The sequence below is a fragment of the Pseudoclavibacter soli DSM 23366 genome, from assembly GCF_000423505.1.
GTDB lineage: Bacteria > Actinomycetota > Actinomycetes > Actinomycetales > Microbacteriaceae > Pseudoclavibacter_A > Pseudoclavibacter_A soli.
The window spans coordinates 168,783-223,611 of record NZ_AUIC01000005.1 but is presented as its reverse complement, the minus strand read 5'-3'; the positions used below and the strand labels follow the sequence as shown (position 1 = coordinate 223,611).

The 54,829-nt window shown below is 65.6% G+C and carries 58 protein-coding genes, 2 tRNA genes and 1 riboswitch (2 of these 61 only partly in view); of the genes, 29 read left to right on the top strand and 31 right to left on the bottom strand.

The features are described from left to right. A protein-coding gene (locus tag G557_RS0106225; RefSeq protein WP_051224760.1) for an amino acid permease crosses the window boundary here: on the top strand, window positions 1-141 show its final stretch. It extends 1,251 nt beyond the left edge of the window; the window shows 141 of its 1,392 coding nt (coding positions 1,252-1,392); its start codon lies off the left edge, out of view; it ends in the stop codon at window positions 139-141. Window positions 142-289: 148 nt separating this feature from the next. Then, complete coding sequence (locus tag G557_RS0106220) at window positions 290-841, top strand: NADPH-dependent FMN reductase (RefSeq protein WP_028245360.1); 552 nt, start codon at window positions 290-292, stop codon at window positions 839-841. Between the two features lie 286 nt (window positions 842-1,127). Here the strand turns inward: G557_RS0106220 and G557_RS0106215 are convergent, their stop codons facing one another. The 4 genes from G557_RS0106215 to G557_RS0106200 form a co-directional block, all read right to left on the bottom strand. Then, a complete protein-coding gene (locus G557_RS0106215) occupies window positions 1,128-2,132 on the bottom strand; it encodes an asparaginase domain-containing protein (RefSeq protein WP_028245359.1) in 1,005 nt (334 codons plus the stop codon). Continuing rightward, window positions 2,119-3,096, bottom strand: coding sequence for a ribose-phosphate diphosphokinase (locus G557_RS0106210; protein WP_028245358.1), 978 nt, complete (start codon window positions 3,094-3,096; stop codon window positions 2,119-2,121). The genes G557_RS0106215 and G557_RS0106210 overlap by 14 nt, the downstream gene beginning before the upstream one ends. A gap of 27 nt (window positions 3,097-3,123) precedes the next feature. Further along, window positions 3,124-4,560, bottom strand: coding sequence for a bifunctional UDP-N-acetylglucosamine diphosphorylase/glucosamine-1-phosphate N-acetyltransferase GlmU (gene glmU / locus G557_RS0106205; protein WP_028245357.1), 1,437 nt, complete (start codon window positions 4,558-4,560; stop codon window positions 3,124-3,126). 29 nt (window positions 4,561-4,589) lie between these two features. Beyond that, window positions 4,590-4,661, bottom strand: a tRNA-Gln gene (locus G557_RS0106200). Window positions 4,662-4,707: 46 nt separating this feature from the next. Here G557_RS0106200 and G557_RS0106195 point away from each other — a divergent pair. From G557_RS0106195 to G557_RS13935, 4 genes are all read left to right on the top strand, one after another. Then, window positions 4,708-5,898 (top strand): MarP family serine protease, encoded by a 1,191-nt coding sequence (locus G557_RS0106195; protein WP_036961527.1) that lies wholly within the window; start codon window positions 4,708-4,710, stop codon window positions 5,896-5,898. A gap of 160 nt (window positions 5,899-6,058) precedes the next feature. After that, window positions 6,059-6,727 (top strand): class I SAM-dependent methyltransferase, encoded by a 669-nt coding sequence (locus G557_RS0106190; protein WP_028245355.1) that lies wholly within the window; start codon window positions 6,059-6,061, stop codon window positions 6,725-6,727. 47 nt (window positions 6,728-6,774) lie between these two features. Continuing rightward, entirely contained in the window at window positions 6,775-7,263 is a 489-nt protein-coding gene (locus G557_RS12115; protein WP_028245354.1) for a hypothetical protein, read from the top strand. A 36-nt stretch (window positions 7,264-7,299) separates the two neighbouring features. Beyond that, a riboswitch (SAM riboswitch) is annotated at window positions 7,300-7,411 on the top strand. 12 nt (window positions 7,412-7,423) lie between these two features. Then, complete coding sequence (locus G557_RS13935; protein WP_028245353.1) at window positions 7,424-8,065, top strand: hypothetical protein; 642 nt, start codon at window positions 7,424-7,426, stop codon at window positions 8,063-8,065. A 19-nt stretch (window positions 8,066-8,084) separates the two neighbouring features. Here the strand turns inward: G557_RS13935 and G557_RS0106175 are convergent, their stop codons facing one another. The 3 genes from G557_RS0106175 to G557_RS0106165 all read right to left on the bottom strand — a co-directional run bounded on the left by G557_RS0106175 (window position 8,085) and on the right by G557_RS0106165 (window position 12,358). Then, the gene (locus G557_RS0106175; protein WP_028245352.1) at window positions 8,085-10,064 is read right to left on the bottom strand and encodes an ABC-F family ATP-binding cassette domain-containing protein; all 1,980 of its coding nucleotides are present in this window, start codon (window positions 10,062-10,064) and stop codon (window positions 8,085-8,087) included. 44 nt (window positions 10,065-10,108) lie between these two features. Continuing rightward, on the bottom strand, window positions 10,109-11,629 hold the full coding sequence (locus tag G557_RS0106170; RefSeq protein WP_051224758.1) for an APC family permease: 1,521 nt from the start codon (window positions 11,627-11,629) through the stop codon (window positions 10,109-10,111). A 363-nt stretch (window positions 11,630-11,992) separates the two neighbouring features. Further along, complete coding sequence (locus G557_RS0106165) at window positions 11,993-12,358, bottom strand: winged helix-turn-helix transcriptional regulator (RefSeq protein ID WP_028245350.1); 366 nt, start codon at window positions 12,356-12,358, stop codon at window positions 11,993-11,995. A 186-nt stretch (window positions 12,359-12,544) separates the two neighbouring features. Between G557_RS0106165 and G557_RS0106160 the strand changes: the two genes are divergently transcribed. Beyond that, the gene (locus G557_RS0106160; RefSeq protein WP_028245349.1) at window positions 12,545-13,189 is read left to right on the top strand and encodes an NAD(P)-dependent oxidoreductase; all 645 of its coding nucleotides are present in this window, start codon (window positions 12,545-12,547) and stop codon (window positions 13,187-13,189) included. 7 nt (window positions 13,190-13,196) lie between these two features. Here the strand turns inward: G557_RS0106160 and G557_RS0106155 are convergent, their stop codons facing one another. After that, window positions 13,197-14,153: a 4-(cytidine 5'-diphospho)-2-C-methyl-D-erythritol kinase gene (locus tag G557_RS0106155; RefSeq protein WP_028245348.1), complete on the bottom strand. Its 957-nt coding sequence runs from the start codon at window positions 14,151-14,153 to the stop codon at window positions 13,197-13,199. Window positions 14,154-14,243: 90 nt separating this feature from the next. Between G557_RS0106155 and G557_RS0106150 the strand changes: the two genes are divergently transcribed. Both G557_RS0106150 and G557_RS0106145 read left to right on the top strand, forming a co-directional pair. Continuing rightward, window positions 14,244-15,263: an LLM class flavin-dependent oxidoreductase gene (locus G557_RS0106150; protein WP_028245347.1), complete on the top strand. Its 1,020-nt coding sequence runs from the start codon at window positions 14,244-14,246 to the stop codon at window positions 15,261-15,263. Beyond that, the gene (locus G557_RS0106145) at window positions 15,260-15,733 is read left to right on the top strand and encodes a GNAT family N-acetyltransferase (protein ID WP_028245346.1); all 474 of its coding nucleotides are present in this window, start codon (window positions 15,260-15,262) and stop codon (window positions 15,731-15,733) included. Before G557_RS0106150 ends, G557_RS0106145 begins: the two co-directional genes overlap by 4 nt. A 173-nt stretch (window positions 15,734-15,906) precedes the next feature. On the opposite strand, the gene G557_RS12110 is transcribed toward G557_RS0106145, so the two are convergent. Further along, window positions 15,907-16,452, bottom strand: a complete 546-nt coding sequence (locus G557_RS12110; protein WP_156877093.1) for an RNA polymerase sigma factor — start codon at window positions 16,450-16,452, stop codon at window positions 15,907-15,909. Beyond that, entirely contained in the window at window positions 16,449-17,186 is a 738-nt protein-coding gene (locus G557_RS0106135; protein WP_156877092.1) for a hypothetical protein, read from the bottom strand. The genes G557_RS12110 and G557_RS0106135 overlap by 4 nt, the downstream gene beginning before the upstream one ends. A 128-nt stretch (window positions 17,187-17,314) precedes the next feature. Between G557_RS0106135 and G557_RS0106130 the strand changes: the two genes are divergently transcribed. Beyond that, window positions 17,315-18,184, top strand: a complete 870-nt coding sequence (locus tag G557_RS0106130) for a TrmH family RNA methyltransferase (RefSeq protein ID WP_028245344.1) — start codon at window positions 17,315-17,317, stop codon at window positions 18,182-18,184. Between the two features lie 107 nt (window positions 18,185-18,291). Here the strand turns inward: G557_RS0106130 and rsmA are convergent, their stop codons facing one another. Genes rsmA through panD form a run of 4 tightly spaced genes read right to left on the bottom strand, consistent with a single transcriptional unit; the run spans window position 18,292 to window position 22,109 of the window. Continuing rightward, window positions 18,292-19,176 (bottom strand): 16S rRNA (adenine(1518)-N(6)/adenine(1519)-N(6))-dimethyltransferase RsmA, encoded by an 885-nt coding sequence (gene rsmA, locus G557_RS0106125; protein ID WP_028245343.1) that lies wholly within the window; start codon window positions 19,174-19,176, stop codon window positions 18,292-18,294. Further along, window positions 19,173-20,078 carry a TatD family hydrolase gene (locus tag G557_RS0106120; protein WP_051224754.1) on the bottom strand — a complete coding sequence of 302 codons (906 nt, stop codon included), beginning with the start codon at window positions 20,076-20,078 and terminating at the stop codon, window positions 19,173-19,175. The genes rsmA and G557_RS0106120 overlap by 4 nt, the downstream gene beginning before the upstream one ends. Before the next feature lie 10 nt (window positions 20,079-20,088). Next, window positions 20,089-21,678 (bottom strand): methionine--tRNA ligase, encoded by a 1,590-nt coding sequence (metG, locus tag G557_RS12105; protein ID WP_036961524.1) that lies wholly within the window; start codon window positions 21,676-21,678, stop codon window positions 20,089-20,091. 23 nt (window positions 21,679-21,701) lie between these two features. Continuing rightward, window positions 21,702-22,109 (bottom strand): aspartate 1-decarboxylase, encoded by a 408-nt coding sequence (gene panD, locus G557_RS0106110; protein WP_028245341.1) that lies wholly within the window; start codon window positions 22,107-22,109, stop codon window positions 21,702-21,704. A 45-nt stretch (window positions 22,110-22,154) separates the two neighbouring features. Between panD and G557_RS0106105 the strand changes: the two genes are divergently transcribed. Further along, complete coding sequence (locus tag G557_RS0106105) at window positions 22,155-22,709, top strand: hypothetical protein (RefSeq protein WP_028245340.1); 555 nt, start codon at window positions 22,155-22,157, stop codon at window positions 22,707-22,709. Continuing rightward, window positions 22,702-24,018, top strand: a complete 1,317-nt coding sequence (locus G557_RS0106100; protein WP_028245339.1) for a dihydroorotase — start codon at window positions 22,702-22,704, stop codon at window positions 24,016-24,018. Before G557_RS0106105 ends, G557_RS0106100 begins: the two co-directional genes overlap by 8 nt. Window positions 24,019-24,027: 9 nt before the next feature. Here G557_RS0106100 and G557_RS0106095 read toward each other — a convergent pair whose 3' ends face one another. The 7 genes from G557_RS0106095 to G557_RS12095 form a co-directional block, all read right to left on the bottom strand. Beyond that, a complete protein-coding gene (locus tag G557_RS0106095) occupies window positions 24,028-24,585 on the bottom strand; it encodes a hypothetical protein (protein ID WP_028245338.1) in 558 nt (185 codons plus the stop codon). Then, a complete protein-coding gene (locus G557_RS0106090) occupies window positions 24,582-26,168 on the bottom strand; it encodes a hypothetical protein (protein WP_028245337.1) in 1,587 nt (528 codons plus the stop codon). The genes G557_RS0106095 and G557_RS0106090 overlap by 4 nt, the downstream gene beginning before the upstream one ends. Next, on the bottom strand, window positions 26,165-26,479 hold the full coding sequence (locus G557_RS0106085) for a hypothetical protein (RefSeq protein WP_028245336.1): 315 nt from the start codon (window positions 26,477-26,479) through the stop codon (window positions 26,165-26,167). The genes G557_RS0106090 and G557_RS0106085 overlap by 4 nt, the downstream gene beginning before the upstream one ends. Window positions 26,480-26,482: 3 nt before the next feature. Continuing rightward, window positions 26,483-26,779 carry a WXG100 family type VII secretion target gene (locus G557_RS0106080; protein ID WP_036961520.1) on the bottom strand — a complete coding sequence of 99 codons (297 nt, stop codon included), beginning with the start codon at window positions 26,777-26,779 and terminating at the stop codon, window positions 26,483-26,485. 106 nt (window positions 26,780-26,885) lie between these two features. Continuing rightward, complete coding sequence (gene rsmI, locus G557_RS0106075) at window positions 26,886-27,710, bottom strand: 16S rRNA (cytidine(1402)-2'-O)-methyltransferase (RefSeq protein WP_028245334.1); 825 nt, start codon at window positions 27,708-27,710, stop codon at window positions 26,886-26,888. After that, window positions 27,707-28,843, bottom strand: coding sequence for a VanZ family protein (locus G557_RS12100; protein ID WP_051224752.1), 1,137 nt, complete (start codon window positions 28,841-28,843; stop codon window positions 27,707-27,709). Before G557_RS12100 ends, rsmI begins: the two co-directional genes overlap by 4 nt. Beyond that, window positions 28,840-29,526, bottom strand: a complete 687-nt coding sequence (locus tag G557_RS12095) for a TetR family transcriptional regulator (RefSeq protein ID WP_051224750.1) — start codon at window positions 29,524-29,526, stop codon at window positions 28,840-28,842. Before G557_RS12095 ends, G557_RS12100 begins: the two co-directional genes overlap by 4 nt. 135 nt (window positions 29,527-29,661) lie before the next feature. Between G557_RS12095 and G557_RS0106060 the strand changes: the two genes are divergently transcribed. The 7 genes from G557_RS0106060 (at window position 29,662) to G557_RS12085 (ending at window position 38,725) form a co-directional block, all read left to right on the top strand. Then, a complete protein-coding gene (locus G557_RS0106060) occupies window positions 29,662-30,264 on the top strand; it encodes a biotin transporter BioY (RefSeq protein ID WP_028245333.1) in 603 nt (200 codons plus the stop codon). Continuing rightward, window positions 30,261-30,965, top strand: coding sequence for an energy-coupling factor ABC transporter ATP-binding protein (locus G557_RS0106055; protein ID WP_028245332.1), 705 nt, complete (start codon window positions 30,261-30,263; stop codon window positions 30,963-30,965). The genes G557_RS0106060 and G557_RS0106055 overlap by 4 nt, the downstream gene beginning before the upstream one ends. Further along, entirely contained in the window at window positions 30,962-31,558 is a 597-nt protein-coding gene (locus G557_RS0106050) for a CbiQ family ECF transporter T component (protein ID WP_028245331.1), read from the top strand. Before G557_RS0106055 ends, G557_RS0106050 begins: the two co-directional genes overlap by 4 nt. Window positions 31,559-31,590: 32 nt before the next feature. Beyond that, window positions 31,591-33,165, top strand: coding sequence for a dolichyl-phosphate-mannose--protein mannosyltransferase (locus G557_RS12090; protein WP_051224747.1), 1,575 nt, complete (start codon window positions 31,591-31,593; stop codon window positions 33,163-33,165). Next, window positions 33,162-37,025: an ATP-dependent RNA helicase HrpA gene (gene hrpA / locus G557_RS0106040; RefSeq protein WP_036961515.1), complete on the top strand. Its 3,864-nt coding sequence runs from the start codon at window positions 33,162-33,164 to the stop codon at window positions 37,023-37,025. The genes G557_RS12090 and hrpA overlap by 4 nt, the downstream gene beginning before the upstream one ends. A 224-nt stretch (window positions 37,026-37,249) precedes the next feature. Next, the gene (locus G557_RS0106035) at window positions 37,250-38,092 is read left to right on the top strand and encodes a DUF3097 family protein (protein ID WP_028245329.1); all 843 of its coding nucleotides are present in this window, start codon (window positions 37,250-37,252) and stop codon (window positions 38,090-38,092) included. Window positions 38,093-38,227: 135 nt separating this feature from the next. Beyond that, on the top strand, window positions 38,228-38,725 hold the full coding sequence (locus tag G557_RS12085; protein WP_036961512.1) for a hypothetical protein: 498 nt from the start codon (window positions 38,228-38,230) through the stop codon (window positions 38,723-38,725). Between the two features lie 220 nt (window positions 38,726-38,945). Here the strand turns inward: G557_RS12085 and G557_RS14435 are convergent, their stop codons facing one another. Next, window positions 38,946-39,656, bottom strand: coding sequence for a dihydrofolate reductase (locus tag G557_RS14435; protein WP_036961510.1), 711 nt, complete (start codon window positions 39,654-39,656; stop codon window positions 38,946-38,948). 8 nt (window positions 39,657-39,664) lie between these two features. Continuing rightward, the gene (locus G557_RS0106020) at window positions 39,665-40,474 is read right to left on the bottom strand and encodes a thymidylate synthase (RefSeq protein ID WP_028245328.1); all 810 of its coding nucleotides are present in this window, start codon (window positions 40,472-40,474) and stop codon (window positions 39,665-39,667) included. 111 nt (window positions 40,475-40,585) lie between these two features. Between G557_RS0106020 and G557_RS12075 the strand changes: the two genes are divergently transcribed. Then, window positions 40,586-41,764 carry a CapA family protein gene (locus tag G557_RS12075; RefSeq protein ID WP_156877091.1) on the top strand — a complete coding sequence of 393 codons (1,179 nt, stop codon included), beginning with the start codon at window positions 40,586-40,588 and terminating at the stop codon, window positions 41,762-41,764. Between the two features lie 2 nt (window positions 41,765-41,766). Here G557_RS12075 and G557_RS0106010 read toward each other — a convergent pair whose 3' ends face one another. The 3 genes from G557_RS0106010 to bioB form a co-directional block, all read right to left on the bottom strand. Beyond that, window positions 41,767-42,423 (bottom strand): TetR/AcrR family transcriptional regulator, encoded by a 657-nt coding sequence (locus tag G557_RS0106010; RefSeq protein ID WP_028245327.1) that lies wholly within the window; start codon window positions 42,421-42,423, stop codon window positions 41,767-41,769. 159 nt (window positions 42,424-42,582) lie between these two features. Next, the gene (locus G557_RS0106005) at window positions 42,583-43,044 is read right to left on the bottom strand and encodes a recombinase family protein (protein ID WP_028245326.1); all 462 of its coding nucleotides are present in this window, start codon (window positions 43,042-43,044) and stop codon (window positions 42,583-42,585) included. Between the two features lie 82 nt (window positions 43,045-43,126). After that, the gene (gene bioB / locus G557_RS12070) at window positions 43,127-44,263 is read right to left on the bottom strand and encodes a biotin synthase BioB (RefSeq protein WP_084627041.1); all 1,137 of its coding nucleotides are present in this window, start codon (window positions 44,261-44,263) and stop codon (window positions 43,127-43,129) included. 223 nt (window positions 44,264-44,486) lie between these two features. Between bioB and G557_RS0105995 the strand changes: the two genes are divergently transcribed. Both G557_RS0105995 and G557_RS0105990 read left to right on the top strand, forming a co-directional pair. Continuing rightward, window positions 44,487-44,786, top strand: coding sequence for a type II toxin-antitoxin system TacA family antitoxin (locus G557_RS0105995; protein WP_028245325.1), 300 nt, complete (start codon window positions 44,487-44,489; stop codon window positions 44,784-44,786). Then, window positions 44,783-45,289, top strand: coding sequence for a GNAT family N-acetyltransferase (locus tag G557_RS0105990; protein ID WP_028245324.1), 507 nt, complete (start codon window positions 44,783-44,785; stop codon window positions 45,287-45,289). Before G557_RS0105995 ends, G557_RS0105990 begins: the two co-directional genes overlap by 4 nt. A 67-nt stretch (window positions 45,290-45,356) precedes the next feature. On the opposite strand, the gene nrdF is transcribed toward G557_RS0105990, so the two are convergent. The 4 genes from nrdF to nrdH form a co-directional block, all read right to left on the bottom strand. After that, window positions 45,357-46,337 carry a class 1b ribonucleoside-diphosphate reductase subunit beta gene (nrdF, locus tag G557_RS0105985; protein ID WP_028245323.1) on the bottom strand — a complete coding sequence of 327 codons (981 nt, stop codon included), beginning with the start codon at window positions 46,335-46,337 and terminating at the stop codon, window positions 45,357-45,359. 71 nt (window positions 46,338-46,408) lie between these two features. Then, window positions 46,409-48,571, bottom strand: coding sequence for a class 1b ribonucleoside-diphosphate reductase subunit alpha (gene nrdE, locus G557_RS0105980; RefSeq protein ID WP_036961507.1), 2,163 nt, complete (start codon window positions 48,569-48,571; stop codon window positions 46,409-46,411). Then, window positions 48,526-48,957 carry a class Ib ribonucleoside-diphosphate reductase assembly flavoprotein NrdI gene (gene nrdI, locus G557_RS0105975; RefSeq protein WP_028245321.1) on the bottom strand — a complete coding sequence of 144 codons (432 nt, stop codon included), beginning with the start codon at window positions 48,955-48,957 and terminating at the stop codon, window positions 48,526-48,528. Before nrdI ends, nrdE begins: the two co-directional genes overlap by 46 nt. Before the next feature lie 8 nt (window positions 48,958-48,965). Beyond that, window positions 48,966-49,217, bottom strand: a complete 252-nt coding sequence (gene nrdH, locus G557_RS0105970; RefSeq protein WP_028245320.1) for a glutaredoxin-like protein NrdH — start codon at window positions 49,215-49,217, stop codon at window positions 48,966-48,968. Between the two features lie 388 nt (window positions 49,218-49,605). On the opposite strand from nrdH, the gene G557_RS0105965 reads away from it, so the two are divergent. Then, on the top strand, window positions 49,606-50,601 hold the full coding sequence (locus tag G557_RS0105965; RefSeq protein WP_028245319.1) for an endonuclease/exonuclease/phosphatase family protein: 996 nt from the start codon (window positions 49,606-49,608) through the stop codon (window positions 50,599-50,601). Here G557_RS0105965 and G557_RS13345 read toward each other — a convergent pair. Next, a complete protein-coding gene (locus tag G557_RS13345) occupies window positions 50,588-51,172 on the bottom strand; it encodes a DUF3054 domain-containing protein (RefSeq protein ID WP_051224742.1) in 585 nt (194 codons plus the stop codon). The genes G557_RS0105965 and G557_RS13345 overlap by 14 nt on opposite strands. Window positions 51,173-51,261: 89 nt before the next feature. Between G557_RS13345 and G557_RS13925 the strand changes: the two genes are divergently transcribed. The 6 genes from G557_RS13925 to alsS all read left to right on the top strand — a co-directional run. Continuing rightward, the gene (locus tag G557_RS13925) at window positions 51,262-51,549 is read left to right on the top strand and encodes a helix-turn-helix domain-containing protein (RefSeq protein WP_211220530.1); all 288 of its coding nucleotides are present in this window, start codon (window positions 51,262-51,264) and stop codon (window positions 51,547-51,549) included. A 109-nt stretch (window positions 51,550-51,658) separates the two neighbouring features. After that, window positions 51,659-51,994, top strand: a complete 336-nt coding sequence (locus G557_RS0105950; protein WP_028245318.1) for a DUF6907 domain-containing protein — start codon at window positions 51,659-51,661, stop codon at window positions 51,992-51,994. A 34-nt stretch (window positions 51,995-52,028) separates the two neighbouring features. Further along, window positions 52,029-53,057: a CobW family GTP-binding protein gene (locus G557_RS0105945; RefSeq protein ID WP_028245317.1), complete on the top strand. Its 1,029-nt coding sequence runs from the start codon at window positions 52,029-52,031 to the stop codon at window positions 53,055-53,057. Between the two features lie 100 nt (window positions 53,058-53,157). After that, on the top strand, window positions 53,158-53,409 hold the full coding sequence (locus tag G557_RS12055) for a hypothetical protein (protein ID WP_051224741.1): 252 nt from the start codon (window positions 53,158-53,160) through the stop codon (window positions 53,407-53,409). A 246-nt stretch (window positions 53,410-53,655) separates the two neighbouring features. Continuing rightward, window positions 53,656-53,731, top strand: a tRNA-Ala gene (locus tag G557_RS0105935). Window positions 53,732-54,268: 537 nt separating this feature from the next. Beyond that, on the top strand, window positions 54,269-54,829 hold the 5' portion of the coding sequence (alsS, locus tag G557_RS0105925; protein WP_036961501.1) for an acetolactate synthase AlsS. Its footprint extends 1,164 nt past the window's final position; 561 of the gene's 1,725 nt are visible here — the first part of the coding sequence; the start codon lies at window positions 54,269-54,271; its stop codon lies off the right edge, out of view.

Sequence of the window (54,829 nt, the reverse complement as noted above, 5' to 3'; positions counted from 1 at the left end):
GGGGCATTCGCCGTGCTCATGCTGGTCACCCCGAGCACCCGCTGGTCGTTGATCTGGACGCTGGTGGCCACCGGCGTGCTCTATCTGATCGCCTGGGTGCACCGTGCGGTCACCGGCGGCCGCGTGCCCAAGCGCCGCTGAATCGTCTGCTGCCGAGGCTCAGCTCTCTCAGCGCACACACAGCGACACTCCGCTTGCTTGTTGTTACAAATGTTGTAGGCTATGGAATGTGCGGCGGCCAGAGCGACCGTCGATTCTCTTTTCACATCGCGCAGAAAGGCGTCATTCAATGACTCTTCGCATCGGTTACATCGTCGGCAGCATCGCCAGCGGCTCCATCAACCGCAAACTCGCTGAGGCCATCACCAAGCTCCCCGTCGAAGACGTGGAGTTCTTCGAGATTCCGATCAACGAGCTGCCTCTCTACAGCTACGACTTCGACGCCGACTACCCGGCGGCCGGCAAAGAGCTGAAGGCCGGCATCGAAGGTGCCGACGGCATCCTGTTCGTCACTCCCGAGTACAACCGCTCGATCCCCGGCGTGCTCAAGAACGCCATCGACTGGGCGAGCCGCCCTTGGGGCACCAACTCGTTCAACCAGAAGGTCGTCGCCGTGGTCGGCACCTCCCCCGGGGCCATCGGCACCGCGGCCGGCCAGCAGCACCTGAAGAGCATCTTGGCGTTCCTCAACACGATCCAGCTGGGCCAGCCCGAGGGCTACATCCAGTTCACCCCTGAACTGCTGAACGAGTCGGGCGAGTTCGCCAACGACGGCACCAAGCAGTTTGTCTCGAGCATCATCGAGGCCTTCGTGGCGCTGATCCACAAGGTCAACGACTGACAGACCGCCTTCACCGGCATCACACGTGCCCCCTCGAGTGCCCCCTCGCTCGAGGGGGTACGCCTTTTTATGGGCGGTGATCTCGGGGCGCTCGGCTGGCTTTCAGGCACCCGAACACGGTCGCTCGCAGCGCAAAGTCGACACCACCAGCACAATGTCGGCACCACCGGGCTTCACTGCAGACATCACGTCGCACCTGCCGACTTTGCGCGCACGTCGCACGGCGCCGGGCAGCACGAGAGTCGGCCCAGCGGCAAGAACTGCAGCTGGGGGTGCCACAGAAAACTCAGACCAGCCCGTCGATGAAGCTCGCAAGCTCTGCCGAGCTCAGCCCGCAGGCGAGCCCGAAGTGCAGGGCTGCCAGGGCGGCCTCAACAGTGAGCGCTCCCCCGTCGATCACGCCGGCTCGAGCCAGCGTCGACGACTGTGCGTAGGCTGCCAAATCGACTCCGCCGATCAGTGCCTGGCTGACGGCCACCACCACCTGACCACGCGCAGTCGCCTCGGTGAGGGCCTCGACGAAGCCCGCCGTGCTCGTGGGAGCGGTGCCCGAGCCGAACACCTGCAGCACCACGCCGGCATCTCTCCCAAGGGCCCGTGCCAGCTGATCGGCGCTCATGCCGGGAAACACCCGCACCACACCGACCGCAGCATCTGCATCGAACGCAGTGAACTGCGGCAGCAGCGCGCGCACACCCGGCAGCGCCGGCTGCGCCGCACCACGCTCGCTCTGCGACTCATCACCGACCGGGCGATTTACCGCGGCCGACGCGTTGGGCGCGGCAAAGCCAGCCGCCGAAATCGTCGAAACCTTGGTGGCCTGCACTCCGGGCAGCAGTCGCCCGCCGAACCACACCCACACACCAGCAGCCTGTGGGCGCCCGGCCATGCGAACAGCTCCGCGCAGATTGGCCAACGCCTCGGGCTCTGGTGCGGCGCCGCCGAACAGCGGGTGCTGCGCCCCCGTCAGGATGACCGGCACCCGCACATCGGCCACGGCCAGTGCCAGCGCGGCCGCGGTGTAGCCCAAGGTATCGGTGCCATGCACGATGACCACACCCGGGGCGCCATCGCGCTCGGCCTGGCGCACCTGTTCGACGAGACGCTGCCAGAGCGCCGGCCCGGCGTCGCCCGAGTCGATGACGGGTTCTATCTCGATGACCTCGATCTGGGGCTCGACCAGCGCACGCAGGCGCGCGCCGATGCCAGCGGTCGCAACCAGGCCATCCGGCCCGGCAACCATGCCCAGCGTGCCGCCGGTGTACAGCAGCCGAAGGCTACGCTGCGCCATCGAACATCGAAGTCACAGAGCCGTCGGCGAAGACTTCGTGAATCGCCTGCGAGATCAGCGGAGCGATCGACAGCACGGTCAACGTGGGGAAGATCTTCTCGGGCGGCAGCGGCAGCGTGTTGGTGACCACCACGCGGTCGATCTCGGGGCTGGAGAGCCGCTCGACCGCCGGGTCGGAGAACACTGCGTGTGTGGCGCCCACGACCACCTTGGCCGCGCCCTGCTCTTTGAGTGCACGGGCAGCGGCGAGAATTGTGCCGCCGGTATCGATCAGGTCGTCAACCACCAGGCAGGTGCGCCCCTCGACGTTGCCGACGATCTCGTGGGCCGTGGCCTGGTTGGGCACCAGCGGGTCGCGGCGTTTGTGAATGATCGCCAGCGGAGCACCGAGCTTGTCGCTCCAAGTGTCGGCCACCTTCACGCGCCCCATATCGGGCGAGACGATCGTGAGGTTTTCACGGTCGAGCGTGGTGGCGAAGTGATCGAGCAGAATTGGCTGGGCGAACAGGTGGTCGACCGGGCCGTCGAAGAAGCCCTGGATCTGCGGCGAGTGCAGGTCGACCGACATCAGGCGGTCGGCGCCGGCGGCCTTGAACAGATCGGCGACCAGGCGAGCCGAGATGGGCTCGCGGCCGCGGTGCTTCTTGTCTTGACGAGCGTAGGGGTAGCACGGGGCCACCACGGTGATGCGCTTGGCCGAGGCACGCTTGAGTGCATCAACCATGATCAGCGACTCCATCAGCCACTCGTTGATCGGCGAGGTGTGTGACTGAATCACGAAGGCGTCTGAGCCGCGGATGCTCTCGTCGAAGCGCACGTAGATCTCACCATTGGCGAAGTTCAGCGCCTTGGTGGGCACGAGCTCGGTGCCGAGGTTGGCTGCGATCTCGGCAGCCAGGGCCGGGTGCGCCCGCCCGCTGACCAGCACGAGTCGCTTGTGATTGTCCGCATTAATGCCTGACATTAGGGGTGCCCTTCTTGCCGTCGCCGGCTACTGCTCGGCGGTGTTGTGCTGCGCTTCGGCCGCCTCAGCCGAAACCGAACCCGCGCGATGCTCGATGACCCAGCCCTCATTATTGACCTGAGGGGCCTTGGTGATCGCGAGCGCTCCCGCGGGGACGTCTTTTCTGATGATGGTGCCCGCGCCGGAGTACACCCCGGCCCCGATGTGCACGGGAGCGACGAACACGTTGTGCGCGCCAGTGCGCACCTGGGGGCCGACGACCGAGCGGTGTTTGTGCACCCCGTCGTAGTTGGCGAAGATCGTGCCGGCGCCGATGTTCGACCCCTCGCCGATCTCGGCGTCGCCGGCGTAGCTCAGGTGCGGAAGCTTGGCCCCCTGGCCGATGGTGACGTTCTTGGTCTCGACGAAAGTGCCGATCTTGCCGTCGGCGCCCAGCACGGTGCCAGGGCGCAGGTAGGCGAAGGGCCCGACGTTGGCGTGCTCGCCGATGCGAGCCGACAGGGCATGGGTGCGCACGACCTCGGCACCGAAGCCGACCTCGGTGTCGACCAGCGTGGTGTCGGGGCCGATCGTAGCCTCGTCTTGCACCACCGTGGTGCCCTGCAGCAGCGTGCCGGGCAGCAGGGTGACATCTTGCCCCAGCTCGACGGTCACGTCGATCCAGGTGCTCGCGGTGTCTTGTATGGTGACGCCAGCCCGCTGCCATTTCGCAAGGATGCGGTGGTTCAGTTCAGTCGCCAGCGCCGACAGCTGCACGCGATCGTTGACACCCTCGACCAGCACCGGGTCGTCGATGATCTGTGCCGAGACGGGCCGCCCCTGAGCCACCAGATCTGCGATGGCATCGGTGAGGTACTTCTCGTTCTGGGCGTTGTCGGTGCCGATGCCGGTCAGCGACTGGCGCAGGTCGTTGGCCTGGAACACATAGGTGCCCGAGTTGACCTCGTCGATGAGCAGCTGGTCGTCGGTGGCATCGCGATGCTCGACGATGGCCTCGATGTCGCCAGCTGCCGATCGCACGATGCGCCCGTAACCGCTCGGGTCGGCGTATTGCGCGGTGAGCACGCTTGCGGCTGCACCGCTGGCGCGATGCTGCGAGACGAACTTGTCGAGGGCGTCGCCATCGAGCAGTGGCACGTCGCCACTGGTGATCAACACGTCGCCCACGAAGTCGTCGTCGAGCAGAGCCAAGCCAGCCTCGGCGGCCGAGCCCGTGCCCGGCACGTCTGACTGCACGGCGATCTCGATCTGCGGCAACAGCTCTCGAGCTGCCGCCTCGACGCGCTCACGCTGGTGTCGCACCACAAGCACAACATGCGCGGGCTCGAGTGACTCAGCGGCAGAGAGCACATGCCCGATCAGAGGCCGACCAGCCAACTCGTGCAGCACTTTCGGCTTCGCCGATCGCATTCGCGTGCCCTCGCCTGCGGCGAGGATGATCACTGCCAGGTTGGTGTCGGCCATCTGTCCGGTGCTCCCATTCGTTTGGATCGCTCCGCCCCCAGGATTCGAACCTGGTCTTCACAGCTCCAAAGGCTGTCGTGCTGCCGTTACACCAGGGCGGACCGGCAGCGAACTGCCCTGACTACTCTACCCCGTACGATGGCATTCATGAACCCGACGGTGTCTGCTTGGCTGCTCGACGCAGTGCTGCTGCTGTTCATCGTGTCGCAAGTGGTGCATGGCTGGCGGCGTGGCCTCGTGCCGACAGTGCTCTGGCTGGCCGGTATGGTGACAGGCGGTATCGCCGCAGTGTTCGCCATTCCGCTCGTCAACTCGTGGCTGCCAGCCTCACGCCCGCGCCTGTTCGGCGTGGTGCTCACCGGCGTGGCGCTGGTCGCTCTTGGCGGAGCCATCGGCACGGCCATCGGCCGGGGGCTGAGCTCTGCACTGCAGCGGCTGCGCCTCGGAGCCGTCAACCGCACACTGGGAGCCGGCACCGGCTTCGTCTTCAGCACCGCCGTCATCTTGATTATCGGTTCGTCGCTGTCGGCGCTCGGGTCGCCGCTGCTGACCAGCGCACTCAGTTCTTCGCGGGTGCTCGGCACCATCGAAACCGCCGTACCAGCCCAATGGCAAGCCAGTCTGCGCGCCATGACCAGCAGCACCTTCAGCGACGCCGGCGACTGGTTGGTCGAGGCCCTCGGCGACATCGACTCGGTGCCCGAGACCGCCGAGGTGGATCTCGGCACGCCAGAGCTCACACAGGCTGCGGAGTCTGTGGTGCGCATCACCGGCACGGCATACCGCTGCGGACAAAGCCAGTCGGGCTCGGGTGTGGTGGTGGCGCACGACCGCATCCTGACGAATGCTCATGTGGTCGCCGGCGTGTCGGCACCGGTAGTGGAGGCCCCAGGTCAGGCCGCACTCACCGGGCGTGTCGTTTACTATGACGCCGACACCGACCTCGCCCTGATTGCAGTCGAAGGGCTCGACACCGCTTCGCTGAGCCTGGCCGACGGGCTGAGCGTAGGCGACGCTGGCGCCGTCATGGGCTACCCGTACGGCGGGCCGTTCCAGTCGCACTCGGCCACGGTGATGAGCACCTCGCCGGTCACCTTCTCGAACGAAAGCGGGCGCACGCGAAGCGACGTCGCCACCATCGCCTCAGACGTGCAGTCGGGCAATTCGGGCGGCCCGTTGCTGAACCAGGCCGGGCAGATCGCCGGCATTGTGTTCGCCAAAGAGGCCTCGATCGACGGCGTCGGCTATGTGCTCACGCTCGACAGCGTGCGCCCGGTGGTGCAGCAGGCTGCGACGATGTCGGCCGCGGTGAGCCCCGGCACGTGCACTGTGGGGTGACGCTCTTGCCAAAATTCGCCAGCTCACTGGTGTTTTAGCAATTCTTCGCCAGATGCTGGCGAAAACTCGAGACAATCGCATCTCCCCGGCGATTTTTCGCAAGCGCTCGCCTAGTGCAGCGCGGGTTGCTCTGCGGTGCGCCATCGATCATGCTGTTCACATGAACGAGCAGCAGCACGCAGACGATCTCGCCGCCTTCTGGGAGCACCGCTACGCCACGGCCGATCAGGTGTGGTCAGGGCGCGTGAACCCAGTGCTGGCCGAGGTGGCTGCCGATTTGCCTGCAGGCAGTGCTCTCGATTTGGGCTGCGGCGAGGGCGGCGATGCCGTGTGGCTGGCCCAGCACGGCTGGCAGGTGACCGGGGTCGACCTCTCGTCAACCGCAGTTGCACGCGGCGATGCGGCTGCTCGCCAGGCCGGCATCGAGGATGCTCAGCTGCAGCTGATCGCGGCCGATCTGTCGGTCTGGCGGCCGGCTGGTGACCAACAGTTCGATCTGGTGACAGCGTCGTATCTGCACTCTTGGTCGGCACAGATCGACCGGCCGGCGATTCTGCGGCGTGCGGCTGGCATGGTGGCGCCCGGAGGCCATCTGCTGATCACTGCACACGCCGAGCGGCCGCCGTGGGCCCGACAAGGCCATGATCACGGCGGGCACCAGCCTGCGCACGTCTTTCCAACACCCGAGTCAGACGTGTTCGATGCAGTCGGGGACGGTCAGGGTTGGCGTGCCGAAATCGCAGAAAAGCGCCCCCGACGCGCCACCGGCCCGAATGGTGAGACCGGCGAGTTGGTCGACAGCGTCGTGCTGCTCAAGCGTTCACTCTGATTCACGGGAGTGTGCGAGAATCGCTCGACCCGAGATCGGAGGTCACCATGAACCCGAGAGAACCGCATCGAAGAATTGCCGCCAAATATGTCGACCGGCTGCGCCGGAAGCATCCGCAGGCCGACGCGCAGACGCTGATTCGCATCCTTGATCGCCGCTATATCGCAGCGGTGGGCGTGGCCGGCGGGCTGATGACCGCAGGAACGGTGGCTGCCGGCGTGGCGCTGGCGCGCATCCCTGGGGCGAAGGGCACCGCCAAAGTGGCCACCAAGGCCACCGGGCGAGCAGCTTCGAGCTTGGCTCGCCGCCTCGGGAGCAACGCCGCGCGGGTGGGCGCAGCCAAGCTACTGCCCGCCGGGGATCGCCAGGCTCAGTTCGAGCTCACCCTGGTTTATCTGCTGGCGCTGGCCGAGCTGCACGAGGTCGAGCTCACGCAGGCGCGCGCCCGCGAGCTGGTGCACGGCATGAGCGACCAGCGCAGCTTTGGGCGGCGCATGGTTGCCAGCGCGCATGAGGTGTTTACTGCGTCATCCTGACGTGCGTGTCGGTGGCAGGCCATAGAGTGTGAGCACGTTCATGAGTCGCGACTGACAGTACCTGGCTGGTCGCGCGGCAACCCGTTCTACGGTGCGGGTGCCCCAGGGCAAGAACGGGCCCACGCAACCGCGTGTGCAAGCACCGACCGAGAGGTATGTCATGTCAACCAATCCCACCCCTTCGCGCCCGCTCGGCGAGCCCGCGCGCATTCGCACCGGCCTGCGAGTCTCGCAGCTGCCGGCTGCCCTCGCCGCCCGCGTCGACCAGCTGCTGCCCGGCCAAACGCTGCGCCTGACTGCAATGACCCGCACCACCGAACTCGGCTCTGCCGATGTGCGAGGGCCCGAGGCCAGCGACAGCCTCGCCACCCGCGACGCTCTTGTGGCAGACACACTCGGGCGCCTGCAGATCGCCGTGGGCATACCCCTCAGCGACGACGGCGAGACCACCGTGCAGTTTCGCACCCCGGTGCAGGGCGTTGATCTGCAGCGCTTTGCCTGGCACCTCGACGCCGATGAGCTTGATGCGCTGATTCGCTACGACCACTGGATTCCGCTGTCGCACGGCGTCTCTCATGCCTACCTCGATGAGCACCTGCCCGGTCTGAGTTGGGCCGAGATCGACCGTCTGCTGCAGTCGGCAGACCTCCGGTGGATCACGCCGAGCCGCCCCACCGATCGTTCGGTGCCGATGCTCGCCCGACGAGCCAATGCCTGCGCAGTGCACTTCAACTCGCCCGACGACTGGGCTGCCCAATGGAGCGACAGGTGGGTCACTGCGGCGCCACAGCGTCAGGGGTAGCGGCGCTCAGCGCCTACGCTCACCCCTCGAGCTGTTCGGCCAATTCGAGCCAGCGAGCCTCGAACTCATCGATCTCGGCACTGGTCGAGCGCCGCAGCGCGTCGATGCTCGCCAAGCCCGCAAAGTCACTCTGATCGGCGGCGGCAAGTTCGGCATCGACCTTGGTCAACGCAGCTCGCGCCTTCTCGAGCTTGCGCTCCAGTGCGCTCAGCTCTTTCTCGGCCGCGCGGCGCTCGGCGCCGCTGAGCCCCGACGTGTTTGCCTCTGTCTCGGTCGCGATGGATGCCCTACCGGCGCCCAGCGCATCCTGCGTACCCTGCCCACCGGCCCGAGACCCCGCAGCAGCGTCGAGACGCAGAAACTCGTCGACCCCGCCCGGCAGGTGCCGCAGCGTGCCGCCGATCAGCCCGTACTGGTCGTCGGTGACGCGCTCGAGAAAGTAGCGGTCGTGGCTGACCACGATCAGGGTGCCGCCCCACGCGTCGAGCACGTCTTCCATGGCGGCCAGCATGTCGGTGTCGAGGTCGTTGGTGGGCTCGTCGAGAATAAGCACGTTGGGCTCGTCGAGCAGGGTCAGCAGCAACTGCAGGCGGCGGCGCTGGCCACCACTCAGATCTCGCACGGGCGTCGACAGCTGCGCGCTCGAGAAGCCGAGGCGCTCAAGCAGCTGGCCTGGAGTGAGCTCTTCGTCGCCCACTCGATATGACGTGCGGATGCGCCCGATCACCTCGCGCACTCGGTCGTTGGCGATGTCGTCGAGCTCGTGCAGCTCTTGCGTGAGTTCGGCCAGGCGCACGGTCTTGCCGATCTTGATGCGGCCCTTGGTGATGACCGCGCTGCCCGACACCTCAGCGGCGGGCGAGACGCTGTCAGACGAGTGTGGCCCCGGGGCTGGCGGAAGGATCGCGGAGCGATCCGAGGGATACGAGTCTGATCGCGTCTCGCCCACCACTGGAAAGCTCTCGGCAGTGAGGCTCTCTCCCGGGCTGGCTGCCGCACGCCGCACCAGATCGAGCAGGGTCGACTTGCCGGCTCCGTTGGCGCCGAGCAGACCCACGCGATCGCCTGGCCCCAGCCGCCACACCACGTCGTGCAGCAGCGTCTCGCCCGAATAGCGCACGTCGACATCGAGCATGTCGATCACATCTTTGCCCAGGCGACTGGTGGCCATCGCCCGCAGCTGCACGGCGTCACGCACGGGTGGCACGTCGGCGATCAGCTCGTTGGCTGCCTCAATGCGAAACTTCGGCTTCGAGGTGCGCGCCGGCGCGCCACGGCGCAGCCAGGCGAGCTCTTTGCGCATCAGGTTCTGTCGCTTGGCCTCGATCGCCGCCGCCTGCCGATCGCGCTCGACACGCTGCAGAATGTACGCTGCGTACCCGCCCTCGAAGGGCTCGACGGTGCGGTCGTGCACCTCCCAGGTGTCGGTGGCCACCGCGTCGAGAAACCATCGGTCGTGCGTGACCATCACGAGCCCGCCAGCGTTTTTTGCCCAGCGATCGTGCAGGTGTCGGGCCAGCCAGGTGATGCCCTCGACATCGAGATGGTTGGTGGGCTCGTCGAGAAACAGCACGTCCCATTCCTGACGCAGCAGCGCTGCGAGCGCGACTCGCCGTCGCTGCCCGCCGCTGAGTTCGTCAACGTCGGCGTGCCAGTCGATGTCGGCGAGCAACCCATTGAGCACGTCGCGCACGCGCTGCTGAGATGCCCACTCGTGTTCGGGCAGATCGCCCACGACCGCCTCGGCCACGGTGTGCACTCCGGCGAAGTCTGGAGCCTGTGCCAGTACGCCCACGGTGATGCCTCCGCGGCGAGTGACCCGCCCACTGTCAGGGGTGATCTCGCCGGCGAGCAGCCGCAGCAGGGTGGTCTTGCCGTCGCCATTGCGGCCGACGATGCCGATGCGCTGCCCCTCTGAGAGCCCCAGCGACACGTCATCGAAGACGTCTTTCGTGGGATAGCTCAGACTGATGTGCTCGGCTCCGAGAAGATGTGCCATTCGTCGAGGATACCGCGGGGGGCTCGCATGGATGCGTCAGCAGCTCACTCCCCCGACGCGCGCAGGTCCCGGTCTGGCTCGGGTACCGGCTCGTCGCGCCCCGCGCGGGAGTGCCACACCCCATAGGAGAGGTAGAGCACCAGACCGATGACGAACCAGATGCCGGCCACAATCTGCGCGTCGACGTTGAGCCCGATGAACACGAACGCCGAGGCCAGCGCACCCAAGGCCGGCAGCACCGGGTAGAACGGCACCTTGAACGAGGCCTCGGGCAGATCGCGCCCCTCGCGGCGGCGCAGGGCGTAGACGCCCAGGCTCACGAACACGAAGGCGATGAGCGTGCCGGCAGACACCAGCTGCGACAGGAAGGTGAAGGGGAAGAACGCGCCGACGACGATGGTGATGATGGTGATCACCAGCAGTGCGCGGTTGGGCAGGTGCCGCTCGTTGAGCTGCCCGAGCCAGCCCGGCAGCAGCCGGTCGCGGCCGAACGAGTACAGAAGGCGCGAGCCGGCCAGCAGCATCCCGATCAACGCCGTGAACATGCCGACCACGGCGATCGTCTGCACAACCACGGCGATCACGGGATGCCCCGCGTTGCGCAGGGCGTAACCGATGGGCTCGGCCGAGGTGCCACCGTACACGCTGTAGTGGTTCATGCCGACCAGCACGAGCGACACGGAGACGAACAGCACCACCGCGATGCCCAGCGAGCCGAGGATCCCACGGGGCATGGTGCGCTGCGGATCTTTGGCCTCGGCGGAGTTGGCCGCGATGGAGTCGAAGCCGATATAGGCCAGGAAGATCATCGAGACGCCCGCGTAGATACCCTGCCAGCCGCCGAAGGCGGTGCCGTCGGCATTGACCTGGTAGTCGGGGATGAACGGCACGTAGTTCTCGGGATGCAGTGCGGTCACCCCCACGATGATGAACAGCGCGATGGCAGCGATCTTGAGCACCACCAGCACGTTCTGCACGCGGGCCGCGGCCGAGACTCCGCGTGAGAGCAGCGCGAACACGATGAGGATGGCCAGCACCGCGAACAGGTCGACGAAACCGCCGGAGGTGCCCATGGGGTTGGCGAGGTTGGTGGGCAGGGTGAGCCCCACCGTGCCGATGAGCCCCTGCAGGTTCGAGCTCAGCCCGCTGGCGACGAATGCCACGGCCAGCAGATACTCGGCCAGCAGCGCCCACCCGGCGATCCAGCCCCAGATCTCGCCGAAGACCACGTTGATCCAGGAGTAGGCCGATCCTGCGAAGGGCATCACCGAGGCCATCTCGGCATACGAGAAGGCCACCAGCCCGGCCACGATCGCCGCCCCGATGTATGAGAGCGCGACGGCAGGGCCGGTGTGCTGCGCGGCGACCTGCCCGGGCAGCGTGAAGATGGATGCCGAGACGATGGTGCCCACACCCAGCGCGAGGAAGTCTCGCACGCGCAGCACCCGGTTCAGATGGGCGTCCTTGCGCAGGTAGGTGGCGGGATCCTCGCGACGAAGGATGCGGCTGACCAGAGATGGCCGGTCTTCGGGAAGCGCCTCTGGCGTGGACTGCTGTGATGACATGGGAATGGTCCTTCTGCATTCTGGGTGCATTTGGTGTGAGCGGCGCCATGGATGCGCGGGACTGTCGTGGGCCCGGCGCGCCTCCGGTGCGCCGCACGCCCGATCACTGTCCTGGCTCCCGCACCGTCCGCTTGTGGTGGATCGGTGCACTGCGCGCACATGTCGGGGTGCTGCTTTGCACATACGACTCTAGTTCGCCACACGCTACTGCGGCGGTATCGACCCATCGGCCGATTCGTGTCGGTGGTGCATGCTTCGATGGACTCTAGGCAAGGCGTACCTGTGGCACCAACAGGCATTCGCCCACACGCCCATGCTCAGGTGATCAACACTGGTCGCGATCAGCACCGATGAACGCAAGATTCACCCGCGCGCGTCATACGCACGCTGGGCCTCGGCCACCGACGACATGTGCTGCACCGCCCATCCGCTGAGCACCTGCAGCGGGCCGAGCAGGTCGCGTCCGAGATCGGTCAGCTCGTACTCAACCCGCGGCGGCACCTCGGCGAACACCGTGCGTTCGACCAGCCCATCACGCTCAAGCGCCCGCAGCGTCTGCGTGAGCATCTTCTGCGACACGCCGTCGACTCTGGTACGCAGCTGAGAGAAGCGCAGCGCGCCATCGGCCAGCGACAGCAGCACGAGCACACTCCAGCGGTCGCCGATGCGATCGAGCAGGCGACGTGAGGGGCAGCCCGCATCAAACGGATCCCACTCGGGTTCAGGCATCTGCTCTCCTCGGGCTCGGCCAATGGATGCGCGCGCGGCTTGCACGTCACACAAGGTTACTTCAAGGTGCCTACTTTCCCAAAGTGACCATTGTCTCGTAAAGTGAGTCGCGCATCCGTTCGAATGCCCTCGAGATCGCACCCCGCGGCCTCACGTGGCGGGTGCCAGCGCACGAAAGGAACGCACATGACCAAGATCGTGATTCTCGGAGGCACCGGCTACGCCGGCAGCGCACTCGTCGCCGAGGCCGCCAAGCGCGGGCTCGACGTCACCTCGGTGAGCCGCAAGGCGCCCGAGCAGCCCATCGAGGGGGTGCACTATGTCACCGGCTCGGTGCTCGACGAGCAGTTTCTCAGCGACGCCGTCAAGGGTGCCGACGTCATCGTCTCGGCCCTGTCACCACGCGGGGCGCTCGCAGGCAAGCAGCGCGGCGTGCTCGCCGAGGTTGCGGCCCAGGCTGCGGCCGACGGCCAGCGCTTCGGTGTGATCGGCGGCGCCGGGTCGCTGCAGGTGACCGAGGGTGGGCCGCGCGTGGTCGACACCGACGGTTTTCCTGACGAGTTCAAGGCCGAGGCCAACGAGCTGGCTGCGGTGCTCGACGATCTGAAGGCCGGCTCGCCCGACCTCGACTGGTTCTTCATCAGCCCCGCCGGCGGCTTCGGCGGGCACAACCCCGGCCCCACCACCGGCACGTTCCGCATCGGCGGCGACGTGCTGCTGGTCGACGAGGCTGGCCAGTCGAACCTGAGCGCCGGTGACCTGGCGATCGCCGTGCTCGACGAGGTGGAGAAGCCCGAGCACAGCCGTCAGCGCTTCACCGTCGCATACTGATCGAGTGTCAGGCCTCGTCGTCGGCGTCGAGTACGTGGGCGCCGCGAGTGGGGCCTGACACCACCCGGGCGTCGTGACCCCGAGCCAGCATCGACTGGGCGAGGGCCGCGGCGCCATGTGCGCTGTCGGCGAGCAGAGCCACTGTGGGGCCCGAACCCGACACGATGCCGGCGAGCGCGCCGTGGCGCACCCCTGCGTCGATGGTCTGCTGCAGCTCGGGCAGCAGCGAAATGGCCGCCGACTGCAAGTCATCCTGCAGCAGCGGCGCGAGTGCATGGGCATCGCCTGAGGCCAGCGCTGTGACCACCGCTTCGGCGTGGGCCAGGGCTGGCTGCTCGGCACTTGCCTCGATCTCGCCAGCGGCGACCATTTCGTCGAACTTCGAGTAGACCGCCGGCGTACTGAGCCCGCCGCTGCGCGTGATCATCACCCAGTGAAAGGTGGGCGCGGCGATCACCGGCGCCAGACGGTCACCGCGGCCGGTGCCGATGCTGGTGCCGCCTCGCAGTGCAAAGGGAACGTCTGATCCGAGCTTTGCGGCGATGCGCGCCAGCTGCGCTTTCGGCACGTCGAGGCGCCAGAGCTTGGCGAGAGCCACCAGCGTGCCTGCCGCGTCAGCCGAGCCACCGGCCATGCCCCCGGCGATCGGCACTCGTTTGCGCACCGCGATCGAGGCGGTGAGGCGCTCTGGCGAGTTGTCGGTCAAAAACGGGGTGGCCTCGGCCGCCAACAGGCGACCGGCACGCAGCACCAAGTTGTCATCGGTGACCGGCATGGGCCGACCGCCCCGAAAACTCAGCTGCCACTCTGGCGACCAGGCCACCGTGACGTCTTCATACAGCTGCACGGCGTGATAGACGCTCACGACCGGATGGTAGCCGTCGTCGCCGCACTCACCCACCGCCAGCAACAGGTTGACTTTGCCGGGCGTTCGCGTGGTGATCGACGGCGATGCGGGGTGCATGCAACGAGTCTAGCCGCGTGCTGCAACACTCCGGACCGAATGCTTGTCTGTGCAAGGAATACTGTCACCCACAGTATGGTTGCACCCGTTGTGAAAAGCATCGGATTCCTCTCTTTCGGGCATTACCAGCCCGTGCCCGGCTCTCGCGTGCGCACCGCATCTGACGTGCTGCTGCAGTCAATCGATCTGGCGGTGGCCGCCGAAGAGATCGGCGCTGACGGCGCGTACTTCCGCGTGCACCACTTTGCTCGCCAACTGGCTTCTCCTTTTCCCCTGCTGGCTGCCGTCGGCGCGCGCACCAAGCGCATCGAAATCGGCACCGGCGTGATCGACATGCGCTACGAAAACCCGTTCGCCATGGCCGAAGACGCCGCGGCCGCCGATCTGATCAGCGGCGAGCGACTGCAGCTGGGCATCAGCCGAGGGTCGCCCGAGCCGGCCGACCGTGGGTATGAGTCATTCGGGTATGTGCCCGCCGAGGGCGAGAGCGACGCCGACCTGGCTCGCGGCCATGCCACCCAATTCATGGCCGCCATCCAGGGTGCCGGTGTGGCCACCAGCGACCCGCGCACCAGCGGTGTGCGCCAGCCACTGCCGATCATGCCGCAGTCGCGCACCCTGCACGAGCGCATCTGGTGGGGCTCGGGCACCCGGGGCAGTGCAGCCTGGGCTGCCGAGCAGGGCTACAACCTGATGAGCTCGACGCTGCTGACCGAAGACACCGGCGTGCCGTTCCACGAGCTGCAGGCCGAGCAGATCCGCGTCTACCGCGAGGCCTGGGCGCAAGCCGGCTGGAAGCGCACGCCGACCGTCTCAGTCAGCCGCAGCATCCTGCCGATCACCGCTGACGAAGACCGACGATACTTCGGCGGCGGCCAGCGCGATGACGAAGATCAGGTGGGCTACATCGACGCCGAGACGATCGCCCGCTTCGGCAAGAGCTACACCGGCGAGCCCGACCAGCTGATCGCCGATCTGGCCACAGACACCGCCGTGGCTGAGGCCGATCATCTGCTGCTGACGGTGCCGAATATGCTCGGCGTCGAATACAACACTCGACTGCTGCAGACGGTGCTCGAAGATATCGCGCCGGCGCTCGGCTGGCGATGACGACCGAAATGTCGTTGCGTGCGTACCGCGAATCCGATGCACCCGAGACCTTCGATGTGTGCGTGCGGGCGATTCGGCAAACGGCAAGTCATGATTACACGGCGCAGCAAGTCGAAGCGTGGTCAGGCGTTGACCGCGACTTGGGCGTGTGGAATCGAGCACGAGCCACGGCAAACACTCAGGTGGCGCAGATCGACGGCCGAGTGGTCGGATTCACCGATGTCGATGAGCACGGGTACATCGACATGTTGTTCGTCGAACCGCGAGACGTTCGCAAGGGGGTCGCATCGGCGCTGTTGGCGTGGGCGGCGGAAACGGCCCGAGCAGCGGGCGCGACACAGCTGAGCACGCACGCGAGCATCACGGCCCGAGCGTTCTTCGAGGCACGCGGTTTCGTCGTGGACGAGCAAAGAGCGCCGATCGTTCGCGGTGTCTCGCTGACCAATTTCGCGATGTCGCGTCAGCTCTAGCCTGGCGTTCGGTCTGACGGTCACGGGCATCCTCAACTATCCCTGCGGCGCCCCGCCATCGCCCCGCCATCTTTTTCTCACGCCACTTGCCGCGAAAAGAGCTCAAACACGGCAAATGTTGTGGGATGTTGGCGCGGGACTGCCCCGAGCCGACACATGCCGTGAGAACCGGCTCAGGCTTCACTCCCGAGGCCTGCATACGCTTTCCGCCAACGATTCCGTGCGCGTTCGTAGCGCTTGCGTGCCGCGGTAGGGTTCAGGCCGACCACGGCACCGGCCTGCTGCACTTGCAACTCGTCCCAGACGACAAGTGTCAGCAGTTCCTGATCAGCAGATGAGAGGGTGGGCAAGGCTCGCAGCACTTGGTTGATCTGTTCGTTGCGCGACGCAACCTCGGCGACGTCGCTGATCTCGCCTACCAGCACTTCGCGCAATGCATCATCGATCTCGAGCCGCCGTACACTCTTGCGCAAATGGCTCGAGCGCACGTTTCGCGCGATTCCAAAAGCCCATGCCCGCCGTTCATCCGCCGAGATCGGCAGCTGCGTAAACCGCTCGTACATGATCAGTGCGGTGTCGGCCGCGCAGTCGACCGCCGCATGTGCATCGGGGATGCGTCGGGCGAAATACCGCACGAGATCTGGCAGAAGGGCGGCCATCAAGTCATCGAACTCTTGATCCGCACCGGATGCCCCACTGCGGCCGTTCGCCCTGCTCACGCGCGTGCTCGATCGAGAATGGCCTGGTCATACCCTGAGTATCGCTGCGCGTCCTCGGCGACTGCTGCTCGGTCTCCGTCCAGAGCGGCCTGCCCGACAGCGCGGATATGGTCAATGACTCCGCCGCCGTCAGACGATGCAGCGGCCTGCCACTGCATCGGGTCAGTCAGCACTTCGGCAGCACGCTGCTCACGAGCGGTATCACCGACGGCGTTCGCGTCAAGCCACTCTCGCATCCAGGCGTATCTTGCGGCACCCTCGAAGTTGTAGAGAATCGAGGTCCTCTGCACCATCGCTCCTCCGCTCGGACGCAAGTAGCCTGCAGCAGCTTCAGCGAAAGCCTGTGTGTCATAACCGTCTGGCAGAACGACCTCTGATGGCCACTGCGCGGCGGCATAGTCCAGATAGTCTGCCGCTCCGGTATCGATGTACTCGCTCGTGTCTTCTTCGGTCGAGGTCGCGGGGCTGCCGAACCATCCGGTCTGTGCGAGCAACCCGCTGCCGACCGCCGCAGTCGGCGCACCAACTCCAACCGCCGCCAATGCGACCACAGCCCAGAAGCGCCGACTGCGACCATGCCCACGGCCAGACGCAGTTTGAGCTGCAGAAGACTGAGCCTGGCGCAGCAACTGGTGCACGGCATCCTGCCCAATAACAGCAGCTGCAGCCGGATCGACAGACCTCAGCTCGCGCTCCAGATCGTCGCCGGTCATCTCACCTGGTGTCGCATTCATGAATTCTCCCTTGGCTGTCATTGTCTCAAGTGCCCACACGTTGCAAGTCACTCGTTCCTTCACTGAGTACATGTCGCGGGAGCGCAAAACGTGACAGGCCGCCACCCAGACCTCACTAGGCTTGACGCATGCCCATTCTCGACGTGCACGGCCTCGACGACCCTCGCCTTGACGAGTTCGCCCGGCTCACCGATTCGGCTCTGCGCAAACGCATCGACAGCGAGCGGGGTCTGTACTTGGCCGAGTCGAAGTTCGTGTTCGAGCGCGCGCTCGCCGCGGGTCACCAGCCGAGGTCGGTGCTGGCCGAGCGCAGTGCCGTGCCCGAGATCGAGTTTCTGCTGGCCGCTGCCGGCCAGGGCGATGCGCAGCGAGCACAGGCCGGTCTGGCACCCATCCCGGTGTTTACCGGGGCTGAAGAAGATCTCGCCGCCCTCACCGGCTTCGAGCTGCATCACGGTGTGATCGGCTGCATGAACCGGCCAGCGCCGCTCGACGCCGAGACCGTCATCGCCCAAGCTGCCGCAGCGCCGAACAGCCGCATCGTGATCGTCGAGGGCGTGGTCGACCCCACCAACGTCGGGCTGATCTTTCGTTCGGCGGCCGGCCTCGGCGCCGACGCGGTGCTGCTCACCCCGCACACCGCCGATCCGCTGTATCGCCGTGCGGTGCGCATGAGCATGGGCACGGTGCTGCAGGTGCCGTGGGCGCATACCGGTGGATGGCGCAGTCTCGCCCCGCTGCTGCACTCCGCCGGGTTTCATGTGGCTGCCCTGGCGCTTGACGAGCGCGCGGTCACCCTCGATGCCTTCGCCAAGCAGGTGCACTCGGCATCAGCAGGCAACCGTCTCGCCCTGGTGCTCGGTTCAGAAGGATACGGCGTATCTGAGGCGTGCCTGCGCACGGCCGACACGCTGGTCGAGATTCCGATGAGCAATGGCGTCGACTCGCTGAATGTCGCGGCAACCAGCGCCGTGGCGATGTGGGCGCTGCGAGCCTGAGCCGGTTCGGTCGCCACCCGCTCAGCGAGTGTGCAGAAGAACGGCCTACACCCACCTCGGTAGGCAGCTTTTCTGCACACTCGATGGGGCCGGGGCTTCGAGCCGGGTCAGTCAGCGAGAACGCGACCAATCGCCACGAACTCGGCGAGCCCCAGACGCTCAGCACGCTCCCCCGGGTCGACGCCAGCGGCACGCAGCAGGTCTTCGGCCGCTGCCGGACTGCCAGCAAGCCCAGCCAACGACTGCCGCAGTGTCTTGCGGCGCTGCGCGAACGCCGCGTCAACCACACGAAAGACGTTGCGCCGCAGAGCCTCGTCGCCAGGCCTGGCATCGGGCGCCACGATGTCGCCGGCCAGCAACCCGCTGGTCACATTCGGTGCCGGCCAAAACACGTGTTTGCCCACCGACCCGGCGAGCGACCACTGCCCGTACCAAGCCGCTTTGACACTCGGCACGCCATAGACCTTGCTGCCCGGCGCGGCCGCAACACGATCGGCGACCTCAGCCTGCACCATGACCAGCACACGGCGAATGCTCGGAAAGGTCTCGAGCAGATGCAGCACAATCGGCACCGCCACGTTATACGGCAGGTTCGCGACCACTGCCGTTGGGCCTCCGGCAGACTCGCCATCTCGGGCTGCAGCCCATTGGGCCTCGCCGACCTTTGCCGCATCCCCCGGAATAATGCGCACCCTGCGCCCGGGCGCCTGTCGGGCGATGGTGGCCGGCAGCGCTGCGGCAAGCCCTGCGTCGAGTTCGATCACCGTGACATCGTCAGCCACCTCGAGCAGCCCCAGGGTGAGCGAGCCGAGCCCCGGCCCCACCTCGAGCACACGATCGTCGGCACGCACATTGGCCGCGGCGACGATGCGCCGAATGGTATTGGGGTCGATCACGAAGTTCTGGCCGAGCTTTTTGGTCGGGGTGATGCCGTGGCGCGCAGCCAGCTCGCGCACCTGCGCCGGCCCCAACAGCTGCACGTCGTCGCTCATGCCCACGCTCCGTAGACGCGCTCGGTGTTGGCGACGATCTGGTCGCAGAACTCGTCGAGTGGCAGCGCGAGGTGCTCTGCCACGAACCGCACCGTGTTCGGCAGCAGGTAGGGAGCGTTCGGGCGCCCGCGGTAGGGCATGGGAGTCAGGTACGGCGCGTCGGTCTCAACGAGCACGAGGTCGCGGGGCAGCTCGCGCAGCCCGGCCCGCACCCCTTCGGCGTTCTTGAACGTGACCGTGCCCGAGAACGAGGCATACCAGCCGTGCTCGGCACACACGCGCCCCAGTTCGGCGTCACCCGAGAAGCAGTGAAAAACCGTGCGCTCGGGCGCGCCAACACGCAGCAGCGTGGCCACGACCTCGGCGTGAGCGTCGCGGTCGTGAATCTGCAGCGCGATGTCGTGGGCCTTCGCGATCTCGATGTGCTGCTCGAACGAGCGCACCTGTGTGTCGAAGTCGGCCGACTCGGTGTAGTGAAAGTCGAGGCCGGTCTCGCCGACCACGCGCACCCGATCGCGCGCGGCAAGTGCGTCGAGCGCGGCAATCGCATCGTCAAGCATTCCTGCTGCGGCATACGCCGGCACTTCATTCGGGTGGATGGCCACACCCGCAAGCATGCGCCGGTCGCGTTCGGCATGCTCTGCCGCCCACCGTGATGTGGCGAGCGTGGTGCCGGCCTGAACGATGCCGCGCACGCCCACAGCCTCAGCAAGGTCGAGCTGCGCAATCCAGTCTGCCGGGGCGTTCAGTGCGTCGGCTCCCGGACGCGTATGCGGGTCTTCGCTCGACTCTGGCACCACGTCGATCAGGGGCGGCTCGATATGCGTGTGGTTGTCGTAGACGGCGATCGGCAACGGCTCGCCAGCCGGCGGATAGCTGTGGTCGCGGTGCTTGTGACTCATGTGCGCGACCCTAGTGCTGCGGCACCGGGGTCTCGGGCACCGTTGAGGCATCGACCCGCGGAAACAGCGGTTCGATCGCGTGCACGGTGTCGAGCGCCACGCGCTGCCACTCGGCGGCCTCGGTGACGATCACGTCGCGCACGTCGCCGGTGGCCAGCGAACTCCACAGCTGCGCGGTGGCCTTGGGCATCACCGGAGACAGCAGCACGGTGAGAGCGCCGAGCGCGTGCCACGCGGTGTGCAGAATCGTCGCCAGGCGCTCGCGGTCACCCGACTTGGCCACGGCCCAGGGCTCCTGCTCAGTGATGTAGCCGTTGAGCGCGTCAACGATGCGCCAAATCTCGGCGAGCGCCTCGTTGATCTTGAACTCGGCGAAGTGCGCATCGGCAATCGTGGGCACCGCCTCGACCAGCTCGACGATCACGCGATCGGCCGCACTCAGCTCGCCGGCCTCAGGCACGGCGCCGTCGAAGTAACGCTCGATCATGGCCAGCACACGCGAGGCGAGGTTGCCATAGCCGTTGGCGAGCTCAGACTCGTAGCGGCTGGCGATGTCCTCCCACGAGAACGAGCCATCGTGGCCGAAGCTGATCGCTCGCATGAAGTAGTAGCGGAAGGCATCTGACCCGAACACGTCGGTGATCTGGGTGGGAGCGATGCCAGTGAGCTTCGACTTGCTCATCTTCTCGCCGCCGACCAGCAGCCAGCCGTGGCCGAACACGTGCTTGGGCAGCTCGAGCCCGGCCGCCAGCAGCAGTGCCGGCCAGATCACGGCGTGAAAACGCAAAATGTCTTTGCCGACCAGGTGCACCTGCGCAGGCCAGCGACGGGCGAACGCCTCGTCGTCTTGCCCGTAGCCGACGGCGGTGATGTAGTTGAGCAGCGCGTCGATCCAGACATAGAGCACATGCGACTCATCCCAAGGCAGCTTGATACCCCAGTCGAAGCTCGAACGTGAGATCGACAGGTCAGTGAGCCCCTGGCGCACGAACGAGACAACCTCGTTGCGTGCGCTCGCCGGCTGCACGAACTCGGGATGCTCTTCGTAGAGTTTCAGCAGCTGAGGGCCGAACTCGCTCATCTTGAAGAAGTAGTTCTTCTCTTTGAGCAGTTCGACCGGCTTCGAATGGATGGCGCACACCTTTTGGCCGGCAAACTCGCCTTCGCCGTCGACCAGGTCGCTCTCTTGCTTGTACTCTTCGCAGCCGACGCAGTAGAACCCCTCGAACTCGCCGGTGTAGATGTAGCCGCGATCGTACAGGCGCTGCAGAAACACCTTGACGTTCTCTTCATGGCGTTCGTCGGTGGTGCGAATGAAGTCATCGTTGCTGATGTCGAGGGTTGCCAGCAGCGGCTTCCAGGCGTTCTCGACCAGGCGGTCGGCCCACTGCTTAGGGGTCACCTCGTTGGCTGTGGCGGTGCGCAGAATCTTCTGACCGTGCTCATCGGTGCCGGTCAGCAGCCAGGTGTCGTCTCCGCGTTGCCGGTGCCAACGGGCGAGCACGTCAGCAGCGACCTCGGTGTAGCCGTGCCCGATGTGCGGCACGTCATTGACATAGAAGATCGGCGTGGTGATGAAGAAGGAGTCGCGCTCAGCCATGGCCACCATTGTACGTGCCGGGCTCAGAGCGCGTGCGGCGACGCGATCGAGTGCTCGTCTGGCGCAGCGAGGTCGCTGCCGAGCTGCACCACATGGTTGTGGTCGTCGACGTGCACCACTTTGGGAGTGAATGCTTTGGCCTCGGCTGGCTCGCCCTGCGCATAGGCCATGATGATGACCAGATCGCCCGGCGCAACCAAGTGCGCGGCCGCTCCGTTGATGCCGATGACCCCGCTGCCAGCTTCACCCTCGATGGCGTAGGTGATCAGCCGATTGCCGTTGGCGATGTCGACCACGTGCACCTGCTGCCCCGGAAAGATGCCGGAGGCATCGAGCAGCTCGCGATCGATGGTGATCGACCCGACATAATCGAGGTCGGCGTGAGTGACCGTCGCCCGGTGAATCTTGGAGGCGATGAACGTGACGAGCATCAGGCCATTCTACGCCGCTGGAGCCCGGGAACATAGACTGGAGCCATGACCTCGACGACTCCGACCCCTGCGGCCGGCCAGCCTGCCGTGCGCCTGCGTGCAGCGGCCTTCACCGTTGTGGCACCCACGCTCTGGCTCGGCCTCATTCTCGCCATCTCGTTCATCGAGGCGCCGCTGAAATTTCAGGCACCGGGCATCACCATTCCGCTCGGGCTCGGCATCGGCCGACTTGTGTTCACCGCACTCAACGCCTGCGAGATCGCACTCGCCCTGGTCACCGTGATCGCGCTGTTGATTGCCCGCCGTCACGAGGCGGTGCAGGCACTTGACGCCCGCCGACTGACCGGCACACTCGTCGCGGGTGTGGCCGTGCTGGTGGTCAAAGTGGGCGTGGTGCGTCCGTTGTTAAACCACCGCAGCGATGTGATCGTCGCCGGCGGCGACCCGGGCCCTTCATCACTGCATGCCGTCTACGTGGGCCTCGAATGCCTGCAGGTGCTGCTGCTCATCGTCACCATCGTGTTCGCCGTGCGCCTGCTCATCGCGGCGGCACGTGCCACCGCCACACCCACCTCATCGGAAGGCTCCGCCCATGTCTGACCGCCCCGTCGCCACCGAACGCCTGCTCGTCACCGATGTGCGCCCCTACGGTGAGGCGCCTGCCGATCTGCTCATCAACGGTGGCCTGATCGCCGGGGTGTTCGACCCGGTGTTGCGCCCCGCAGTGTTGGCTGACGCTGCCCCCGACCGTGTGGTCGACGGCCACGGCCTGATCGTGTTGCCGGCGTTCATCGATCTGCACGTGCACCTGCGCGAGCCCGGCGGCAGCGACCAAGAGACCATCGAGACCGGCCTGGCGGCTGCAGCTGCTGGCGGGTTCTCTGATGTGTTCGCAATGGCCAACGTCAGCCCCGTCACCGATTCGGTCGAACGCGTCGCATGGATGTCGGAGCGCGCCCGTGCCGCATCTCTCGTGCGCACCCACCCGGTTGGTTCGATCACGCTGGGGCTCGCCGGAACAGAGCTCATACCCATCGACGACCTGGTCGACGCTGGAGTGACGCTGTTCTCCGACGACGGACGCTGCGTCGACGATGCCGGGCTGGTCGCCCAGGCGCTGACCCGCGCCGCCGATCGGGGTGTGACCATCGCGCAGCACTCGCAATTGCACGATCTGGCTGGCAGCGGTCAGATCAACGCTGGTTTCGCCGCCGAAGCCACGGGGCTCGACGCCTGGCCGGTCAGCGGTGAGGCCGCGGTCATCGCCCGCGACGCCGTGATCGCCGCCGAGACCGGCGGGCATCTGCACGTGTGCCATCTGTCGACTCGTCGCAGCGTCGAGGTGGTGCGTCAGGCCAAAGCCTTGGGCTGGCCGGTGAGCGCCGAAGTCACCCCGCATCATCTGCTGCTCACCGACGAGCTGGCCGCCACAGCTGCACCCAAGTTCAAGGTAAACCCGCCGCTGCGCTCAGCCGACGATGTGCAGGCGCTGCGCGAGGCGCTGCGCGACGGCACCATCGACACGGTGGGCACCGATCACGCCCCACACACCACAGCAGCGAAGTCATGCGGCTGGAGTGAGGCGGCATTCGGTCTTACCGGCCTCGAAACCGCGCTCTCTGTTGTGGCCCATGCCACCGCCCAGCACGGTGTGGTCGACTGGCGGCTGATCACCCGGGCGATGCACGACGCACCGGCGCGCATCGGTCATGTCGAGACTGCGGTGGATGCGCAAGTGCGCGCTGGAGACCCGGCGACCCTGGTATTCATCGATGAACACCCGACCGGCCCGATCGCTGGTGCTGAACAACGCACAAAGGCTGACAATACTCCGTTTGAAGGAGTCACACTGCCTTGGTCGATCGCGGCCACGCTCATCGACGGAGTGGCGGTGCACGGGGCACTCTAGGCCTCAGCATCAGAACTCTCTCGACCGGTGGTAGTTCTTCAGCAGAAAGCACCCGCTGAAACCGGCGATGCGCATGGTGCCACTCTCTCCTCGGGCAGAGACGGCGATGAGCATGTCGTCAGAGCTTCGTTTGAGGTAGATGACTTCGGTCTTGCCCTCTGGCTGGCCGGGGCTGACCGACCAACCTTCGATGTCGGCGAAGTGGTCGCCGATATCGTTCATCAGCTGAATCACGTCGACCGTGTCGGCGTCGAAGGTCACATTGCTGGTAAACGGCCAAGAATGAAGATCTTCATCGCCTCGACAGCCGAAGAGATTGCGCTCTTCTTTGGTCTGCCGGAATTCGAGCGCAGAATCTCGTGGAGTCAACGAGAGCACCTCGTCTTCGACTGCCTTCAGCTCACGCTTGGCCTCGAACAGGGTGCGCTGCCGAGACGTCTCGACGAAGACCTGCATTTCGGCATTGGCCGAGGCACGCGCCGCAGCATACTCTGGGCTCAGCAAAGCACAGCCGCCACAGAACAGCGCCACCACGAGGGTGCCGACTGCAAGAGTTGTTCTGATCATTTTGCCCTCCTCGCGGACTCCACCTCTTTGATCGCTCGTACCACGGCATCGAGCGGCTGCTGATTGGTCTCTGGCCCCTCAGTGATGCGGTTGTGCGCGTCGATTGCGCTGTCTCCTGCGACCCTCGGATAGAAATGGTGTTCGAAGACTTCAGCCGTGGCGACCGTCGGCAATGCCGGCCTCAGCGAGTCGAGTGCATCTGGCACGAGCAGATCGCCCACCTCGTTATGCACATCGAGCACCAAAATGGCATCGCCGGCATAGTTATGACTCGAATATCGCGTGTCAGCAGCCGGCTGCCACTGCGCGGGAGCATAGGCGCCGCCGAGTGCCACCTGCAGGTCATAGTGGGCGCCGGCTCGCTCGGCGTACAGCTGCGCGGTGACGCCGGCGCTGTGACCGATGCCGACCTGCAGTGCATCGGCGAGCTTGGGCTCGAGCTGCACGACTTGTTGAAAGCGCGCGATGCCCACGCCATAGAGCGCCAAATATGTGGCGTTGAGATTCGACCGAGTGGTCCAGTTGATCCAGGGGCCGTCTTTGTACACGAATGCCACGGTGCCGGGGTTGGTGTGCTCGTCGGCGAGGTATTCGCTTGCTTGCTGATGCCATCCGCTGACGAACCCGTCAAGATCTGCACCGGTGCCCGGCACGTATGTGACCACGCGACGCACTTCAGCCGAGAGGTCGCCGATGACCTCGATAATGCGATCACCCGTCGGGTCGAACAGGCACACTTGGGTCTCACCGCGAATGATCGCATCGAGATAGGTGACGTCGATCTGCTGTGCAAGTTCATCACGATGCTGCTGCACGTAATGACGGTTGGCGAGGATTCGATCGATCATCGGAATGCCGTCAAGATTGCGCACAATCTCAGGGTGCGTTTCGAGAACGTCTGCTCTGACCTCAAAGGGCAGCTGCTGCCAGAGTGCACTCACCTGAGTAGGGTCGGCGGCCAGCGCAGCGAACGCAGAGCGAAGTGCTGAAGCGTCGTGCTGCCACCCATAGAGGGCCATGGCCACCGCTCGCCTGCCACTGGTCGATGAAGGCCAAGGCGCGTCGAGCAACGGAATGCTCTCAAGCGCTCTTCGCGTGCGTGCATCGAGTGCCTCGCGCTCAGCCTGCAGCTCGCTCCAACGCCGCACCTGGCGCGTGATCTCAGTGCCGAGCGCCGCATGCTCTTGCTGCCTCTCGGCTGCCTGTGCAGCGTCGAGGCTCGAGGCGCGATGCAGCTGCACGATGGCCCGTTCAGAAACTGCCTGAGCCACCGCCCGCCTGCAGCTGCGCGCTTGGCGGTCGAGATCGTCTACGCTCTGTTGATACCCCTGCAGCACGGTCGCTGCCTGAGCGCATGCTGCGACGAGCCGGTGAGCCAACTGCAGTGGGGCCGCAAGCAGCTCGCTGAGCCGCCGGCAGCTGACGGTCTGCTGACGATCGATCAGCGACCTCGCGAGCTGTGTGGCGGTCGCAACCGACGGCAGCCCAGCTGCGTGATGATGCAGCCGTTGGGCCAGCACCCTCATGGCGACGACATCGCCTCGACCTGGATCTCGGCCGAGGAGCGGCAGGTTGCCTGTCATGGGCGCAAGCCTGACCAGCGCAGCCGATCGGCGGCCAGCCCCGCGGTTTCGTCGGCTGCGATAAGACCGACTGCGATGCGCTGTGCCCCAGTCTCGCCCAGTTGCAGGCACTCGATGATCGCGGTCGCTGCAGCTTCACACACCTGCATCACCTGTCTGAGGGCGTGGGCGACGGCTGGCGCTCCCACTTCTGGTGCCGAGACCGCAGTTGAGCGGCATAACGCGAGCAGATCAGAATGCTGTGCGCCTTCGCGCAGTCGACCAGCTGCGCTGCGCACCTCGGTCGTGTCGAGACTTAGTGCCGTAGCCATGGATCAGCCGATCTTGGCGGCCAGGTCGTGATCGACCTGTTCAAGCGCAGCTGAGGTCTGTGTGAGATAGCGCCCCAGCTCGGTCAGCCCCTCCATTGCCTGGCGCGACCCCGTGACGAATCGCTCACTGGCAGTGTGAAAGCGACCCGAGGCGTGTTGCGTGACGAACCCCTGACTCACCAGATCGCCGATGAGTGATCGCGCCTGTTCGAGCGCGGTGACGATGGATTCTTTGGTGGCCTCGAGCCGTGCTGCTGCACCGCGCAGATCGTCGTAAGAAACTGAGAGTGACGTCGCCATGTCGCCTCCGTGAATTCGGGGAAGCACCCCCGCGGTGCCTCCGATGCATTCACGCTACGAGAACTGCAAACACCTCACTATTTTCTCCACAGAGTTATCCACAGCCTCACCGAGCTGCGCGCCGCTGCAGCACCAGCTCGTACAGCGCTCGTCGGCTCACGCCGAACTGCTGCGCCACCTGAGCCGACGCATCCTTCAATCGTGCGCCTTGGTCGACCAGCGCAAGCACCGCATCCACATGGTCTTCTGGCTCCGCCGCACGTGCGGGCGCACCCCCGACCACCACCACAACCTCGCCGCGCACGCCCTCAGCCGCCCACTCGGCGAGTTCGCCGAGGGCGCCGCGCTTCGTCTGCTCGAAGCGTTTGGTCAGCTCGCGGCTCAGGCTGGCCGGGCGCTCGACGCCGAACACCTCAGCCATGCTCGCCAACGACTCAGCCACCCGAAGTGGCGAATCGAAGAACACCATCGTGCGCGTCTCGTCGACGAGCGCCCGCCACAGTCTCGTGCGCTCGTTCGGCCGTCGCGGCACGAACCCTTCGAACGAGAATCGATCGGTCGGCAGCCCCGAGACCGCGAGCGCGGTGAGCACTGCCGAGGGCCCAGGAATCGCCTGCACCTCGACATCGGCGTCACGAGCCGCAGCCACCAGCTGATAGCCCGGGTCGCTGACGGTGGGCATGCCAGCGTCGCTGACCACGAGTACATCGCCAGTGCGCGCCAGCTGTAGCAGCTCGTCGATGCGCTCGCGCTCGTTGTACTCGTGCATGCTGACCATGCGCGGCCGGTTGCTCACGCCAAGCGAGCTCAGCAGATGCAGGGTGTTGCGAGTATCTTCGGCGGCAATAACCTGCGCCTGCTCGAACGCCTCGATCAGCCGGGGCGACGCATCAGAGAGGTTGCCAATCGGCGTGCCCGCGAGAATGATCATGTGTTCAGCGTAGTCGGCGCCCCATCGGCCACTGCCACAGAGTCGGCATCACCCTGCCGTCGATCGACGACCGTGGTGCCCGACAGCCATCCGCTGAGCCCCCGGGCGCCGGGCACGGCCCACAACCCGACCAGCGACGCCACAACCAGTGTCCACGCGGCGCGAGCAGCCCATCCTGCCGAAAGATCGCCCCAAATCATCTGCGCCGCATCAAGCAGCGACAGCGCACCAAGAGCACCTGAGCCGGTGAGAAAGCGCACTGGCCGCCCCAACCAGGCCGGCAGCCGCCCAGCGCGCCGAGTGCGCAGCAGCACGGCCCAGTCGCCGAAGGTTCCGCCGGTGACGAGCACCCAGCCCAGCTGCACGATGAGCGGCAGCCCCCAGACGACGAACACGAACACCACACGCCCGCGGCCTTCGAGCGCGTCGGGCGCAATCACCGCGAGCGCCATCTGCACAGCCAACGAGGTGACCGCTGGCACGAGCACCACGAGCATGCCGTCGCAGACCATGCCGACGAAGCGTCGCCACCGCGTGACTGGGCGTGGAGCGCTGCTGCGGGTGCGTGACGCCGGAGCCACGAAGGCCAGTGCGACCAGCGAACCGATCAGCGCGCCGAGCGTGTTGGCCGCCAGATCGTCGACGTCGAACACGCGGTAGGCGCAGGGGTACAGCCCCCACACTCCGGTCAGCTGCGTGGTCTCGATGATTGCCGAGACCGTCAGGCCGATGCCAGTGGCAGCAAACCAGCCCAGGCGGTGCCGCACTCGCAGCAGAAACCCGAGCGGCAAGAACAACACGACGTTGAGCGCCACCTGCCACACGGCCATGCTGCGGGCCAGATCGCGCAGGCCGCTTGCCTGTCGCACGGCGGCGATCAGGTCGTGCGCCGGCTGCAATTGCACCCCGCGACAGACATAGTCGGTGCTCGCCGGCAGTGGCAGCAGGGTGTAGCAGATGAGTGCGGCGGCATAGACCGCGCTGGCCGCCCAGCCCAACACCCACCATGCTCCCATGCGGCCACGGGCGCGGTAGCTGATAATCACGAAGGGGATGAACAGCACCGCAGCAGCGGTGAGGCCGAGCACGATCGCCAGCAGCGCCTGTGTGGGCTGCAGCACTGCGGTGCTCATGCGGTTCGACCTGCGCTGACTCGGGCCGCAATGCCGTCGACGAACAAGTCGACACCCAACGCGAAATCACCCGGCAGCTGCCCGGCCGCAACCTCGGCTTGGCCGGCAAAGGCATGGTGGATCGCCGGCGCAGCTGGCACACTCACCCCCAGCTGTTCGGCTTGGTTGCGTTGCTGCTCGTGCTGCACCGACCCCAAGATGAAATGCAGCACCGCCTGCGCGGCAGCCGCCGCAGTGTCGTCGTCGCAACCGGCGGCGACAACGGCCTCGTGCAGATGTCGGGTGGGCACCGCGTCGCCGAGTCCGAGGGCGAGCGTGCTGGCGACCACCTCGGCCCCATCGCGGTGGGCGAGCAGCGCCTGCCGCAACCACACCGCCTCAGCGCGCAGCAGATCACCCCATCGGGCTTGGTCTGGTGCGGCGTTCGCGGCAAACCCGAAGCCGGCGAGCACCTGAGCGCGCTCAGGGCGGTCGCGGGTGATCCAGTCAGAGACCGCTGCCAGCAGCGCCTGTTTGCTCTCGAAGTGCCAATAGAGCGCAGAGGGCTGAATCTGCAGACTGGTGGCCAGACGCCGCATGGTCAGATCGGCCAGCCCGAAGCGGTCGAGCAGATCGACCGCCGCGGCGAGCACGTCGGCACGGCGGTGTCGGCCGGTGCGTGCGCGGGGGTTGTCGGAATCCACGAAGACAGTCTACCGAGACTGTGAGATCCTGAACAATGTTCAGGTGAACAGCGTTCAGGTAATGTGAGATCATCGGTCACGTCGACCGATCCGGCCTGCCTCCGGCGGCCGAGCGCACACCCCTAGGAGTCATCCATGGCCACCCGCCAGCCCTTCGACAACCGCGACATCGCACGCGTGGCCGTGTTCGCCGCACTCATCGCCGTGTTCGGTCAGGCGTCGTTCAACGTCACCGGCATCGGCGTGCCCATCACCCTCCAAACCCTCGCGGTCATGCTCGCCGGCACCGTGCTCGGCCCCACCCGCGGTCTCGCCGCAGTACTCGTGATGCTGCTGCTCGGCCTGGCCGGCCTGCCGCTGTTCGCCGGCGGCTCGGGCGGCCCGGGCGTGTTCGTCGGCCCCACTGCGGGCTACATTTACGGCTGGATCCCCGGCGTCGTTCTCACCGGGCTCATTGCCCACAGCGGTGGCCGTTTAGCGTGGTGGCGAGTGGCCCTCGGCGCACTGGTCGGCGGCCTGGTGGTGATCCATCTGGCCGGTATCTTCGGGCTGCAGATCTTCGCCGGCCTCACCTTCCAGGCTGCGTTCGCGATTGACGTGGCCTTCGTGCCGGGCGATCTGGTCAAAGTCGTGCTCGCCACACTCGTGACGGTTGCCCTGTTCCGCGCATACCCGAACGCATTTCCGCGCAGCCTGCAGCGCGCAGCTGCACCGGCCCGCTCGGCCACAGCCAAATGACCCAGGCGATCAGCCTTGAGGCGGTGGGCCTCGAGCTCGGCGGCAGACACATCGTGCATGATCTGACCGTCACGCTCGAGGCCCACCGCATCGCCGTGATCGGAGCCAACGGCTCGGGTAAATCAACTCTGCTGCGGCTGCTCGACGGGCTGGTGCCGCCGACCACCGGCACCATCAGCGTGCACGGCATCGATCCGGCGTACGAGGCGCGACGACTGCACCGTCATGTCGGGTTCATCTTCACCAACCCCGACGCGCAGATCGTGATGCCCACCGCCCGCGAAGATCTCGCCTTCTCGTTGCGCGGCGTGCGCGACGAGAACGGGCGGCGCCTCGACCGCGCGGTGATCGCCGAACGCGTCGACACCTGGCTGGCCGCACATGGCCTGGCCGATCACGCCGACAGCTCGGCCCACACCTTGTCGGGCGGCCAGAAACAACTGCTGGCCATTGGCGCGGTGCTGATCCGCGAACCCGGCTTGGTGCTCGCCGACGAGCCCACGACCATGCTCGACCTGCCCAACGCGCGCCTGGTGGGCGACCTGCTCATCGACGAACTCACCCAGCCGGTCGTGATCGCCACCCATGACCTCGAGCTGGCGGCCCGGTGCGACGTGGCGGTGCGCTTCGCCCACGGCACCATCTCCCGAGTCGGCGACCCGGCCGAACTCATCGCCGAATACCGCGCCGAGTTCGCATGATCACGCTGTACCGCCCCGGCGACAGTTTGGTGCATCGCACCCCCGCCGGCGTCAAACTGCTGGCTCTCATGTTTGCCGCCCTTGCCGTTGCTCTCGCCCCGCGCACGCTCTGGGTGCCGGCCACGCTCGCGGCGCTTGCCGCAGTGCTCTACCTCGTGGCCCGACTCGGCTTGGGTGAGTTCGCTCGCCAATGGTGGGCGGCCAAATGGCTGCTGCTCGCCATCGGTGTCGCCCTGCTGATCTTCGACGGCTGGCAGCCCGCCGCCTTCGCCGTGCTGCGGGTGGGTGCTGTGCTGGTGCTCGCCGCACTGATCACGCTGACCACCACTACCACTGCCATGCTCGACGCGCTCTCTCGCGGGCTCGCTCCGCTGCGACTCATACGCATCAACCCCGACCGGGTGGCCCTGACCATGTCGCTCGCACTCGCCGCGATCCCAGTCATCGCAGCATTCGCCCGCACCATCGATGAAGCGCAGGCTGCACGTGGTACGCGCCGCAGCATCCGTGCGTATGCCGTGCCGCTGCTGGTCATGACGCTCAAACACGCCGACGAACTGGCCGATGCTATGACGGCCCGAGGCGTCGAATGACCGACGTCTGTGGTGTTCCGTAGACTGGGCGCATGCCCTCCTCCGCTCCCGTCATCGCCCGCCATGCGAGCGTTCGCGGGCAGCGGCGGCCCACCCAGTGGTACGACCTGCGCATCACCGGCCCCATCGGGGTCACCTTGCTGGCGGCACTGCTGCGCTTCACCAACCTCGGCTGGCCCAACGTGCTGGTGTTCGACGAGACCTACTACGTCAAAGACGCCTGGAGCCTCGGCGCACGCGGCAACGAGGCCAAGTGGCCCGAGACCCCCAACCCTGCCTTCGAGTCGGGCGATGTCAACTCGTTTCTGAACGGCACGGGGTCGTTCGTGGTGCATCCGCCATTGGGCAAATGGCTGATCTGGCTGGGCATGCGCGCCGATCCCACTCAGCCCTGGAGCTGGCGGCTATCTACGGCCATCGCCGGCACCCTGACGGTGCTGCTGCTGGCGATCATCGCCACCTATGTGTGCCGCAGTGCCGTGCTCGGCACCCTCGCCGGAGGCTTCCTCGCCATCGACGGGCTGGCCATCGTGATGAGTCGCACGGGCCTGCTCGACGTGTTCATCGGCTTATTCGTCACCGCCGCGTTCGGCACGCTGCTGCTCGATCGGCGATGGTATCGGCAGCGGCTGGTTGCCACCCGTGCAGCGCTCGTCTGGTGGCGCCCCTGGCTGTTGGCCACCGCCGTGCTGCTCGGCTGCGCCACCAGCGTGAAGTGGTCGGGGCTCTACTTCGCTGCCACCTTCGGCCTCTACACTGTGATCGACGGCCTGCTGGTACGGCGCCGCATCGCCCAACGCGACCTGCCGCGCTCCGAGCCTCGGCTGCACCGCTGGCCCCTGTATTCACTGGCGCAGAGCGCCATCAACGCACTGATCATGCTGCCGACCGTGATCGCCGTCTATCTGCTCTCCTGGACCGGCTGGCTGGTCACTGCCGACGGCTGGGGTCGACAGTGGGGCGCCGAGCACCCCGCCACCGGCTGGCAGGCCTGGCTGCCCGATGCGCTGCGCTCGCTGATCGAATACCACCGGCTCGCCTACAACTTTCACACCAGCCTGGCCGTGCCGCACGCCTGGGCCTCAAACCCGCTGACCTGGCCGTTGATGCTGCGCCCCACGCTGTTCTGGCGCGAGATCACCGAGCCCGGTGTCGACGGCTGCACTTCGGCCACCAGCTGCATCGGCACCGTCTCGTCAGTGGCGAACCCCCTGCTGTGGTGGGGCGGGCACCTCGCACTGCTGTTGCTGCTCTACGTGCTCATTCGCCACCGCGACTGGCGTGCCGGTGCGGTGCTGATGGCCTTCGCCGCCGGCTACCTGCCCTGGCTGTTCTACCTCGGGCGCACGGTGTTCTTCTTCTATGCCGTGGCCTGGCAGCCCTTCGTCATTCTCGCGCTGGTCTACGCCTTCCGGCAGCTGCTGCCTGACGACCGCGATCTGTCGGTGCATGCCGTGATCGCCCGTCGGCGTTCGTCACTCGGCATCGCGGCGTTCACCGTGCTCGCCGTGGCAGTGAGCGCCTTCTTCTACCCGTTGTGGGTCGGCCAGTCCGTGCCCTACGGCTTCTGGGTGCTGCACTCCTGGATCCCGGGGCTGTGGACATGACCGAACCCACTCTCATCTACCCGGTGCAGCTGCCGGTCAACGCTCTGCACGACCAGATCATCGCCGCGATCGACACGAACCAAGTCGTCATCATCGCCGGCGAGACCGGCTCGGGTAAAACCACTCAGATTCCCAAGATGTGCCTCGAGCTCGGTCGCGGCAGCACGGTCACCACCACTGGTCGCGACGGACGCCCCCGCCAGCGTCGTCGCCTGATCGGCCACACCCAGCCGCGTCGACTCGCCGCTCGCACCATCGCTGAGCGTCTGGCCCAAGAGACCCAAACCGACCTGGGCACCACCATCGGCTATCAGGTTCGCTTCACCGATCACACCGACGCCTCCACGAGGGTGAAAGTGATGACCGACGGCATCCTGCTCGCCGAGATTCGCCGCGACCGGCGTCTGCTGCGCTACGACACGATCATCATCGACGAGGCACACGAACGCAGCCTCAACATCGACTTTCTGCTCGGCTATCTCAAACGGCTGCTGCCCAAGCGCTCCGATCTGAAGCTCATCATCACGTCGGCCACCATCGACGTCGAGCGCTTCTCAACGCACTTCGACGATGCCCCGGTCATCGAGGTCTCGGGCCGCACTTTTCCCGTCGAGGTGCGCTATCGCCCGCCCGAGCAAGACGAGGACACCACTGAAGCCATCGGCCGTGCAGTCGACGAGCTCATGCTCGAGCCCGAGGGCGACATCCTGGTGTTTCTGCCGACCGAGGCCGATATTCGCGAGGCGACCAAGGCGCTGGATGGCCGACACCGCTTCGTCGAGACCCTGCCGTTGTTCGGGCGGCTATCGGCGGCCGATCAGCATCGAGTCTTCGAAACGAGTCGCACCCCGGGCATTCGCCGCCGCATCGTGCTGGCCACCAACGTGGCCGAGACCTCGCTGACCGTGCCGGGCATTCGCTATGTGATCGACACCGGCACTGCCCGCATCTCGCGATACTCAACCAGGTCACGTGTGCAGCGACTGCCCATCGAAGCGATTTCGCAGGCCAGCGCCAACCAGCGCGCCGGTCGCTGCGGCCGTGTCGCCGACGGCATCTGCATTCGCCTCTATGCCGAAGACGACTATATGTCGCGACCGGAATACACCGACCCGGAGATTCTGCGCACCAACCTGGCCAGCGTCATTCTGCAGATGACCATGCTGCGCGTCGGCGCGATCAGCGACTTCCCCTTCATTCAGCCGCCCGATTCGCGTGCTATCGCCAGCGGCATCGACACCCTCACCGAGCTGCGCGCCATCGAGTCGCCCGGGCACAGCCGCGACGGCGGGCTACACCTGACGAAGATCGGGCGCCGACTGGCCGAAATGCCGATCGACCCCAGGCTCGGCCGCATGATTCTTGCCGGAATTGACGAGGGCGTGGCACGCGAGGTCATGGTCATCGTGGCAGCGCTGACCGTGCAAGACCCGCGCGAGCGCCCCCGCGATCGGCAGCAGGCCGCCGACGAGGCGCACCGGCGCTTCGCCGACCCCACCAGCGACTTCTTGGGGCTGCTGAAGCTGTGGCAGTACCTTGAGCAGCAGCGCCGAGAGCTCTCCAGCAGTGCGTTTCGGCGCATGTGCCGACGCGAGTTTCTCAATTACGTGCGGGTGCGAGAATGGGCCGATCTGGTGCGCCAGCTCGAGCGCATGCTGCACGATCGCGACGATGCGAGAGGTCACCAGGCGACCAGCGACCAAGCGAACGATGTGACGCTGGCGGCCGACGGCATCCATCGAGCCCTGATGAGCGGGCTGCTCTCACAGCTCGGTGTGCGTGACGACACAAAACGCGAGCCGGCCGGGCGATCGAGCCGCGGCGGCACCTCGCGGGCCAGCGGCTACCTCGGTTCACGCGGCACCCGGTTCTGGGTGTTTCCCGGCTCGGGGCTGTTCAAGCGGCCGCCGGCCGAGATCATGACCGCAGAGCTAGTCGAGACCGAACGGCTGTGGGCCCGAGTCAACGCCAAGGTCGACCTCGCCTGGGCCGAGCAGATCGCCGGCGACCTGGCCAAGCACAACTTCAGCGAGCCACGCTGGTCGGCCCGACGCGAACAGGTGGTGGCCACCGAGCGAGTCACGCTCTACGGCGTGCCGATCGTCGACGGGCGCATCGCGAACTTCGCCAAGGTCGATGCCGAGGTGGCTCGTGAGATCTTCATCCGGGCCGCACTGGTCGAGGGCGACTGGCACACCCGTCACGCGTTCTTCGCTGAGAATCAGCGCCTGCTCGCGCACGTCGAAGAGCTCGAGAACCGCTCCCGTCGGCGTGACATCGCCGTTGACGACGAGACGCTGTATGCCTTCTATGACCGGCGCATCCCGCCCGAGGTCAACAACGGGCGCGACTTCGACCGGTGGTGGCGTCGCGAGCGCCGGGAGCATCCTGGCTTGCTCACCCTGAGCCTCGATGATGTCACCGCAGACGCAGCTGGCCACGTCGACGCCCGCGACTACCCGAGCACTTGGGTGCAGGGCGACCTGACCCTGGCCGTCGGCTACCGTTTCGATCCGGGCTCTGACACCGACGGGGTCAACATCGACGTGCCGGTGGCGCTGCTCGCGCAGCTTCGCGACGAAGGGTTCGACTGGCTGGTGCCCGGCATGCGCGAAGATCTCGCCATCGCGCTGATCAAGTCACTGCCCAAGGCGCATCGCCGCAATGTGGTGCCAGCCGCCGACTGGGCGCGACGTGCGCTGGCAGCCCTGCCCGAGCATCCTGACGGCCGACGCTTTGCCGTGGCGCTCGGAGCCGCGTTGCGTGCGCTGAGCGGCATACCGATTCCCGAAGACGCCTGGGACGAGACGCGCGTGCCCTCACACCTGCGACCCACGTTCCGCGTGCTCGACGAGCGCGGGCGCCCGCTCAGCGAATCGACCGACCTGGCCGCGCTGCAGCACGAATACCACGACCATGCGCAGCAGGCAGTCGCCAGCCACACCGCCGAAGCCGAGCGCAGCGGGTTCACCACCTGGAGCGCCGACGCACGGGGCATCGGGGTGCTGCCCATCGAGACCGAGCAGCATTTCGGCGCCAACGTGGTGCGCGCGTATCCCGGTCTCGTTGACGAGGGCGCCAGCGTCGCGGTGCGGCTGTTCACGAGCACCGACGAGGCCGCTCGCTCGCATTGGGCGGGAGTGCGACGCCTGATCGCACTCACGGTGCCGCTGCCCACCGAGTATGCCCTGAAACATCTGACGGGCCCAGAGAAGCTGGCCTTGACCAACTCGCCCTATCCTTCGGCGCGGGCGGTGGTCGACGATGCCGCGCTTGCGGTGATCGATCGTCACTTGGCCGAGCGGGTGCGTGCTGCCGGCGTGGCCGGGCTGCCCCGCGATGCCGCTGCGTTCGCTGCACTCGCAGACGAGGTGAGCGCCGGCATGATCGACGAGCTGTTCGAGACCACCTCGGCCGTCGCCGCTGTGCTCACCGCTCGCCGCAATGTCGAACACGCGCTCAAGCAGGTGACTTCGATGGCCGTGCTCGGCACGGTGACCGAGGTGCGTGCGCAGGTCGACGAGCTGGTGAACCCTGCGTTCGTCAGCCGAGACGGCGTCGACCGTCTGCCCCATCTGCGCCGCTATCTCGACGGCCTCGCGATGCGGCTGCGCAAACTCGAGCAGACACCCGGCCGCGACAACGCGTGGCGCGCCGAAGCGCAGACCGCACGCCAGCTGTGTGAGGCTGCCGGCGCTCTCGCCCCAGCCCCGTGGTGGTACGCGCTGCTCGACGAGCGCGCAGCCGTGACCGACCACGCCCGATGGATGCTGCAAGAACTGCAGGTCGGGCTGTGGGCGCAAGAGCTCGGCACTGCCGAGACGGCGAGCCTGCAGCGGCTGCGCAAGCTGCTCGCCTGACCTGGCGGGCGCGTTCTCTTGCGTACCGTGCTGCCCAGCGATCACCACACCAACGCCGCCATCGCGCAGCCACACGTACCGTCCTGCCCACCGATCACCACACCAACGCGCACAACACCCCGCCGAAACCCCACATCTGCCGCACCAATCCCACGAACAACACCGCACCAATTCCAACCGTGCAACGATCACTGGGCAGGAGTGCACGCCCTACACTGGGAGGCATGTTCGATGGCCGTTACTCCGACCCACTGGCCGACCGCTCATGGCAGCACACGGTGGGCGCGAGACGGCTGGCCGCACAGCTCGGCGAGGTCTACGAAGACCCAGCATCCGGGTTCGTTGGAGCGCTGGTGCGTTACGACGCAGCGACTCTCTCACTCGAAGACCGCCACGGTGCGGTGCGAATCTTCACCTGGGGGCCCGGCCTGATGTACGAGGGCGAACCCGTCGATCTGCAGCGCCCCACTGCGCGCGCCGCAGCACCGCAGCACCACATCGGCGTCTCAGGCATGCGGGTCGATCCAAACCAGCGCGCACGCGTCGCGCGCGCCAGCAGGCTGTTCGTCGAGGGCAAGCACGATGCCGAGCTGGTGGCAAAGGTGTGGGGCGACGATCTCAAGGCCACGGGCGTCGTGGTCGAGCAGTTGCTCGGCGTCGACCACTTGGCCGAGGTGGTGGCCGACTTCGCACCGGGGCCGACACGCCGCATGGGCGTGCTCGTCGACCACCTCGTCGAGGGGTCGAAAGAGTCACGACTCGTCGACGCCCTGCCCCAGGCGCTGACGCGTGATGCGGTGCTCGTCGTCGGGCATCCATTCGTCGACATCTGGCAGGCGGTCAAGCCCGAACGCGTGGGGCTCGCTAAGTGGCCGACCATTCCGCGCAACGTCGAGTGGAAGCTCGGCATCTGCGCGGCGCTCGGCTGGCCGCACGAGACCGCGGCCGACACCGGTCGTGCCTGGCAGCGCATTTTGGCGCAGGTGCGCACCTATCGCGACCTCGAACCCGCGCTGACCGGCCGGGTCGAGCAGTTGATCGACTTCGTCACTGAGATACCCGAATAGCCCGGCGCACGTGCGCACGATCTCAACCCTGTGCGCACAGTTTCACGGCAAAGCACGCCTCGCTGTCGATATCCTGCACGCGAAGGTGAAATCGCGCACCACCGCACGCCCCTGCCCCCTTGATACCCTTGCCCTATGAGCAGCTCAGGCGACAGCACCCAGGTTTTCGCCGTGCGACCCCCTGCCTGGACGCGCTGGATCACCCTCGCACCGCTCCTGTTTCTCACCGCCACCGTGATCACCACCAGCCTCGAGATGAACAACCCGGTGGTGGCCTTTGCGATGGGTGCGACCATCATCGTCTCGCTCGTGCTGCTGGCGATCTGGTGGCTGCATTGGGCGGTCATCCGCATCACCGTCACCCCAGATGAGGTGCGCTTCTCAGCGCCATTTCACCGCTCCGTGCTCGAACGGCGCGACATCGTCGAGTCGGTCGTACTCGGCACCGACGACTTCGCCGTTTCGGGCCTCGACTGGGTGACCACTGGCAAGCCGAAAGCCGCCGGCGGCATCAAGCTCACCCTCGGCGGCCCCGCGGCAATTCGCGTGCGCACCTATGACGGGCGCATGTACACCGTGGTTTTTCCCAGCCAGCAGGATGCCTGGCTCGCCGCATCAGCCATCGGCGCGTAGGCCTCAAGCCGGCTCGAGCCCTCAAGAGTTGCCGCCGCGGTGGCTGTCGCTCGCATTCCTGTGCACGGCCCCACAGAGCATTTGGGCGTCGTTTACGCAGTCAAAGCCTGCGAATGCGTGCACAAACGACGCACAAGCATCGCGGCAGCACGTGCCAATCTGCCAGCACTGGGTGTACTGCACAAACCACACTCGGTCACCGCCGCGGCACCGACTTGACTCAGGCGCGCACGAGCCGCTCGAATCGGTAGCGCACGCCGGAGCGTGAAAACTCCCAATCGGTGCCAGCCTCGGGCACGGGCTGCCAGCGTTCGTCGAGCTCGGGCGCAAACGTGTCGGCGACAACCCCTCGCTCGGTGACGTCAAGGTCGAGCAGCGTGCGCTCAATCACGCTGACCACTCCGGCGTCGAGCGCCTCAGCAAACAGCTGCGCACCGCCGATGACCCACGCATCGGCTTCGCCAGCGCCGGCCCCAGCCCCAGCACCCGCACCGTCGACCCGTGCATAAGTACCACCTGCAACGCCCCCGCGCGCCGCATCGAGCACTCCCTGCCGATGCGCCTCGCGCAGCGGTTCAACAGCCATCTGCAGCCCCTCGCGCAGACCGTGCGCCACACGCAGCCGACCCTCAGCGAGCGCGGCGGCCATCGCGGCATCGGGCTCAGCACCCCCGCCCGCAGCCGAGGCTGGGGCTGGGCTGGGCCATCCTGCTTGCCTAGTGACCACGATGTTGGTACGCCCCGGCAGCGGCCGAAACCGCGGATTCAGCGAATCCCACGTGCGGCGCCCCATCACCACAGGCGCACCCATAGTGACCGCTTTGAAGTGCGCGAGATCTTCGGGCACATGCCACGGCATGCCGCCAGCTGCCCCAATCACCCCGCGCCGGTCTTGAGCCCAGACCAAGCCGACCAGTGCACGCCGTGCCATCGTGGGCCTCAGACCGCCACGGGCGCCTTGATGCCCGGATGGTGCTGGTAATCGACAACCTCGAAGTCGTCGTAGTTGTAGTCGAAGATACTCTCGGGCTTTCGCAGGATGCGCAGGGTCGGATACGGGTACGGCTCGCGTTCCAGCTGGCGCGCGACCTGTTCCACGTGGTTGTCATAGATATGGCAGTCACCGCCTGTCCACACGAAATCACCGACCTCGAGGCCGACCTGCTGAGCGATCATGTGCGTCAGCAGCGCGTAGCTGGCAATGTTGAAGGGCACACCCAAGAACATGTCGGCTGACCGCTGGTAGAGCTGCGTCGACAATTTGCCGTCGGCGACATAGAACTGGAAGAAGGCGTGACACGGTGCCAGCGCCATCTGCGGAATCTCGGCGACGTTCCAGGCCGAAACGATGATGCGCCGCGAATCGGGATCGGTGCGCAGCTGGTCGATGACCTGCGCGATCTGGTCGATGTGCCCGCCGTCGGGGGTGGGCCACGAACGCCACTGCACGCCATAGACCGGCCCGAGGTCGCCCTGTTCGTCGGCCCATTCGTCCCAGATGGTCACCCCGTGCTCACGCAGCCACGACACGTTGGAATCTCCGCGCAGAAACCACAGCAGCTCGTAGGCAATCGATTTGAAGTGCACGCGCTTCGTTGTGATGAGGGGAAAGCCTTTCGAGAGGTCGAAGCGGATCTGCCGCCCAAACAGCGAGCGCGTGCCCGTGCCAGTGCGGTCGCCTTTGGGCGTGCCGTGCTCGAACACGTCGCGCAGCAGGTCTTCATAAGGCGTGGGGATGGCGTCAGTCACGCGCCCAGTCTATCCACCATACGCGGATGGATCGAACACCTCATGTCGAGCCCCACAGGCACCCGTGCATCACTGGGAACCGCGACCCACTAACATAGCTGTGTGCGATATGTGACTTTACTCAGAGGCCGTGGCCTGCTGCGCGGCACCGCCGTGCTGACCCTGACCGCTGCTGTTGCTCTCACCGGATGCACGGGTACCACCGAGAGCGCAGACCCCTCTGAGAGATCGGCGACAGCAGCCGAGGCCTCTGCCTCACCCACACCCGAGACGCACGAGGTCACCGTCAGCGCGATGGGCGACATGCTGCCCCATATGCTGGTCAACAGTGAGGCCCGCACCGACACCGGATACGACTACGGGCACTACTTCTCGGCGATCAAACCCGTCTATCAGAGCTCCGATATCGTGTTCTGCAACCAAGAGGTGCTCTCGAGCGCAACCAGCGCATCCCAAATCACCACTTACCCGCAGTTTCGTGCGCCGGTGCAGTTTGCCGAGAGCCTGAGTCGCGACGTCGGCTGCAATGCGATCAACCTGGCGAACAACCACATGGCCGACTACGAGCAGAGCGACATCGACCTGACTCGCAACACCTGGGATGGGCTCGACCCACTGCTCATCTCTGGGGCGAATCGTAGCCAGGCCGAGCAAGACGCCGTGAGCTATGCCGAGGTCAACGGCATCACCGTGGCGCAGCTGTCGTACACCGTCGACAGCAACCAGCTGCACACCACCTATGGGCTCAATCGCACCGAGGGCGACCTCATCGATCGCCAGTTGGCCGAGGCTCGCGCCAACGCCGATGCAGTGATGGTCTCGATGCATTGGGGCACCGAAGACTCGACTGGCATCAACGAGACTCAGCGACAGCTCACCGAGAAGCTCGTTGCCGCCGGGGTCGACGTGGTGATCGGCACCGGCCCACACGTACTCGAGCCCGTGCAGTGGTTCGACCGCCCAGATGGCGGGCGCACGTTGGTCTGGAACTCGATCGGCAACATGCTCTCCACCCAGGTGCCGGCGAACAATCGAGTCGGTGGCGTTGCCCAGTGGAGCTTCGTTCAGACCGGCGACGACGCGGTCGAGGTGCAAGATGCCAGCTTCACCCCCACGTTCATGGACTTCGTGAGTGTCGGCACGTCGCTGACCACTCGCCATGACCTGAACGTCCTGCCGCTGGCCGATGCCGATGCCGCGGTGCGCCGCGAGTTCAGCGGACGCAGCGCTGACGAGCGCTATCAGTTTGTGACCGACACCTTAGGCGATGCGGTGACGGTAGTGCGCTGAACCTACCCGCGTCGGCCGCGGCGGGGGATGCGCGGTGCCGGCCGATTGGTCAGGGCGTAGCGCTCAAGCACGCGCAGGAAGTCGGCCTGTAGCTGGCGCCAGATCCAAACGCTCACCTGCTGCGCGGGAATCTCTGGCGCCTCAGTGAGCCACACTGAGATGGTGCCGATGAGCGCCCCGGCGAGGTATGCTGCGTCGGCGTCGAAGCCGATCGGCTTGGCCACTCGACGGTCGGCATACTGCAGCAGCGACTGCTCGATGATCCCCCGAAAGCGATCGCGCAGGCGGTGTGTGACCGCTGCAGACCCCTTGGGACCGAGCGCCCAGGCATAGGCCTCTTTGTACTCACCAATGTGGTTGAGATACTGCAGCAGAGTCTTGGGCAGGCCGGTCTCGGCGTCGTGAGAGGCCCCCGGCGAAATCATGTTCATCTGGTTGGCGTCAACGGCAAGCTCTTCGAAGGCGTCGGCCAGCAGCTCGTTGAGGTCGCTGTAGTGCACGTAGAACGAGCTGCGATTGACGCCAGCCTCACGCACCACGTCAGAGATGGAGATGCCCTCGATCGGCCCCGAGGCGATCAGATTGATGATCGCGGTGCGCAGAGCCTGTCGAGTGCGCTGCGCCCTCGGGTCGAGCACTCGGTCGTTGCGGGCTGGCATGTTTTCAGTCTACTCATGCACCTTGTACCGAACTGCCCAGCGATCGACTGCAAAACCCGCATGGCCCAACCACAGCCCCCGGCAGCAAGCGGCCGACGCCCGACACACCCGAGCGTCAGTGCGCGGCGCGCAGTGATCGCTGGGCAGTTCGGTACGCGGTCAGCGCTGCGCTCGCTCCCATGCGGCACGGTCGACGAGGCGGGCCTTGGGCGGCGTCACGGCTCCGCGGTGCGCGGCCTGCGCGATCAGCGCCCGCGCCTGCACCAGGCGCCCGGCATCGATGGCGCGATTCAGCTGGCTCACGTGAGTCAGGAAGGTCTCGTCTGCGGCCGTGTCGATGCCGTCTTCGGCGCAGACCAACCCCACCTCGGCGTCAGCGATCGCTTGCAGAGCGTCAAGCAGGGCAACCGCGCCAAACCCCAGCACGCTCAAACTGGCGATCACCAAGGTGTCGCCGGCCGCCGCCTGATCAAGCACCTCACGCAGCCGGTAGTGCCAGTCTTCGCTGGTGCGCGGTGCGATGCTGGCACGCTGGTCGATGCCCGCGCCCTCGATCGCAGCTTGCTGCTCAGCCGCACTCAGCAGCTCCGGGTGTTCGACGGTGAGTCCGATTCTGGCCATCAGGTGCCTCACTCCTCGCTCAAAAATGGTGGATGTCGTGGTCGCCAGCCAGTCTATCGCGCCGTTCCAGCGCCCCCACTGGTCACCTGGCGACGCGTTCGATCTGGAAGCCGAGCTGCTCGATCATGCGATAGTCGGCCGAGCTCTCCTGTCCCTTGCTGGTCAGATAGTCGCCCAAGAAGATCGAGTTGGCCGCGTAGAGCGCCATCGGTTGCAGCAGGTCGAGGTTGAGTTCGCGCCCACCGGCCAGCCGCACCTCGACGTCGGGCAGCAGATAGCGAAACATGCATACGATCTTCAAGCAGCGCAGCGCGGTCAGTTCATGGCGCTCAGCCATCGGTGTGCCCTCCTGCGGAATGAGGAAGTTGACCGGCACCGACTCAGCACCCAAACGACGCAGATCGAGCGCGGCATCCACTAGGTCGTCATCGCTCTCACCCATGCCGCAGATCAGCCCCGAGCACGGCGAGATGCCAGCCTGCTTCACCAACTCGAGGGTGCGCACCCGGTCGCGATACGTATGCGTGGTCACGATGCGATCGTGAAACTTCGCGCCGGTGTTGACGTTGTGGTTGAACCGGTCGACGCCGGCATCGGCGAGGCACGCTGCTTTTTCATCATCGATCAGACCGAGGCACGCGCAGATCTTCATCTCGGGCAGCTCGTCTTTGATGCGGCGCACGGCGTCACCCACCTTGTCGACATCACGGCGCGACGCCCGACGGCCGCTCATCACGATGCAGTATGTACCCGCCTGCTGCTCGTGCGCGTGGTGCGCACCGGCGACGATGGTGTCTTCGTCGACGAGGCGATACTCGGGCACCGGCGAAGCTGCGTAGATCGACTGTGAGCAGTAGGCGCAGTCTTCGGCGCAGCGGCCGCTCTGCGCGCTGATGAGCACATTGAGCTTCATCTGGTTGCCGAAGTAGTGGCGGCGAATGCGGTATGCGCCGGCGAGCAGATCAAGGATGTCATCATCATGCGCCCGCAGAATACGCAGTGCGTCGTCGCGCTCAGCAGGCTGCCCGGCAAGGATGCGCCGAGCCAGCCCACCCCAATCGGAATTGCACGGCGTGACCGACTCAGGCTCAGCGGGTCGAGGTTCGCCGCTCGGCCCAGCCGCGCGGCTGGTGGTGCGCGGCACGCCGCCATGAGTCGGGCCGAGTGCTGCCTCAGTCGGCTGCGAGGTGAGCGGGTGGAACGCAGTGGTGTCTGCCATGGAATTTCCCCTCCTGAACAGTGTTCACTAGAACACTGTTCAGGATAAGCTCGCCGAGGCGACGCCGCAAATCAGCGACCAGCGAGAGGTGTCAGCAAGCCAACATCGCACACCCTCTCCCAGGTAAACCACAGAAGCCCTCTCTCCAGCGTAGGGAGTACTGCACGCGCCTTGACACAGTAAGCCAACGTACGTACATTGTGAGTACACAAAGGAGAGCGTCATGATAGACATCGGCACTGCGACACACCCGGCGAAGAACCAACGCTTCAACCTTCGCGCAACCGATCGCCAAGAGGCGGTGCTCCGTCGTGCTGCGGAGGCCACCGACCGCACACTCACCGATTTTGTGCTGAACAGTGCGGTCGAGCAGGCGCATCGTGTGCTCGCTGATCGTCGATGGTTTAGCGCTACAGACGAGCAGTTCGCTGAGTTTGTCCGCCTGCTCGACGAGCCGTTGCCATCGACTACCAAGTTCGACCGGTTGTTCTCTCGCCGCTCGCGCTTCTCTGAGTCGGAATGAGCGAGCTCACCGCACCAAGGAAGCTCACGAAGGCTGACATCCGGGAAGGGTTCGAGAGCGGTGCAGCCGATCTTGACCAGTGGTTCGTCAAGTACGCTTGGGAAAACCAAGCTGCCAACAACGCGACCACCTATGTCATTACCAACGACGTGCGCGTTGTCGCCTACTATTCGATCGCTATGGCGGCAATCGAAAAGGAAACGGCACCGGCCGATATACTCAAGGGTTCACGCCCGGCGAGCATCCCGTGCATTCTGCTCGCGCGGCTTGCCGTCGACCGGCAGTGGGCAGGGCAGGGGCTCGGCTGGGAACTTCTGCGTGATGCACTGCTCAGATCGGTGGGTCTCAGCAAGAGCATCGGTGCCGCGGCTGTACTCATTCACTGCCGCGACGAAAACGCCCGAGCCTTCTACCTCGCGAACGGTGACTTCATCTCGTCGCCCGTGGACGATCTGCACCTCATTGCCCCGATGAAAGCACTCCGGTCATACGTTGACGGGTAATGCCCACCAGCTCGTGATCGCGAACGACGGAGAGTTTCAGGCTGTCCGATGAGATGCGCTGCGCGACCTAGAAATCCCAGTCTTCGTCTTCGGTGTTGACGGCATTGCCGATCACGTACGACGACCCCGAGCCCGAGAAGAAGTCGTGGTTCTCGTCGGCGTTGGGCGACAGCGCCGACAGGATGGCCGGGTTCACATTGGTCACCGACGACGGGAACATGGGCTCGTAGCCGAGGTTCATCAGCGCCTTGTTGGCGTTGTAATGCAAGAAGCGCTTGACGTCTTCGGTCAGCCCTGCCTCGTCGTAGAGATCTTGGGTGTACTCCACCTCGTTGTCGTACAGGTCGTATAGCAGCGCGAAGGTGTACTCCTTGAGCTCGTCGCGACCGGCCTGATCGAGCTTCTCGAGCCCGCGCTGGTACTTGTAGCCGATGTAATAGCCGTGCACAGCCTCGTCACGAATGATCAGGCGGATCAGATCGGCCGTGTTGGTCAGCTTCGCGTGGCTCGACCAGTACATGGGCAGGTAGAAGCCCGAGTAGAACAGGAACGACTCAAGCAGCGTCGAGGCGACCTTGCGCTTGAGCGGCTCGTCGCCGCGGTAGTACTCCAGCACGATCGCGGCCTTGCGCTGCAGGTTCTGGTTCTCCTCTGACCAGCGAAACGCGTCATCGATGTCTTTGGTGTTCGACAACGTCGAGAAGATCGACGAGTACGACTTGGCGTGCACGCTCTCCATGAATGCGATGTTGGTGTACACCGCCTCCTCGTGCGGAGTGACCGCATCGGGAATGAGCGACACCGCGCCGACCGTGCCCTGGATCGTGTCAAGCAGCGTCAGCCCGGTGAACACGCGCATGGTGAGCGTCTTCTCGGCATCACTCAGCGTGGCCCACGACTGGATGTCATTCGACAGCGGCACCTTCTCGGGCAGCCAGAAGTTGCCGGTCAACCGCTGCCACACCTCGAGATCTTTGTCATCTTCGATGCGGTTCCAGTTGATCGCGTCGACCCTGTCGACGAGTTTCAGCTTCGGTGCTGCATTCATGGTCGGTGTGCCTCTTTCTCGAACTGTCTGAACGTTTCGGCGCGCAGCGCCAGCCTGAACCCGAAGACGGGTCACAGCATGCAGCTGACGCAGCCCTCAACCTCGGTGCCCTCGAGCGCCATCTGCCGCAGGCGAATGTAGTAGAGCGTCTTAATGCCCTTGCGCCAGGCGTAGATCTGCGCCTTGTTGAGGTCACGAGTCGTGGCCGTATCTTTGAAGAACAGTGTCAGCGACAGCCCCTGGTCAACGTGCTGCGTGGCCGCGGCGTAGGTGTCGACGATCTTCTCGTAGCCGATCTCATAGGCATCCTGGTAGTACTCCAGGTTGTCGTTGGTGAGGTACGGCGCCGGGTAGTAGACGCGCCCGATCTTGCCCTCTTTGCGGATCTCGATCTTCGAGGCGATCGGGTGAATCGACGATGTGGAGTTGTTGATGTAGCTGATCGACCCGGTCGGCGGCACCGCCTGCAGATTCTGATTGTAGATGCCGTGCTCGGCGACGCTCGCTTTCAGCGCGAGCCAGTCATCCTGCGTGGGGATGCTGACACCGGCATCTGCGAACAGCCGCGCGACCCGCTCGGTGGCCGGCTTCCACTCCCGCTCGGTGTACTTGTCGAAGAACGCGCCGGTGGCGTATTTCGAGCGCTCGAACCCGTCGAATGCCTCGCCGCGGTCGATGGCGATGCGGTTGGATGCCCGCAGCGCATGGTAGAGCACCGTGTAGAAGTAGATGTTCGTGAAGTCGATGCCCTCGTCACTACCGTAGAAAATGCGCTCACGCGCCAGGTAGCCGTGCAGGTTCATCTGCCCGAGACCGATGGCATGACTGCGGTCGTTGCCTGCCTCAATCGACGGCACCGAGTGAATGTGGCTGTGATCGCTGACCGAGGTGAGTCCGCGAATGGCAGTCTCGATAGTCAGTGCGAAGTCGGGTGAGTCCATCGTCTTGGCAATGTTCAGCGACCCCAGGTTGCACGAGATGTCTTTGCCGATCTGCTCATAGCCCAAGTCATCGCGATATTCGCTGGGCTCATTGACCTGCAGAATCTCAGAGCACAGGTTCGACATGTTGATGCGCCCTTCGATCGGGTTGGCACGGTTGGCGGTGTCTTCGAAGAGCACGTAGGGGTAGCCCGATTCGAACTGGATCTCGGCCAGGGTCTGGAAGAACTCGCGCGCGTTGATCTTCGACTTGCGAATGCGCTCGTCGTCGACCCACTCGCGGTAGTGCTCCGTGACCGACAAATCGGCGAAGGCCTTGCCTGTGATGCGCTCGACGTCGTAGGGGCTGAACAGGTACATGTCTTCGTTCTTCTTGGCCAGCTCGAAGGTGATGTCGGGGATCACCACGCCCAGCGAGAGGGTCTTGATGCGGATCTTCTCGTCGGCGTTCTCGCGCTTGGTGTCGAGAAAGCGATAGATGTCAGGATGGTGGGCGTTCAGATACACCGCACCGGCGCCTTGGCGCGCACCCAGCTGGTTGGCATAGCTGAACGAGTCTTCGAGCAGCTTCATGATCGGAATCACGCCCGACGACTGGTTCTCGATGTGCTTGATCGGTGCACCCGACTCGCGGATGTTCGACAGCAGGAAGGCCACGCCACCACCGCGCTTCGACAGCTGCAGGGCCGAGTTAATCGAGCGGCCGATCGACTCCATGTTGTCTTCGATGCGCAGCAGGAAGCATGAGACCAGCTCACCACGCTGCTTCTTGCCGGCGTTGAGGAACGTCGGTGTGGCTGGCTGAAAGCGGCCGGCGATGATCTCGTCGACCAGATGGGTCGCCAGCTCCTGATCGCCGGCGGCAAGGTAGAGGCTGACCACGACCACGCGGTCTTCGAAGCGCTCAAGGTAGCGCTTGCCGTCGAAGGTCTTCAGTGTGTAGCTGGTGTAGTACTTGAACGCACCCAAGAAGGTCGGGAAGCGGAACTTCACCGCGTAGGCGCGCTTGAACAGGTCTTTGACGAACTGCCACGGGTAGAGCTCGAGGAACTCTTTCTCGTAGTACTCGTGCTCGGTCAGATACTCGATCTTCTCTTCGAGGTCGTGAAAGAAGACGGTGTTCTGGTTGACGTGCTGCAAGAAGAACTCGCGAGCAGCCTCATGGTCTTTCTCAAACTGGATGCGCCCGTTCTCGTCGTAGAGATTGAGCATCGCGTTGAGCGCGTGGTAGTCGAGCTGCTGGCCCTCTACGCCACCCGCCCCGGGGTGTGCTGCCTCGGTGAAAGCTGCCAAAATCGTTCCAATCCTTCGCGGATGACCTGCAGGTCATCATCTGTACCCATGAGTTCGAACCGGTAGAGCACCGGTACGTGGCATTTCGCGGCGATGATGTCACCCGCCAGCCCGTACCCGGTGCCGAAGTTCGTGTTGCCGCCGGCGATGACGCCCCGCAGCAGATCACGATTGGCCTTCACGTTGAGAAACTTGATGACCTGCTTCGGCACGGCGCCCTTCGTATCGCCGCCGCCATAGGTGGGAACGACCAGCACGAAGGGCTCGGTGGCCATCACCTGGGGGTCAGACGGGCGCAGCGGAAGTCGCTGTGCCGGCAGCCCCAGGCGATCGATGAACCGGCGCGTGTTCTCTGACACGCTCGAGAAGTAGATCAACCGGCTCATGATGTGGCTCAGACCAGGCTGGCCACCGCGGTCTCAGCCGCGGCCAGCGCATCGATCTTGTCGGGGCGGAACCCCGACCAGTGCCCGGCGTCGGTCACCACGACCGGCGCCTGCTGGTAGCCCAGACCCTTGACATGGTCGAGCGCCGCGGCGTCTTCGGTGATGTCGACCACGGTGTAGTCGATGCCGCGCTTGTCGAGCGCGCGGTAGGTGGCGTTGCACTGCACGCATGCGGGCTTGCTGTAGACCGTAACTGCCATGTCTGATTCTCCACTTTCATGTGCCATACGAGATGGGATGCGCTGGCTGATTGTGAGACTCACAACGCCAGTTCGGACTTCTTTCGCTCACCGCGGTGAACGTGTACTCGATACTACATCTAGTGGTCGCCAGATTTCCCGACACAAGATGGTGTGTTACAGCGATGTAATTACTCAAGTGTGAAAGTTCGTTGAGATTCCGCGGTTTGTCCCCTGATTGCCCCGCCGGAAATTGCTCTCGCAAAGGCCCGCACCACTCGCATCCCCGGCGTGTCGCAGCCAAGCCGGCCAGCCCGCGCCGGGCATCCATACTCTGCGGTTAGCATGAAAGGGCGACGCACCCCGACGCGCGCGTCAGATGGCCAGACCGCACCGAGAGGAGGCTCGCATGTTCCGCCGACTGCTCACCGCCCTCTGGCTGCTGCTGAGCCTCGCGCTCATCGCCACCCTGGTTTGGGGCCCAGCCATGCTCGGCCAGCGCATCGGGTTCGCTCAGCTGCTCGCCTTTCCCGTGCCGGCGGTCGCGCTGCTGGCCTTATTCGGTGCCGCACTGCTGATCACTTCGGTGCTCTCTGGGCGAGCGGTCGTTTCGACCATCGTGTGTGTGGGGCTGGTGTGTGCCGCGGCAGTGCCTGCACATCAGGCAGTGCAGCCGTCAGCCAGCGCCTGGTCTAGCGATCAGGTCGGCACGCAGACCACCGGTACCCTGCGCATCCTCAGTTGGAATATCGGCGCCCGCGCCGAATCGCTGCCCGCAGTGGCCGATCTCGCCGCCGAGGTGTCACCACAGGTGATCGCCCTGCCTGAGACCAATGTCAGCGAAGCTCGCGAGCTCAGCACACTTCTGGCCGAGCGCGGCCTCGACTTCACCGTGGTCGGCTCGTCGCGCAACAACGACAGCGCCTGGCCGACCACCGTGCTGGTTGCCACACAGCTGGGCGCTTTCCATCTGGTCAACGACACCACACAGCAGGTGCGCGGCGGCATCGTGGCGGTGCCCGAAGACAGCTCACTGCCGACCATCGTGGTCGCACATACCCAACAGCCCGGCTTCAGCGAGTCACAAGCTGATGTCTGGCGGTCGCATCTGAACTGGTTGGGCCAATGGTGCTCAAAGGGCGACACGGTGGTTGTGGGAGATTTCAACGCCACGTCGGCCAACATCGGCGACAGCCTCGGCGACTGCGCCGAGCAGACCAGCGTGGCGCACGGGGCGCTGAACGCGGGCACGTGGCCGACGATTCTGCCCGCATGGATGGGCGCGGCCATCGATCGCGTCTACACCTCGTCGTCACGCACGATAGACGGATTCTGGGCGATCAGTGGCACCAGCGCCACTGACTCGGATCACCGCCCGATTGTGGTCGACGTCAGATCTTCGTAGCGGGCTCGGCGTCGCTCTCATCGACATCAGCATCATCAGCGTCGAGGTCTGCCACAACGGGAGCCGTTGAGACGGTCACCACGCGACGAGCAGCAGACCGCCGCACAACGGCGCGAACGATCGCGCGCCATCCGAACAAGAAAATCGCCAACACGCTGCTGGTGATGACAACGAAGCCGAATGCCACGCCATGCAGGGTGAGTGCGCGCAGCACGAAGCCGCCGACGAGCGTGAAAGCCCAGATCACTGAGGCGGTGTGCGACAGATTGAGCGGGTCGCGCCAAGCGCGCACCAGCCCCCAACCAATGACTGCGCCGACCAAGAACGGCCAGGCCACCTCGAGAATGTGCCAGAAACTCGGGTCGGTGCCGTGCGCACGCCCACCAATGAAGGCGAACAGCAGAATGGCGAGCGCGTCGGCGAGTGCAGCCACGGTCACCCAGAGCCCGCCGGTGCCGGCAGCGGCCAGCCGTTGTGCGCGCTCGGGGCCAGTCTCGACTCGGGTCGGCGATTCTGCCGCCGCGGTGGCCGGGGTCACGTCGTTCTGCTGATCAGTCGTCGAAGTACTCACGAGATCAGACTATGCCAATTCTGCCGCAACGCGATTTTCCCCTTGTGTACATGGGCATGTACACAAGGGGAACGGTTCATTCTGATTCGGTGCCGAATCCCTCTGAACTCTCCGTGGCCGCGCGCGAGCGCTGGCAGCGGTACATGTCAGCGTTCGGCATCAACCTGCAGCGGGCCCGGCATCAACTGGGCTACAGCCAGGAGTATGTGGCAGCGCAGACCGGCATCAGCCCCTATACCTATATGCGATATGAGCAGGGCCTCGGGCAGAACAACGAACCAGCGAACCCCAAGCTGACGAATCTGTTGGCGCTCTCGTCTGCGCTGCAGACTCCACTGCACGAGCTGCTGCCGAGCGACCCGCCCGACCTGCGCTGAGCATCCACCAGTTCTACACAGGCGCGAGATTCCCGAATTTTCTCCACAGCCTCGGATTCTCCGTCTCCAAGCGGGCCATTTCGTCAGTGCCTCGCGATGGAATGCCAGCATGAACACCACGCCCCCACCCCAGACCTGCCCCGAATGGTGCCTGTTGCGCCATGAGCATGCCGTAGCCGCGACACTGCCAGACTGCCGGCATCTGCTGCACCTGAGCCCCATGACACTGGTGCCCGTCGTCGTGCGCGAGACCACGCCGCACGACGGCCAAGTGCTCTCTCACGCACGCGCCCGGGAGTGCGCTGTTGGGCTGCTGCAGGTCGACGGCGAGACCTACCTCAGCTGTGACACCGACGACGCTCACGAGCTCACGCTCACCATCGAGAGCGCCCAGCGGCTGATCACGGCCATTCGCCCCTACCTGCGAGTGGCACGCGCCACCTGATTCAGCGCACACGCGCACCTTTACACTGGATGCCATGGTCGCCTCTGCCCCTCGTCTGCCGGTTTTCGTGCTGGCCGGCTACCTCGGCGCAGGCAAGACGACCCTGCTCAATGACCTACTGCACAACACGCTCGGCGTGCGCATCGGCGTGATCGTCAACGACTTCGGCGACATCGCCGTCGACGCCGCACTGGTCGATGCGGCCATCGACACCGTGACCACGCTCGAGGGCAACTGCCTGTGTTGCATCACCGACGCCGGAGCCATCGACGGAATGATCGAGCGCCTCGCGCAGCCTCGCCTGCAGCTCGACGCCATCGTGGTCGAGTCGAGTGGCCTGGCCGACCCGGCAAACCTCGCTCGTCGAGTCAGCGCCACCAAAGTCGATCGCGCTCGCTATGCCGGCACGATTCTGGTGGTTGATGCGGCCGAACATGCCGAGACGCTGCGTCGCCATCCGCAGATCGCGCAAGACGGCAAGGTGGCCGACCTCGTCGTGCTCAACAAAGCCGACCTGGTCGAGCCCGCCGAGCTCGAGCACCTGCGCGAACAGCTGAGCGTCTCGTCACAGGGCGCGCCCGTGCTCGCCACCTCGTTCGCCCGCGTCGACCCAGCGCTGCTGTTCGACCCCGTTGAGCACACGCCTCCGCGCTTCGGGCAGGTCACTCTGCCATTCGAGACACTTTCCGGCACGGCCGAGCCCCACCTGCACCATCAGTACGACAGCCTCTCATTTACCACCGAGCGACCACTCAGCCCGGCGGCCCTGCTCGACCTGCTGTATGAGCATCCCGGCGGCCTCTACCGGCTGAAGGGGCATGTGCGACTCAATGTGACGCGAGGCCCCGGCGCATCAAAGCACCCGCTTGAAGTACAGAGCGTAGGGCCGCATGTGCGCTTCGCCCGCCAGCGCGCCCACCAGGTCGACCACACTGAGCTGGTACTGATCGGCCCCGGCCTCGACCGCCAGCTACTGACCGACCGGCTCGAGGCCTGCTGCTGCGAAACGCCAAAGCCGGCCGACCGCACCGCGATGATCACCATCAACCGATACCTCGACTGAAGCGCTGGGGCCGCAACTTTGGCCGCGACCCTCGCCGCGCATCCATCGGCTGGGCCTCGATGCCGCGTAGACTGGAACGCGGAACCAAAAGGAGGACACCATGGCAGACGAGCAGGCGACCGAGCAGCAAGAGGCCACCATCGGCAAGTTCATCGGCGGACCACTCGACGGGCAGGTGCTGCCGCTCGAGCCAGGGTCAGGCAAAGAGCTGGTGTTCCCCTACGACACCGCACAGATCATCTACCGCCAGGTGGGCGAAGTCACCAACACCGGCCCTGACGACGGCGCTGCCACCGCAACGTACCGGTTTGTGCGCACCACCGGCGACCTTGAGGTGCACGACCGCATCTGAGGTCGAGGCCGCCGAGCCTCGCGTTGTTGGGGCTTGGCATCAGGGGTCACACAAGAAGAGGCTCAGCTCACGGTCGGCTCGCATTCTTGGAGCTTGCCCAGAAGCACGCGTGTTCATGGCATGCGCTGACACGCCGTGTGCCGCGCCCGCATGATGCCGGCGTTTGACGCACATGCATGCTCACCGGCGTTGATTGAGCACCTTGGCACTCGAGCGTGCTAAAGTGGCTAGGTCCGAGAGGATCTCGGGGCTATAGCTCAGTTGGTAGAGCGCTTCGTTCGCAATGAAGAGGTCAGGGGTTCAATTCCCCTTAGCTCCACCACCCCGTTGCCCGCACATCACCACCCCGCCCCCATTGCCGCTTTGCGCGTCGTTCTTACATTCATTCTTGAGATATCAGTGCGAGACCGACGCAAAAGCTGACGGATCGCCGGTGGCGCGCCCTGAAGTGGCGCTCCGAGCCCGATCGATCTAGTATCTATGTCGTATACGATGAAGTGCACCGCCGCGAGCGCCGAGCGCTGACGTCGACGGGCGACCGAGCCAAGCACCCGCAGTGCCACTCGCCCACCACCCCGAAACCCTGAGCCCGGCTCGCAGGAATATGTGGTCTGACCACATTGCGCCTGCACGATTCGGTGCCGGCGCGGCGATTGCCGCCATTAGCCAGCGAAGGAGGCTCTCGACCAATGCTCAATACCAGCAACACTGGCAGTCGTGAAGCCGTCGCTGGCTGGCCCAACAGCCACACCGGCACCAGCACCGGCACCTGCTGCCCCGCCACTGGCACCACCGACGCCCACCGTGGGCACACCCTCGACATCAGCATCAACCGAACGAATCTCACCAGGAGCAGTTCATGAACCAGACAGCAACCCCCACGCAGTCACCCGCGCACACCCACGCACCCGCACAGGCGCCCACACCCGTGCGCAGCGCACAGCGCATCGTCGAGGCCCTCGAGGCTGCCGGCGTGCGCTGGGTGTTCGGGGTTCCCGGCGCGAAAGTCGATCAGGTCTTCGACGCGCTCGAAGACTCCAGCATCGAGGTGGTGGTCTGCCGGCACGAACAGAACGCCGCGTTCATGGCCGCGGCAGTCGGCCGCCTCACCGGTCGCCCCGGTGTCGCACTCGTCACCTCCGGCCCCGGCACCTCAAACTTGGCGACCGGCTTGGTCACGGCCACCACCGAGGGCGACCCGATGATCGCGCTCTGCGGCGCCGTGCCTCGCGCAGATCGCCTCAAGCGCACCCACCAGTCAATGGATGCCGCCGGCCTGCTGGCCACCGTCTCGAAGTTCGCCGGCGAGGTTGACGATGCCGACAACGTGCCCGAGGCGATCGTCAACGCATTGCGGCAGGCCGAGGTCATGCCCCGCGGCGCCGCCTCACTGGTGCTGCCCGCCGATGTGATGGCCGAG

Excerpts from the sequence above, each read along its gene's own strand:
- G557_RS0105945 (WP_028245317.1), top strand. The coding sequence starts at position 52,029 with ATGGTCGCCTCTGCCCCTCGTCTGCCGGTTTTCGTGCTGGCCGGCTAC.
- G557_RS12115 (WP_028245354.1), top strand. The coding sequence starts at position 6,775 with ATGAACCCGAGAGAACCGCATCGAAGAATTGCCGCCAAATATGTCGAC.
- G557_RS0106170 (WP_051224758.1), bottom strand. The coding sequence starts at position 11,629 with ATGTCATCACAGCAGTCCACGCCAGAGGCGCTTCCCGAAGACCGGCCA.
- G557_RS0106160 (WP_028245349.1), top strand. The coding sequence starts at position 12,545 with ATGACCAAGATCGTGATTCTCGGAGGCACCGGCTACGCCGGCAGCGCA.
- G557_RS14435 (WP_036961510.1), bottom strand. The coding sequence starts at position 39,656 with ATGGCACGGCGTGCACTGGTCGGCTTGGTCTGGGCTCAAGACCGGCGC.
- G557_RS0106095 (WP_028245338.1), bottom strand. The coding sequence starts at position 24,585 with ATGATCAGAACAACTCTTGCAGTCGGCACCCTCGTGGTGGCGCTGTTC.
- G557_RS0106210 (WP_028245358.1), bottom strand. The coding sequence starts at position 3,096 with ATGTCAGGCATTAATGCGGACAATCACAAGCGACTCGTGCTGGTCAGC.
- nrdH (WP_028245320.1), bottom strand. The coding sequence starts at position 49,217 with ATGGCAGTTACGGTCTACAGCAAGCCCGCATGCGTGCAGTGCAACGCC.
- G557_RS0106175 (WP_028245352.1), bottom strand. The coding sequence starts at position 10,064 with ATGGCACATCTTCTCGGAGCCGAGCACATCAGTCTGAGCTATCCCACG.
- nrdF (WP_028245323.1), bottom strand. The coding sequence starts at position 46,337 with ATGAATGCAGCACCGAAGCTGAAACTCGTCGACAGGGTCGACGCGATC.
- glmU (WP_028245357.1), bottom strand. The coding sequence starts at position 4,560 with ATGGCCGACACCAACCTGGCAGTGATCATCCTCGCCGCAGGCGAGGGC.
- G557_RS0106085 (WP_028245336.1), bottom strand. The coding sequence starts at position 26,479 with ATGGCTACGGCACTAAGTCTCGACACGACCGAGGTGCGCAGCGCAGCT.
- G557_RS0105965 (WP_028245319.1), top strand. The coding sequence starts at position 49,606 with ATGTTCCGCCGACTGCTCACCGCCCTCTGGCTGCTGCTGAGCCTCGCG.
- G557_RS0106060 (WP_028245333.1), top strand. The coding sequence starts at position 29,662 with ATGGCCACCCGCCAGCCCTTCGACAACCGCGACATCGCACGCGTGGCC.
- G557_RS0106100 (WP_028245339.1), top strand. The coding sequence starts at position 22,702 with ATGTCTGACCGCCCCGTCGCCACCGAACGCCTGCTCGTCACCGATGTG.
- G557_RS0106035 (WP_028245329.1), top strand. The coding sequence starts at position 37,250 with ATGTTCGATGGCCGTTACTCCGACCCACTGGCCGACCGCTCATGGCAG.
- G557_RS0106155 (WP_028245348.1), bottom strand. The coding sequence starts at position 14,153 with ATGCACCCCGCATCGCCGTCGATCACCACGCGAACGCCCGGCAAAGTC.
- panD (WP_028245341.1), bottom strand. The coding sequence starts at position 22,109 with ATGCTCGTCACGTTCATCGCCTCCAAGATTCACCGGGCGACGGTCACT.
- G557_RS0106090 (WP_028245337.1), bottom strand. The coding sequence starts at position 26,168 with ATGACAGGCAACCTGCCGCTCCTCGGCCGAGATCCAGGTCGAGGCGAT.
- G557_RS0105990 (WP_028245324.1), top strand. The coding sequence starts at position 44,783 with ATGAGCGAGCTCACCGCACCAAGGAAGCTCACGAAGGCTGACATCCGG.
- metG (WP_036961524.1), bottom strand. The coding sequence starts at position 21,678 with ATGGCTGAGCGCGACTCCTTCTTCATCACCACGCCGATCTTCTATGTC.
- G557_RS0106215 (WP_028245359.1), bottom strand. The coding sequence starts at position 2,132 with ATGGCGCAGCGTAGCCTTCGGCTGCTGTACACCGGCGGCACGCTGGGC.
- G557_RS0106105 (WP_028245340.1), top strand. The coding sequence starts at position 22,155 with ATGACCTCGACGACTCCGACCCCTGCGGCCGGCCAGCCTGCCGTGCGC.
- G557_RS12100 (WP_051224752.1), bottom strand. The coding sequence starts at position 28,843 with ATGAGCACCGCAGTGCTGCAGCCCACACAGGCGCTGCTGGCGATCGTG.
- G557_RS0106195 (WP_036961527.1), top strand. The coding sequence starts at position 4,708 with ATGAACCCGACGGTGTCTGCTTGGCTGCTCGACGCAGTGCTGCTGCTG.
- G557_RS0106190 (WP_028245355.1), top strand. The coding sequence starts at position 6,059 with ATGAACGAGCAGCAGCACGCAGACGATCTCGCCGCCTTCTGGGAGCAC.
- G557_RS0106010 (WP_028245327.1), bottom strand. The coding sequence starts at position 42,423 with ATGCCAGCCCGCAACGACCGAGTGCTCGACCCGAGGGCGCAGCGCACT.
- G557_RS0106050 (WP_028245331.1), top strand. The coding sequence starts at position 30,962 with ATGATCACGCTGTACCGCCCCGGCGACAGTTTGGTGCATCGCACCCCC.
- G557_RS12090 (WP_051224747.1), top strand. The coding sequence starts at position 31,591 with ATGCCCTCCTCCGCTCCCGTCATCGCCCGCCATGCGAGCGTTCGCGGG.
- G557_RS0106055 (WP_028245332.1), top strand. The coding sequence starts at position 30,261 with ATGACCCAGGCGATCAGCCTTGAGGCGGTGGGCCTCGAGCTCGGCGGC.
- G557_RS0106135 (WP_156877092.1), bottom strand. The coding sequence starts at position 17,186 with ATGAATGCGACACCAGGTGAGATGACCGGCGACGATCTGGAGCGCGAG.
- nrdI (WP_028245321.1), bottom strand. The coding sequence starts at position 48,957 with ATGAGCCGGTTGATCTACTTCTCGAGCGTGTCAGAGAACACGCGCCGG.
- G557_RS0106005 (WP_028245326.1), bottom strand. The coding sequence starts at position 43,044 with ATGGCCAGAATCGGACTCACCGTCGAACACCCGGAGCTGCTGAGTGCG.
- G557_RS0106080 (WP_036961520.1), bottom strand. The coding sequence starts at position 26,779 with ATGGCGACGTCACTCTCAGTTTCTTACGACGATCTGCGCGGTGCAGCA.
- G557_RS0106130 (WP_028245344.1), top strand. The coding sequence starts at position 17,315 with ATGCCCATTCTCGACGTGCACGGCCTCGACGACCCTCGCCTTGACGAG.
- G557_RS0105995 (WP_028245325.1), top strand. The coding sequence starts at position 44,487 with ATGATAGACATCGGCACTGCGACACACCCGGCGAAGAACCAACGCTTC.
- G557_RS0106145 (WP_028245346.1), top strand. The coding sequence starts at position 15,260 with ATGACGACCGAAATGTCGTTGCGTGCGTACCGCGAATCCGATGCACCC.
- G557_RS12055 (WP_051224741.1), top strand. The coding sequence starts at position 53,158 with ATGGCAGACGAGCAGGCGACCGAGCAGCAAGAGGCCACCATCGGCAAG.
- G557_RS0106165 (WP_028245350.1), bottom strand. The coding sequence starts at position 12,358 with ATGCCTGAACCCGAGTGGGATCCGTTTGATGCGGGCTGCCCCTCACGT.
- G557_RS0105950 (WP_028245318.1), top strand. The coding sequence starts at position 51,659 with ATGAACACCACGCCCCCACCCCAGACCTGCCCCGAATGGTGCCTGTTG.
- rsmA (WP_028245343.1), bottom strand. The coding sequence starts at position 19,176 with ATGAGCGACGACGTGCAGCTGTTGGGGCCGGCGCAGGTGCGCGAGCTG.
- G557_RS13935 (WP_028245353.1), top strand. The coding sequence starts at position 7,424 with ATGTCAACCAATCCCACCCCTTCGCGCCCGCTCGGCGAGCCCGCGCGC.
- G557_RS0106120 (WP_051224754.1), bottom strand. The coding sequence starts at position 20,078 with ATGAGTCACAAGCACCGCGACCACAGCTATCCGCCGGCTGGCGAGCCG.
- bioB (WP_084627041.1), bottom strand. The coding sequence starts at position 44,263 with ATGGCAGACACCACTGCGTTCCACCCGCTCACCTCGCAGCCGACTGAG.
- G557_RS12085 (WP_036961512.1), top strand. The coding sequence starts at position 38,228 with ATGAGCAGCTCAGGCGACAGCACCCAGGTTTTCGCCGTGCGACCCCCT.
- G557_RS0106220 (WP_028245360.1), top strand. The coding sequence starts at position 290 with ATGACTCTTCGCATCGGTTACATCGTCGGCAGCATCGCCAGCGGCTCC.
- hrpA (WP_036961515.1), top strand. The coding sequence starts at position 33,162 with ATGACCGAACCCACTCTCATCTACCCGGTGCAGCTGCCGGTCAACGCT.
- rsmI (WP_028245334.1), bottom strand. The coding sequence starts at position 27,710 with ATGATCATTCTCGCGGGCACGCCGATTGGCAACCTCTCTGATGCGTCG.